40 protein-coding genes (1 of these 40 running past the window's edge) are annotated in these 57,671 nt (G+C 60.6%); 18 read left to right on the top strand and 22 right to left on the bottom strand.

Annotation, left to right across the window (positions count from 1 at the left end):
• The 3 genes from H3028_RS11280 to H3028_RS11290 all read right to left on the bottom strand — a co-directional run.
• The coding region (locus H3028_RS11280) for an efflux RND transporter permease subunit (protein WP_181297122.1) at window positions 1-3,155 on the bottom strand (3,155 nt) is incomplete at its 3' end.
• Window positions 3,152-4,597, bottom strand: a complete 1,446-nt coding sequence (locus H3028_RS11285) for an efflux RND transporter periplasmic adaptor subunit (RefSeq protein ID WP_181297123.1) — start codon at window positions 4,595-4,597, stop codon at window positions 3,152-3,154. The genes H3028_RS11285 and H3028_RS11280, both read right to left, overlap by 4 nt.
• A complete protein-coding gene (locus H3028_RS11290; RefSeq protein ID WP_181297124.1) occupies window positions 4,594-5,847 on the bottom strand; it encodes a TolC family protein in 1,254 nt (417 codons plus the stop codon). The genes H3028_RS11285 and H3028_RS11290 overlap by 4 nt, the downstream gene beginning before the upstream one ends.
• A gap of 968 nt (window positions 5,848-6,815) precedes the next feature.
• On the opposite strand from H3028_RS11290, the gene H3028_RS11295 reads away from it, so the two are divergent.
• Window positions 6,816-7,295 (top strand): nuclear transport factor 2 family protein, encoded by a 480-nt coding sequence (locus H3028_RS11295; protein WP_181297125.1) that lies wholly within the window; start codon window positions 6,816-6,818, stop codon window positions 7,293-7,295.
• A 403-nt stretch (window positions 7,296-7,698) separates the two neighbouring features.
• Here H3028_RS11295 and H3028_RS11300 read toward each other — a convergent pair whose 3' ends face one another.
• The 3 genes from H3028_RS11300 to H3028_RS11310 form a co-directional block, all read right to left on the bottom strand.
• Window positions 7,699-8,670, bottom strand: coding sequence for a TAXI family TRAP transporter solute-binding subunit (locus H3028_RS11300; protein ID WP_168423683.1), 972 nt, complete (start codon window positions 8,668-8,670; stop codon window positions 7,699-7,701).
• 110 nt (window positions 8,671-8,780) lie between these two features.
• Window positions 8,781-9,134, bottom strand: a complete 354-nt coding sequence (locus tag H3028_RS11305; protein ID WP_181297126.1) for a RidA family protein — start codon at window positions 9,132-9,134, stop codon at window positions 8,781-8,783.
• Window positions 9,135-9,159: 25 nt separating this feature from the next.
• Window positions 9,160-10,404: a D-amino acid dehydrogenase gene (locus tag H3028_RS11310; RefSeq protein WP_181297127.1), complete on the bottom strand. Its 1,245-nt coding sequence runs from the start codon at window positions 10,402-10,404 to the stop codon at window positions 9,160-9,162.
• 126 nt (window positions 10,405-10,530) lie between these two features.
• On the opposite strand from H3028_RS11310, the gene H3028_RS11315 reads away from it, so the two are divergent.
• The gene (locus tag H3028_RS11315; RefSeq protein WP_181297128.1) at window positions 10,531-11,442 is read left to right on the top strand and encodes a LysR family transcriptional regulator; all 912 of its coding nucleotides are present in this window, start codon (window positions 10,531-10,533) and stop codon (window positions 11,440-11,442) included.
• A gap of 70 nt (window positions 11,443-11,512) precedes the next feature.
• Window positions 11,513-12,640 (top strand): cell division protein ZapE, encoded by a 1,128-nt coding sequence (zapE, locus tag H3028_RS11320; RefSeq protein ID WP_181297129.1) that lies wholly within the window; start codon window positions 11,513-11,515, stop codon window positions 12,638-12,640.
• A 7-nt stretch (window positions 12,641-12,647) separates the two neighbouring features.
• Here the strand turns inward: zapE and H3028_RS11325 are convergent, their stop codons facing one another.
• On the bottom strand, window positions 12,648-12,926 hold the full coding sequence (locus H3028_RS11325; protein ID WP_181297130.1) for a peptidylprolyl isomerase: 279 nt from the start codon (window positions 12,924-12,926) through the stop codon (window positions 12,648-12,650).
• Window positions 12,927-13,169: 243 nt separating this feature from the next.
• Here H3028_RS11325 and H3028_RS11330 point away from each other — a divergent pair, with 243 nt between their 5' ends.
• The 4 genes from H3028_RS11330 to H3028_RS11345 all read left to right on the top strand — a co-directional run bounded on the left by H3028_RS11330 (window position 13,170) and on the right by H3028_RS11345 (window position 17,778).
• The gene (locus tag H3028_RS11330) at window positions 13,170-14,258 is read left to right on the top strand and encodes a gluconokinase, GntK/IdnK-type (RefSeq protein WP_181297473.1); all 1,089 of its coding nucleotides are present in this window, start codon (window positions 13,170-13,172) and stop codon (window positions 14,256-14,258) included.
• A gap of 41 nt (window positions 14,259-14,299) precedes the next feature.
• On the top strand, window positions 14,300-15,577 hold the full coding sequence (locus H3028_RS11335; protein WP_181297131.1) for a TRAP transporter large permease: 1,278 nt from the start codon (window positions 14,300-14,302) through the stop codon (window positions 15,575-15,577).
• A gap of 97 nt (window positions 15,578-15,674) precedes the next feature.
• A complete protein-coding gene (locus H3028_RS11340; protein ID WP_181297132.1) occupies window positions 15,675-16,691 on the top strand; it encodes a TRAP transporter substrate-binding protein in 1,017 nt (338 codons plus the stop codon).
• Window positions 16,692-16,758: 67 nt separating this feature from the next.
• Window positions 16,759-17,778: a LacI family DNA-binding transcriptional regulator gene (locus H3028_RS11345; protein WP_168423676.1), complete on the top strand. Its 1,020-nt coding sequence runs from the start codon at window positions 16,759-16,761 to the stop codon at window positions 17,776-17,778.
• A 37-nt stretch (window positions 17,779-17,815) separates the two neighbouring features.
• On the opposite strand, the gene H3028_RS11350 is transcribed toward H3028_RS11345, so the two are convergent.
• A complete protein-coding gene (locus H3028_RS11350; RefSeq protein WP_168423675.1) occupies window positions 17,816-18,730 on the bottom strand; it encodes a LysR family transcriptional regulator in 915 nt (304 codons plus the stop codon).
• 141 nt (window positions 18,731-18,871) lie between these two features.
• Here H3028_RS11350 and H3028_RS11355 point away from each other — a divergent pair, with 141 nt between their 5' ends.
• Window positions 18,872-20,098: an acyl-CoA dehydrogenase gene (locus tag H3028_RS11355; protein ID WP_181297133.1), complete on the top strand. Its 1,227-nt coding sequence runs from the start codon at window positions 18,872-18,874 to the stop codon at window positions 20,096-20,098.
• 294 nt (window positions 20,099-20,392) lie between these two features.
• Here H3028_RS11355 and xylB read toward each other — a convergent pair whose 3' ends face one another.
• The 10 genes from xylB to xthA form a co-directional block, all read right to left on the bottom strand.
• Window positions 20,393-21,916: a xylulokinase gene (gene xylB, locus H3028_RS11360; protein ID WP_181297134.1), complete on the bottom strand. Its 1,524-nt coding sequence runs from the start codon at window positions 21,914-21,916 to the stop codon at window positions 20,393-20,395.
• 11 nt (window positions 21,917-21,927) lie between these two features.
• Window positions 21,928-23,406: a mannitol dehydrogenase family protein gene (locus H3028_RS11365; RefSeq protein ID WP_181297135.1), complete on the bottom strand. Its 1,479-nt coding sequence runs from the start codon at window positions 23,404-23,406 to the stop codon at window positions 21,928-21,930.
• Between the two features lie 88 nt (window positions 23,407-23,494).
• The gene (locus H3028_RS11370) at window positions 23,495-24,598 is read right to left on the bottom strand and encodes an ABC transporter ATP-binding protein (RefSeq protein ID WP_181297136.1); all 1,104 of its coding nucleotides are present in this window, start codon (window positions 24,596-24,598) and stop codon (window positions 23,495-23,497) included.
• A gap of 35 nt (window positions 24,599-24,633) precedes the next feature.
• Complete coding sequence (locus H3028_RS11375) at window positions 24,634-25,467, bottom strand: carbohydrate ABC transporter permease (protein ID WP_168423671.1); 834 nt, start codon at window positions 25,465-25,467, stop codon at window positions 24,634-24,636.
• A gap of 10 nt (window positions 25,468-25,477) precedes the next feature.
• Entirely contained in the window at window positions 25,478-26,287 is an 810-nt protein-coding gene (locus H3028_RS11380; RefSeq protein WP_375154411.1) for a carbohydrate ABC transporter permease, read from the bottom strand.
• Between the two features lie 219 nt (window positions 26,288-26,506).
• Window positions 26,507-27,814: a sugar ABC transporter substrate-binding protein gene (locus H3028_RS11385; RefSeq protein WP_181297138.1), complete on the bottom strand. Its 1,308-nt coding sequence runs from the start codon at window positions 27,812-27,814 to the stop codon at window positions 26,507-26,509.
• A 298-nt stretch (window positions 27,815-28,112) separates the two neighbouring features.
• Window positions 28,113-29,018 carry an AraC family transcriptional regulator gene (locus H3028_RS11390; protein WP_181297139.1) on the bottom strand — a complete coding sequence of 302 codons (906 nt, stop codon included), beginning with the start codon at window positions 29,016-29,018 and terminating at the stop codon, window positions 28,113-28,115.
• Window positions 29,019-29,082: 64 nt separating this feature from the next.
• Window positions 29,083-30,018 (bottom strand): carbohydrate kinase, encoded by a 936-nt coding sequence (locus tag H3028_RS11395; RefSeq protein ID WP_181297140.1) that lies wholly within the window; start codon window positions 30,016-30,018, stop codon window positions 29,083-29,085.
• A gap of 108 nt (window positions 30,019-30,126) precedes the next feature.
• Window positions 30,127-31,500: a substrate-binding domain-containing protein gene (locus tag H3028_RS11400; RefSeq protein WP_181297141.1), complete on the bottom strand. Its 1,374-nt coding sequence runs from the start codon at window positions 31,498-31,500 to the stop codon at window positions 30,127-30,129.
• A gap of 154 nt (window positions 31,501-31,654) precedes the next feature.
• Window positions 31,655-32,467, bottom strand: a complete 813-nt coding sequence (gene xthA, locus H3028_RS11405; protein WP_181297142.1) for an exodeoxyribonuclease III — start codon at window positions 32,465-32,467, stop codon at window positions 31,655-31,657.
• Between the two features lie 165 nt (window positions 32,468-32,632).
• On the opposite strand from xthA, the gene H3028_RS11410 reads away from it, so the two are divergent.
• The 6 genes from H3028_RS11410 (at window position 32,633) to H3028_RS11435 (ending at window position 42,626) form a co-directional block, all read left to right on the top strand.
• Entirely contained in the window at window positions 32,633-33,271 is a 639-nt protein-coding gene (locus tag H3028_RS11410) for an N-acetyltransferase (RefSeq protein WP_181297143.1), read from the top strand.
• 201 nt (window positions 33,272-33,472) lie between these two features.
• Window positions 33,473-35,143: an autotransporter assembly complex family protein gene (locus H3028_RS11415; protein WP_258237791.1), complete on the top strand. Its 1,671-nt coding sequence runs from the start codon at window positions 33,473-33,475 to the stop codon at window positions 35,141-35,143.
• Between the two features lie 32 nt (window positions 35,144-35,175).
• Window positions 35,176-38,832: a translocation/assembly module TamB domain-containing protein gene (locus tag H3028_RS11420; RefSeq protein ID WP_181297474.1), complete on the top strand. Its 3,657-nt coding sequence runs from the start codon at window positions 35,176-35,178 to the stop codon at window positions 38,830-38,832.
• Between the two features lie 403 nt (window positions 38,833-39,235).
• Complete coding sequence (locus H3028_RS11425) at window positions 39,236-40,594, top strand: sodium:alanine symporter family protein (RefSeq protein WP_181297145.1); 1,359 nt, start codon at window positions 39,236-39,238, stop codon at window positions 40,592-40,594.
• A gap of 52 nt (window positions 40,595-40,646) precedes the next feature.
• The gene (gene tpx, locus H3028_RS11430; protein ID WP_181297146.1) at window positions 40,647-41,147 is read left to right on the top strand and encodes a thiol peroxidase; all 501 of its coding nucleotides are present in this window, start codon (window positions 40,647-40,649) and stop codon (window positions 41,145-41,147) included.
• Window positions 41,148-41,450: 303 nt separating this feature from the next.
• Window positions 41,451-42,626, top strand: coding sequence for an NAD(P)-dependent oxidoreductase (locus H3028_RS11435; RefSeq protein ID WP_181297475.1), 1,176 nt, complete (start codon window positions 41,451-41,453; stop codon window positions 42,624-42,626).
• 131 nt (window positions 42,627-42,757) lie between these two features.
• On the opposite strand, the gene H3028_RS11440 is transcribed toward H3028_RS11435, so the two are convergent.
• Window positions 42,758-44,224: a lipid II flippase MurJ gene (locus H3028_RS11440; RefSeq protein WP_181297147.1), complete on the bottom strand. Its 1,467-nt coding sequence runs from the start codon at window positions 44,222-44,224 to the stop codon at window positions 42,758-42,760.
• A 285-nt stretch (window positions 44,225-44,509) separates the two neighbouring features.
• On the opposite strand from H3028_RS11440, the gene H3028_RS11445 reads away from it, so the two are divergent.
• The 4 genes from H3028_RS11445 (at window position 44,510) to H3028_RS11460 (ending at window position 53,586) form a co-directional block, all read left to right on the top strand.
• Window positions 44,510-45,754, top strand: coding sequence for an MdtA/MuxA family multidrug efflux RND transporter periplasmic adaptor subunit (locus H3028_RS11445; RefSeq protein WP_181297148.1), 1,245 nt, complete (start codon window positions 44,510-44,512; stop codon window positions 45,752-45,754).
• A complete protein-coding gene (locus H3028_RS11450; protein ID WP_181297149.1) occupies window positions 45,751-48,831 on the top strand; it encodes an MdtB/MuxB family multidrug efflux RND transporter permease subunit in 3,081 nt (1,026 codons plus the stop codon). Before H3028_RS11445 ends, H3028_RS11450 begins: the two co-directional genes overlap by 4 nt.
• A 187-nt stretch (window positions 48,832-49,018) precedes the next feature.
• On the top strand, window positions 49,019-52,123 hold the full coding sequence (locus H3028_RS11455; protein ID WP_181297150.1) for an efflux RND transporter permease subunit: 3,105 nt from the start codon (window positions 49,019-49,021) through the stop codon (window positions 52,121-52,123).
• A complete protein-coding gene (locus tag H3028_RS11460) occupies window positions 52,120-53,586 on the top strand; it encodes an efflux transporter outer membrane subunit (protein ID WP_309109541.1) in 1,467 nt (488 codons plus the stop codon). Before H3028_RS11455 ends, H3028_RS11460 begins: the two co-directional genes overlap by 4 nt.
• A gap of 59 nt (window positions 53,587-53,645) precedes the next feature.
• On the opposite strand, the gene H3028_RS11465 is transcribed toward H3028_RS11460, so the two are convergent.
• The 3 genes from H3028_RS11465 to H3028_RS11475 all read right to left on the bottom strand — a co-directional run.
• The gene (locus H3028_RS11465) at window positions 53,646-54,638 is read right to left on the bottom strand and encodes a TRAP transporter substrate-binding protein (protein ID WP_181297480.1); all 993 of its coding nucleotides are present in this window, start codon (window positions 54,636-54,638) and stop codon (window positions 53,646-53,648) included.
• 210 nt (window positions 54,639-54,848) lie between these two features.
• On the bottom strand, window positions 54,849-56,252 hold the full coding sequence (locus tag H3028_RS11470; protein WP_181297151.1) for an efflux transporter outer membrane subunit: 1,404 nt from the start codon (window positions 56,250-56,252) through the stop codon (window positions 54,849-54,851).
• A 155-nt stretch (window positions 56,253-56,407) separates the two neighbouring features.
• Window positions 56,408-57,671: the 3' portion of an efflux RND transporter permease subunit gene (locus H3028_RS11475; RefSeq protein ID WP_181297152.1), read on the bottom strand. 1,925 nt of this gene lie beyond the right edge of the window; only the last 1,264 of its 3,189 coding nucleotides appear in the window; its start codon lies off the right edge, out of view; it ends in the stop codon at window positions 56,408-56,410.

The following is a 57,671-nucleotide window of genomic DNA, read 5'->3' on the forward strand; positions in this document are numbered from 1 at the left end:
TCTCCAGTGGGGTTGGTTACTTGCTGGGGGGTGGCACGCAATTGCCGGCGGCGCATCAGCAGGTAGGCGGCCGGCAGAACGAACAGCGAGAGCAGCGGGGCGGTGATCATCCCGCCTACCATGGGCGCGGCGATGCGGCTCATGATTTCGCTGCCGGTCCCGCTACCCCAAAGGATGGGCAGCAGACCGGCGATGATCACGGCGACAGTCATGGCCTTGGGGCGAACCCGTTGTACGGCGCCTTCGCGGATCGCGTCGAGGAGGGCGCCCTCACTTTGAGCTCCGGCATCAATGCGCTCGATCCAGGCATTCTTTAGGTAAAGCAACATGATCACACCGAACTCTGCAGAAACCCCTGCGAGCGCAATGAAGCCGATACCTGTCGCGACGGAGAGGTTGTATCCCAGTAGATACAGGAACCAGACGCCACCGGTCAGGGCGAATGGCAGCGTAGCCATGATGAGCAGCGCCTCGCCAAAGCGGGCAAACGTGAGGTAGAGCAAGACAAAAATGATCAGCAAGGTAGCCGGCACGACGAGCTTCAGCTTCGCGTTAGCTCGCTCCATGAATTCGAATTGGCCGGAATAGCTGATGCTCATGCCGGACTCGAGCTGCACGCCTTCGCTAATCCTTTCCCTCAGATCGCCAACCACAGCCGCCATGTCGCGGCCACGGACATCGACGTAAACCCAACCCGACAGCCTCGCGTTTTCGCTTTTGAGCATTGGCGGCCCGTCGGTCACCTGTACCTTGGCCACCGTCCCCAAGGTGATCTGACTGCCTTGCGGCGTGTAGATAGGCAGGTTGCGCAGATCGGTTATCGAGTCGCGCCACTCCCGACCATAGCGGAGGTTGATCGGATACCTGGCGAGCCCTTCCACGGTTTCACCAATGGTTTGACCACCGATGGCACCGGCCACGATCGATTGCACGTCCGCGATATTCAGGCCGTAGCGTGCGGCGGCGACACGATCGATATCCACATCGATGTACCTGCCGCCGGTCAGTCTCTCAGCAAGCGCCGAACTGACCCCAGGTACCGTTTTGGCGATCTGCTCGACCGCCAGGGTCGCTTTGTCGATTTGCGCCAGGTCCGTGCCATATACCTTCACACCTATCGGGCTCTTTATCCCCGTCGCCAGCATATCGATGCGGTTGCGAATCGGAGGGATCCACAGATTGGCCAATCCAGGTACTTGTACGGTGCGATCCAACTCCTCAACCAGCTTTTCAGGCGTCATCCCAGGGCGCCATTGATCCTTCGGCTTGAACTGAATGGTCGTCTCGAACATTTCCAGCGGGGCGGGATCAGTAGCGGTGTCGGCTCGACCAGCCTTACCGAACACGTGTGCGACTTCTGGAACCGTTTTGATGAGCCGGTCTGTCTGTTGCAATAGTTCAGAAGCTTTCTGAGCTGAAAGGCCTGGTAACGCAGTGGGCATATAAAGAAGGTCGCCTTCATCCAGCGGTGGCAAGAACTCCCCACCGAGGCGAGAGGCGGGCCACAAGCCAGTCAGAAAAACCAGAACCGCCACAAGCAGGGTCGCCTTGGGCCAGCGCAGTACCGCGTCCAGGGCCGGCTTGTAGATCCAGATGAGGCCACGGTTGAGCGGATTGCGGTGTTCATCCGGGATCTTGCCCCGTATCCAATACCCCATGAGCACCGGAACCAGCGTTACCGACAGACCCGCGGCCGCTGCCATTGCATAGGTTTTGGTGAACGCCAGTGGGCCAAACAGCCGGCCTTCTTGCGCCTCCAGGGTGAACACTGGAATGAACGACAGCGTGATGATCAGAAGGCTAAAGAACAGTGCCGGCCCCACCTCAACAGCTGCGTCAGTAATGACTTTCCAGTGCGCCTGGCCTTTCAATGTGGAATCAGGATGCCGCTTGTGCCAGGCCTCAATGTGCTTGTGGGCGTTTTCGATCATGACGATTGCTGCATCGACCATCGCTCCGATCGCGATCGCGATGCCACCCAAAGACATGATGTTTGCGTTGATGCCTTGCCGCTGCATGATCACAAAGGCGATCAATATGCCGATCGGCAACGAAACGATCGCGACCAGAGATGAGCGCAGATGCCACAGGAATAGTGCGCAAACCAGCGCAACGACGATGAATTCCTCGATGAGCTTGTGGGTGAGGTTTTCAACGGCACTGTCGATCAGCTTGCTACGGTCGTAAGTCGTGACGATTTCGACACCTTCGGGAAGGCTCGCTTTGAGCTCATCGAGCTTGGTTTGAACGGCAGCGATGGTTTCCCGAGCGTTCTTGCCGCTACGCAGGATCACAACTCCACCGACTACCTCACCTTCGCCGTCAAGCTCGGCAATACCTCGGCGCATTTCCGGGCCGAGCTGGATATGCGCAACGTCCCCTAGCGTCACGGGCACGCCACCGTCGAGACGCAAAGGAATGGCTCGAAAATCCCCGAGCGTCTTCAGATACCCTGTCGCACGAACCATGAACTCGGTTTCCGCGAGTTCCAGAACACTCCCGCCGGTTTCACGGTTGGCCTCGTCGATCGCCTTTGCAATCTGCTGCTGCGTCACGCCCCTGCTGGCCATGCGTATAGGATCCATTACGACCTGGTACTGCTTGACCATCCCGCCTATGGGCGCGACTTCCGCCACGTTGGGCAGTGTCTTCAGTTCATAGCGCAGGAACCAATCTTGCAAAGAGCGCAGCTGCGAGAGGTCATGTTTGCCTGTTCGGTCTACCAAAGCATATTGGTAGATCCAACCGACACCCGTGGCATCAGGCCCCAAGGCGGGTTTGGCGGCGGCGGGAAGCCGACTCTGCACCTGGCTCAGGTACTCCAGCACCCGCGAACGGGCCCAATAGAGGTCTGTGCCGTCCTCGAACAGGACGTACACGTAGCTATCCCCGAAGAAGGAGTAGCCGCGGACCGTCTTCGCGCCGGGGACAGACAGCATGGTCGTCGTCAGCGGGTAGGTGACCTGATTCTCGACAATCTGGGGCGCCTGCCCTGGGTATGGCGTGCGAATGATGACCTGAACGTCGGAAAGGTCTGGCAACGCATCAACAGCGGTGTTCTTGACCGACCAGACACCCCAGGCCACCGCGAACACAGTAGCCAGCAGGATCAGGAAGCGGTTGGCCACCGACCATCGGATTATGGCTGCGATCATTGCTGGCCCCCCAGCTTCTCGATGCGCTCGATGACCAGGCCTTCGTCGCTTTCACGCACGCCAACACGGACGCGGTCGTCGATGTGCAAGCCTGACAGCAGGGATTGATCGGCAGCCGGAAAGGACATGGTCATCCCAGGCATGTTCAGCGTCTTGAACGGCCCATGCGACAGGCCAACCATGCCATCTTCCAGGCTGACGATCGTACCTTCAGCCTCGTGCAGCGCAGGTTCTGTAGAAGTTGCAGGCTTCTCCAAGCCCTGAGCGGTCAGCCCGCGTAGGCTCGCCTCTGAATCGAGGAGAAACTGACCGGACGCCACGACCTTCTGACCGGCTTCCAGCCCTTCAAGCACCTCTGTCTGGTCATTGAACTCTCGGCCGATGCGGACCTCAACGGGGCGGTAACGGCCTTCATTCTCAGCCAACATCACCAATGCTCGCCGGCCGGTGCGAATGACCGCCTCGGATGGGATGACCAAGACATCCTCAACGTTGCGACTCAACGTCACCTCGGCCGTCATGCCGGGGCGAAGCCGCTGCTGCGGGTTAGGTAGTTCGACCCGGACACGCACAGTGCGGCTATCCAGGTTGGCTTGCGATAGTACGGCCTGGATCGTGCCTTCCAGAGATTCACCTGCAAAGGCGGGGAGGCGCGCGGTGACTGACTGCCCTGGCGTCAGATTGGTGATCTGCGCCTCAGGCACAGCTATCTCTAGCCATACCGTCTCCAATCCATTGACGCGTGCGAGAGATGCGCCGGCGGGTACGGTCATGCCCTCGCGAACGTCGAGGCTGTTCAGCACGCCGCCGATTGGGCTCGTTACGGTCCAAACGGGGCGCGCTTTACCGGTTCGCTCCAGCTGAGCAATGACATCTGCCGGCATGCCGGCGAGGCGTAACCGCTGTCGGGCCGCCGCGAGCAGTTGGGGTTGGCCGACCCCTTTGAGCGCCAGGTACTCCTCCTGTGCAGCTGCCCATTCGGGAACCAAAAGATCGGCTAGCGGCGCGCCTTTTTCGATGACATCCTCCGGTGCTCGGTCGTAAACGCGCTCGACAAAGCCACCGGCACGCGCCTGCACAACCGCCACGTCTCGCTCGTCAAACATCAACGCGCCTGTCGCTTCGAGCGACTGGCTAATCGATTCACGTGTTGCGGTCGCCAGACGCATACCAAGGTTCTGCGTCACGCTCGGATCGATGCTAATGGACGCCCCGTCACCGCCTTCATCGGCATAGCGAGGAACAAGGTCCATATCCATAAAGGGGGATTTGCCTGGCTCGTCGAATTTCTGTTGCGGATACATGGGGTCGTACCAATAAAGCACCTCCTTTTCTTCTTCCGCTTGCGCGAACACAGAGGTAGACAGACCGACAATGCCCACAGTACCGATAATCAGCGGAAGGCTTAGGACGAGGGCCAGCCGCTTGAGTTGAAATGTCATGGTCGGGTATCTCCAAAGGCAAAATGCAGGCGGGCGTTGCTCAGCGATCGGTCGCGGGCTACGTCAATACGACGCAGGCGAGTCTCGACGAGCTGGCGGCGCGCATCGATCACAGCGGTCAGTTCGCCGGTCCCGGCGCGGTAGTCCGCCATGGCAAGGCGGACCTTTTCCTCGGCGAGTGGCAGTAGGGTTTCTTCAACACGTACGAACGCGCGGTCAAGGCGCTGATATTCAGCCAGGTCGGCGGCCAGCTCCTGGTTATGCATACGCAACGCCGCTTGGCGCTGCGCCTCGATCTGTGTGAGGCGCGCTCGCTCAGCCGCGATCTTTGGATCCTGTCGAGAGCTGGTAAATAGCGGCAGGTCGAAACTGACGCTGAGGTTGACCATGTCGCCGTACTCTCTGCCACGATGCAGGTAGTCGACGCCCCAACTCCAGTCCGGTGTTTTTTCGGCTACGGCCTGGCGCACCCTGGCCTCCGCCTGTTCAGTCATCGGATCAAAAGCGAGCAGGTCTGGATGTCGCTGAAGGTTGTGCTGGTAATGATCGAAATTCTCAAGCCATTGCGGCCAAGTGCCGGTAAGTGGCTCGCTTGCCTCGTTACCGATCCAGCGGCGAAGCTCGGCCCGTGCAACAGCCTGATTGCGTAAGAGTTCGTCCTCTTGCTCAGCCAGCAATGCGGCCTCTTGCTTTGGAACCACGCTATCTGCGGCTTGGCCGCGGCCACCGGCAATGCGTGCTGTGACAGCCCGCGAGAAAAGCTGGTTCTCACCATAGAGCTGTTTGAAGAGATCGAGTTTCTGCTCGACCGCGAAGGCGGCAATCCACGCCTCGGCAGTGTTTTGCCGCACTTTCAGCCGCTCAATGGTCTGTTGGATACCGGCGAGCGCTACATCGGCTTCCGCCGACTCGACACGCGCACGCCTTTTCGCTCGATTAGGTACGTCTTGCATGACCCCGACCATCTGCATGGTCATGAAGTCTTCATCCAGCCGCCAACGTTGCTCGCCTTCAATGGGCACGTTTTGCAAGCCAAGTTTCAGCTTTGGGTCCGGTAGTTCACCTGCTGGAATGGCTGCGCTACGCGCTGCCTCTAGGTTGGCCCGCTGAGCATCGAGTGATGGTGCTTCTTGCTCGGCCAGGCTCAAGGCCTGCTCCAAGGTTAGAGCGAAAGCGGACCCAGGCAGGCCAAAAGCGCCCGCCAGCAGGGCGGCCGAAATGGCACAAGCCCGCAAATCTTGGGGTTTCATGGTCAATGATTCCTGATCTTCCATGCGAGCCAGAGGCGCGCGAATTCAGCCCAGATTTCTACGGCTGGGAGGTGTTTAGGAGGGGATCGGAATCAGACCCGAGGTGGATGCCAGATGGGCTCAAGCGCTAAGGACGGAGCGAGGCCAATAGAAGGGGAGGGGCGATGTGAGTGAGGAAAATAGACCGCTGGCTTTTCCGTTAAGCTCTGAAGCATGCTGCTTGTTTGGCATTCCTGGCCGTTTTTGCAGACGCCTTGGTACTTGTGAAGGTGTTCCTGTGCGCAGCAGTCATGCTCAGCATCCATCGCCTGGTTCGCAACAGGATTCACGGATTCGGCAGGTATCGTGGGGTTTCCGGTCGTCATCAGCATTTGCGCCATCCCGGTAACTGGGATAGCGACACTGAGGATCAATGAAAAGCACAACCGGATGAACAACTTCATGAGATCAGTTTATTGAGTCCGAGCTTTTGGCACAACGGGCCTGCCGATAGATAAGCGTGTTTGTAATCAAGCCTCCACGAGGCTGAGTGGTTGGCTTAACAGGGGCACCCTACAGAGCGCTTGCTGTCAGCAGCCTGTTGTTTACATTACCGTTTTGTCAGAAACCGGAAGCCTGACAGCGTTTGGTCGAAGCTGGTCACGCCGATGGCTTCCAGTGGCCCGCCTAGGTCTGCCTGCGCCTGCCATGAAGGCAGGCGGCCCCAGCCGAGCCCTGCTCCAAAGTGTGAACTTCCCATGCTGCGTGTTTGCCCGGCAGGACACCGAGCGTTCGGTCTTCCGAGAGCCTGGCTGTCGAACACGAGGAAGTGGTGCGGCAACTTCTTGTCCTGGTAGATGGCGCCACGGCAGTTGCGATGCTAAACCGATCAGGCAGATGCCGCGATTGTGCAGGCAAGGCTGCCGATCTGCCTCTGCGAGTCAATTCGCCTAGAGAAAGGCAATAGCCATCAACCACGAGGTGATGCCATGTCATCGGAAAGTGATACACGTCCTCCGCTGCCGCCGTTCACGCGGGAAACCGCCATCCAGAAAGTGCGCCTTGCCGAAGATGGCTGGAACAGCCGCGACCCTGCCAAAGTGGCTCTTGCCTACAGCCTGGATACCCGCTGGCGTAATCGCGCCGAGTTCGCCAATGGCCGCGATGAGGCTCGTATGTTTCTTGAACGCAAGTGGGCCAAGGAGCTTGAGTATCGGCTGATAAAGGAGCTTTGGGCATTCACCGACAACCGCATTGCGGTGCGGTATGCATACGAATGGCGCGACGATTCCGGCAATTGGTACCGCTCCTACGGGAACGAGAATTGGGAGTTCAGTGAGGATGGGCTAATGCTGAACCGCTTCGCGTCCATCAATGATCTGCCGATTAACGAATCCGAGCGCAAGTTTCGCTGGCCGCTTGGCCGTCGGCCCGATGGTCACCCCGGGCTATCCGAACTGGGACTCTGATTACAGGCCGCCAACAGCCTTTGCCAGCGAATCCGTTGCGTTTGAACGTCGTGGCGAGCGTGTAGGTTTGCAGCGAGGGGTCTCCCAGGATGCGATGCTGCTAGCTGCTAGCTGCTAGCTGCTAGCTGCTAGCTGCGAGATCGAGGGATACATGCCTGGGGCTTAATCCACAGAAACTGTGGATAACGAGGTGGATATCTATCACTGAATCGCTTCAGTCCTAGGAAGGACGAGGCCTCGCTACGGATTGGGTGTTTTTCAGCCAGCCAGCCAGATGCTTTTGTCTTTCCATTCAATAAGTTATGTGTACTGGTGGCTCGGCCTAACCGTGGCGAGATCTCCACCAAGGCACCTGTTTCACTAGACGGAAATGCACCGCCCAGTCGGGGGCGGTGCGGTCCGGTTACAGCCAGCCCTGCTCTTTATAGAACCGTTCGGCACCCTCATGCAGCGGGGCGGTGAGGCCAACACGAATCATGTCCTTGGCTTCCAGATCGGCAAACGCCGGATGCAGACGCTTGAAGCGGTCGAGGTTGTCGAACACGGCCTTGACCAGCTGATACACGATTTCGGGATCGGTATTCGCAGTTGTAGCCAGCACTGCTTTGCCGCCGATCGAAGGCACCGCTTCATCGACACCAGGGTAGAGCCCTGCCGGAATCTCCGCGGTGGTGTAGTAGTCGGCACCCTGCAGAAACTTCTCGATTTCCGGGCCGTTGATCGGTATCAGCTCGGCCTCGACATTGGTAAGCGCCTCCTGAATGGCACCGCTGGGATGGCCGACCACATAGGTGATCACGTCGAGGTTGTTGTCACCGAGCGCAGAGGCCATCTCCGCAGGCTTAAGCTCGCCAGCCAGGGCGAAGTCGGCGTTGGTCCAGCCCTTGGCCTTCATTACCTCGTCGAAGGTGTCGCGGCTACCTGAGCCCGGTACTCCAATATTCACCCGCTTGCCCTTCAGGTCATCGAACGATTCGATGCCGCTGTCGCTTCGGGCCACCACAGTGAGAATTTCTGTCTGCAATGAAAATACCGCACGAAGTTCTTCGATCGGGCCGCCCTTGTCGAACGGAGCGAGGCCATTCAGGGCCTTGTGCTGGTGATCGGACTGGATGAAGCCGAACTCATACTCGCCGTTTTCCAATGACACGATATTGGTCACGCTGCCTGCTGTGGAGGGTGCATTGCACTTGATCGCCGGTTGCACTTCGGCGCGGTTTAGGAAGCGGCAGACCGACTGGCCCGCCGTGTAATAGACGCCGGTCTGACCGCCGGTACCGATGGTGACGAAACGTTCTTGGGCCGCAGCTGTAGCGGCACCCAGAGCGCTCGCCAAGGCGCAGCTCAGCAAGCCGATGCGAATGTTCTGCTTCATCGTGTATCCCTCTTTTGTTTTTGTTGGTTGGGTTAGCTGCCATGGTCGTCCATGACGATCATGGCGGTATTTCAGTGGCCGCCGCCGGAGGAGAACCGGTGCCTAGCCGCTCAAGTGGCGGCGGCGATCACCATGATTTCCACGAGGACATTCGGCGAGGCGAGGCGTGCTTCCACTGTCGCCCGCGCCGGGGCGCTGCCGCTTGGTAGCCAGTCGCACCAGACCGTGTTCATCGCTGCGAAATCGGCATCGATGTCCTTCAGCCAGATCTGGGCGCTGAGTATCTGCGAACGATCGGAACCGGCTTCGGCCAGCAGGCGGTCTATTTTGGCCAGCACTTGGCGGGTCTGCCCGGCGGCGTCTTCGCCACGGTCATCCGGCACCTGCCCGGCGAGGAAGACCAGATTGGCGAAGGTTACGGCGGCGGACATGCGTTCATTGCAGTTGAAACGTTGGATCGTCATGTGTACTCCTTCTTGAGTTGTGCAATCAGGACGCTAGGGTCAGGCCGTCCAGCGCAACGGCGGGGCGCTGGTCGCCAATCAAATCGCAAAGAATATCGGCACTGCCACAGGCCAAGGTGAAACCGAGGCTGCCGTGGCCCACGTTGAGCCAGAGGTTGCCGAGCGCGGTAGCGCCAAGAAGCGGTGTGCCCTCCGGGGTTGCCGGGCGCAAGCCCGCCCATTGGGTAGCGCTGCGATAGTCACCTGCGGCCGGAAAAGTGTCGCTCGCCAGACGTTGCAGCATGGAGATCCGCCCCCGATCCACGTTGGCGTCCCACCCACCAATATCGACCATCGCCGCAACCCGCAGCTGATCGCCAAGGCGCGCGTACACCACCTTGTTGTCATAGTCGGTCACGTTGGTTTCCGGAATTCCGGCATGACTGCTCAACGGCAGCGTTAGGCTGTAGCCCTTGAGCGGATAGACCGGTAGTTCAATACCGAGTGGTTGTAACAGTGCTCCGCTGGCGGCACCGGCGGCAATGACCAGATGATCCACTTCCAGCTGCTCCTTGCCGAGCATGAGTGAGCGAACGCGGCCGTGATCGCTATGCAGCCCGCTGACCGCCTGGCCGCAGCGCAACCGGAAATTCGGCGATTGCTCCAAGCGTTGGAGGAGCCTTCGACAAAACAGATGGCAATCGGCAACCTCGTCGCCAGGCGAATAGATGCCGCCCCGCAGCTTGCCAGCCAAGGGCTGCAGGGCGGGCTCGATGTCTGTGCATTGCTGGGCATCCAGTACCAATTGACCCGCACTCGCGTCGAGTCCGGCCGCTGCCTTGTCAAAACTGGTTTGATCACGATAGATCACCAGCTTGCCGTTGGCGCGCCAGGCGAAGTCACCCAATGCGTCCTCTTCGCGCCAACGGCGCAAGATCTCTTGGCTATGCAGGGCGAGACGCAGTAGGTGTCGTGCGTTGCGTTGATTGGTCGAGCGTCGGCAGGCGAGCAGGAAACGCAGGCACCAGCGCCATTGCCGGGTGCTGATTTTCGGTCGGAACCGCAAGGGCGCGCCGTTACCGCGCAGCATCCATCCAAGCGCCTGCAAGGGCACACCTGCATCGGCGAGCGGCGATACGTAACGGTAGCTGAGCTGACCGCCGTTGGCGAAGCTGGTCTCCAGCGCAATTTGATCACGCTTTTCGATCAGCTCGACTTGATGGCCCCGGCACACCAATGCATAGGCCGTCGTCAGCCCGATGACGCCACCACCAATTACCGCAATCCGCATCGTGTCGCTCCGTGAGGGTAGGAGACAGCAGCCTAGAGCCACCATGAGCGGAACGACTAATGAAAGAATGGAGCCACCCCATAACCTGAGGCTATGCTCCGTCCGACCCGACCAGAGGATTTGGGCATGCGCCTTCGTCATATCGAGCTGTTTCAGGCCATCTTGCAGACCGGCAGCCTGACCGCCGCCGCGCAGCTGTTGCATATCTCACAACCGGCGGCGAGTAAGATTCTCAAGCATGCCGAACAGCAACTGGGGTTCACGCTGTTCAGCCGTGTGCGTGGCAAACTCCAGCCGACCGCCGAGGCGCGCATCCTGCAGCAGGAAACCGATCGACTGGCGTCCGATCTCCAGAATATTCGGCGCCTGGCCGGCAACCTCGGGCGGGGCGAAGCGCGTGCGCTGCGGCTGATCTGCACGCCGGCATTGGCACAAGCGCTGGTGCCCGAGGCGCTGCGCCGCTGGCGTACTCGCTTTGCCAGGACGCAATGTCATCTGGCAACCCAGCACACTGCGGAGATCGTCGAGGCGTTGCTGCTGCGCGAAGCGGATCTCGGGCTGACTCTGCAGACTGTCGAGCATCCCGGTCTCACCAGCCAGCTCCTCGCGCAAGGGCAGATGAAGATAATCGCTCCGGCTGGCTGGTGGCCCGAGGAAGTGCTTTCCCAACCCTTTCGCCTGGAACAACTGGCCGATGCACCCTTGATCGGTCTGGATACGCATGATGCGCTTGGCGGTTTGCTGCGCGGTCATTTGGAGGCGCTCGATCCGCCGCCGCGCATCGATACGTGGGTACAGACCTACCAGCTGGCACGCACGCTGGTTGCCGCCGGACAGGGGCTCGCGCTGGTCGATCCGCTCACAGCACTGCCTGGTGACGGGCAACCCATTCAGGCACGTCCGCTGGAACCGGTGATTCCGGTGCCGCTGTATGCTCTGGTGAGAGCGCAGGAAGTAGCGCCCGCAGCGCAATTGGAATTACTCGATCAGGTGCGCGAGCAGGCGCGGATATTGATGAGCGAGCAGCGCAGACCGTAATCGACGGCGACCTGCTCTCCAGTCCCGCCTGCGCTACCATCGCGGCCAACCTCAACATGGGCCGAGTTCAATGGATCACAGCTCACCGCTTGCCCTGTATCAGCAAGCCATCGCCCGCGAGGGCTTCGTCAGTGACATGGCCCAGCTGCGTGCTGTCGAGTGCCTGCAGCACTGCCATGATGTGCTGCATGACAAGGCGATCACCGAGCCACCACGCAGCGTGTATCTCTGGGGTCCGGTGGGGCGCGGCAAAACCTGGCTGATGGACATGTTTCATAGCAGCTTGCAGGTCCCGTCACGCCGGCAGCACTTTCATCGCTTCATGCGCTGGGTGCATATCCGCCTGTTCCAGCTCAATGGCACCGCTGACCCGCTGCAGGCGCTCGCCAGAGAACTGAGTGAAGAGGTCCGTGTGCTGTGCTTCGACGAGCTGTTCGTAGGCGACATCGGTGATGCGATCATCCTGGGCCGCTTGTTTCAGGTCATGTTCGAACATGGCGTGGTCATCGTTGCCACCTCCAACCAACGGCCAGACCAGCTGTACGCAGATGGCTTCAATCGTGAGCGCTTCATGCCAGCCATCGAGGCCATTGGACTGCACATGCAAGTCATCAACGTGGACGGCGGCGAGGACCACCGACTGCGTCCCGGTACTGCGGTGCAACGTTATTGGATCGCCGCGTCAGGCACGCCGAGCGCGTTGCCAATGGTATTTGACGAGCTGGCGGGCGATGAGGATGTAAGCGCTGATCCGGTGGCGATCGGCCGGCGTTCGCTGCAAACAGTGCGCAGCAGCCAGTCGATACTCTGGTGCCGCTTCGCCGATCTTTGCGAGCGGCCATTTTCTGCGCTGGATTTCATCGAGCTTTGCGATCGGTTCTCCGCGATCTTGATCGGCGCCGTGCCGAAGCTTGGCGGCGAGCAGAGGGGAGGCCCCATCGCACGTGGTACCGAAGATGCCGCTACACGAGTAGAAGCGGGGGATCGTGAGCTGCCGAAGTTGGCCGCTCGCGACGATTCGGTCAGGCGCTTCATTGCACTGGTTGACGAATGCTACGACCGTGGCGTGCCTTTGTACCTTGAGGCCGAGGTGGCACTGGAGGCGCTTTATACACAGGGTTATCTATCGTTTGCGTTTCGCCGCACACTGAGCCGGTTGCGGGAAATGCAGTTGCAGCGATTTGGTGCGTCGAACTGAGCGCGGGTCAATCACGATAAAATACCTGCACCAAGTGGTAGCCGAACTGGCTTTTCACCGGGCCGTGCACCTCGCGCAACGGCTTCTTGAAAATCACCTGATCGATACTGCGGACCATTTGCCCAGGCCGAACCTCACCCAGATCGCCCCCTTTCTTGCCGGACGGGCAGGTCGAGTATTTCTTCGCCAGCACGTCGAACGCCTCGCCGTTAGCGATGCGTTTTTTCAGTTGCGAGGCTTCGGTTTCGGTTTTTACCAGAATATGGCGGGCCATGGCTTTGGGCATTCGGTTCTCCTCAGATGCGGCGGCGATTGTAGTCAGGGCACCGGCAAAACCGAAACGAGATCTTCCAGGTAAACGACCGTTCAGCGGCGCGCTGACCCGACGAACGGTAGTTATGATGAGCTTATGTTAGCGCTACCATCGAGCCCAACAATCATAACGCAGCACCTCGATGCTGCCGGAGAACCAATGGTGGATTCCCACTCCCACAGTGATGTTTCTGCGACCGGCCGCGCGCTGGTGGTGATGGGCGTCAGCGGGTCGGGCAAGACCGACACCAGCCATGCCGTCGCCGATGCACTGGGTTTTCGTCATATCGAAGCCGACCATTTCCACCCTGAAGAAAACGTCGCCCGTATGCGTGCCGGTACGCCATTGTCGGACGCGGACCGCGTCGAGTGGCTGCAGAAGCTGGTCATCGAGATGCAACGTGCCATCGACGACGATGTCGGCTTCGTACTCGCCTGCTCGGCGCTCAAGCGGCGCTATCGCGACCTGTTGCGCGATGCGGTTCCTGAACTACGGTTCAGCCATCTGTCTATCGATTACGACACCGCGGTCCAGCGGGTCGGCGGACGTGCCGGGCATTTTATGCCGATCTCCCTGGTGGACAGCCAGTTCGCCACGCTCGAATCCCCAGAAGGGGAACCCGGCGTGCTGGTGGTGGATGCCAGCCAACCGCGTGAGCAGGTCGTCGAGGAAATCGTCGACTGGATGCAGCGCGAACCGGGCCTGGAGATCGTTGATCGTGAGGACCTTTCTGCGCGCCCGCTTGATAGCGCTAACAGAGCCGTAGAGCACGGTGCGGAATTGACCAGTCCTCCCATATATACCGGAAGGGTTGCGCAGGGCTTCGATCGCATCACCGACTGGCTGATGGCGGCCTTGCTCGCGTTCATGGTGATCGTCGTGTTCAGCAGTGTGGTGCTGCGCTACGCATTCGGTACCGGCTGGACCGGTGCCGAGGAGCTCTCGCGGCTGGCCTTCGTATGGCTGGTCTTCGTCGGTGTCGCCTCCAGCATGCGCCGTGGCGAGCTGATGGCATTCAGCATGATCCGGGATCGCTTTCCTGAACTGTTCCGCCGCGTTGTCGATTCGATCAGCTGGCTGATGGTGGCAGCTGCCAGCGGCATGGCGGCCATGGGCGGATGGAACCAGATGCAGTTCGGCTGGACGATCAACAGCCCGGTAGTGGGCTATCCGTTGGCGATGGCGATGCTGCCGGTCATGGTCAGCATGGTGGCATTGGCGGTGCTGGCGTTGCTGCAGTTGGTCAATGTTTGGCGTGGACAGCCGCAGCCGCCGGCTGCCGATGCCAACGTAACGGCCGATTGACTCCCCGATAACAATAGGGCAATGCCCGCCGAGGTTCTTGCATGACTGTCGTGGTCTTTCTTTCTTCACTGTTCGGTTTCATGGCGTTCGGCATGCCGATCGCGTTCGCGCTGATCCTCACCGGCGCGGTGCTGATGTGGTATTTGGATTTCTGGGACGTACAGCTGCTGGCGCAGAACCTCCAGGCCGGTGCCGACAGCTTCCCGCTGCTGGCGGTACCTTTCTTCATTCTCGCCGGAGAGCTGATGAACGCTGGCGGAATTTCGCGGCGTATCATCAACATGGCGCAAGCCTATTTCGGGCACAAGCGGGGTGGGCTCGGCTACGTCGCCATTGCCGCCTCGGTACTCCTGGCGAGCATGTCCGGTTCGGCCCTGGCTGACACTGCCGCATTGGCGACCCTGCTTTTGCCGATGATGCGCGAGCGTGGCTATCCGCTGAGTTCGTCATCGGGCCTGGTCGCGGCGGGCGGCATCATCGCGCCGATCATTCCGCCATCCATGCCTTTCGTTATTTACGGAGTAGTGACCAATACGTCCATCAGCCAGCTGTTTCTCGCGGGCATGGTGCCGGGTCTCATCATGGGGGTCGGCCTGGTTGTCGCCTGGACTTTGATCGCGCGGAAAATCGACGAACCACCACAGGAAAAGGCCACCGGCGCCGAGCGTCGTAAGGCCCTGGTCGATGGCGCGGCTGCGCTGATGCTGCCGGTAATCATCGTTGGTGGCTTGCGTTTCGGCCTGTTCACCCCGACAGAAGCAGCTGTAGTGGCAGCGGTCTATGCCCTGGGCGTTTCGACCCTGCTGTACCGCGAGCTCAGCTGGAGCGGTGTGATCGAAGTACTGACCCGCGCGAGCCGGACCACGGCCTCGGTGATGTTCCTCTGCGCCGCTGCCATCGTCTCGGCCTACATGATCACCCTGGCGCAGCTACCGGACGAGATTGCCTCAATGCTCGGCCCATTGGCGCAGGACCCGAAGCTGCTGATGGTCGCGATCATGGTGCTGATGATCGCAATCGGTATGGTGCTCGACCTGACGCCGACCATCCTCATACTCGGGCCTGTGCTGGCGCCGATCGCCGTGAAGGCCGGTATCGATCCGGTGTACTTCGGCGTGATGTTCGTACTGATCGGCTCCATCGGACTGATCACGCCGCCGGTTGGCACGGTGCTCAACGTTGTCGGCGGGATAGGTCGGTTGCGCATGGAAACGTTGGTACGCGGGGTCATCCCGTTCTTCATGATCTATCTGGTGATTGTCGCACTGCTGATTGCCGTGCCCTCGATCATCACAGTGCCGCTGCAATGGCTGCGTTAACGGAACGAGCGCCCGCGCCGGCTGGTTAGCGCGAGCCCCCGGTCTTTTTTCCTGGCAGAGAAGCTTCATCCACCACAACAACAAAAGGTACGACAGCATGAAACGATTGCTCATAGCCGCCCTGGCGGCCACCACACTTGGCAGCGCCATCACCGCGGTCAGCGCTCAAGCAGCTGATGATATTCGTCCTCGGATGATCCGCTTCGGCTATGGCCTCAACGAGGACAGCAACCAGGGCAGGGCGGCGAAGGTACTTGCCGAAGAAATTGCCAAGGCCTCCGATGGCAAACTCAAGGTGCGTACCTTCGCCTCGGCCAGCCTTGGCTCGGACGACCAGATGCAAAATGCGCTGATGGGTGGCGCGCAGGAGATGATGGTCGGCTCGACGGCGACGCTGGTCGGGATCGCCGAAGAGATGGCGGTCTGGGATACCCCGTTCCTGTTCGAGAGCGAGAAACAGGCGGATTACGTGCTGGATGGCCCGGTCGGGCAGAAGGTCATGGATGCGCTGGAAGAGAAAGGCCTGGTCGGCCTGGTCTACTGGGAAAACGGCTTCCGCAACCTGACCAACAATGTGCGGCCGGTGGAGAAGATGGAGGACTTCAACGGCATCAAGCTGCGCGTGATGCCCAACCCTGTATTCATCGACACCTTCAAGCTGATGGGCGCCAACGCTGTCCCGCTGCCGTTCTCCGAGCTGTTCACAGCGCTGGAAACCAAGGCGGTCGACGGCCAGGAAAACCCCTACAACACCATCCTCTCCTCGAAGTTCTATGAGGTGCAGAAGTACCTGAGCGTGACCAATCACGTCTATAGCCCATGGATCGTCACGGCGTCCAAGCGTTGGTGGGATGGGCTATCCGAGACCGAACAGAACATCATCATGGAGGCGGCGAAGACGTCGCGTGATTCGGAGCGCCAGGATACCCGCGCCGAAGCTCAGCAGGCCCTGGCAAAAATCAAAGAGCTGGGCATGGAAATCAACAAGGTCAGCCCGGAAGAGATCCAGCGCATGCGCGAGCAGGCCAAGCCGGCGATTCAGACCGTGATCGATACGGTCGGCGAGCCGCTGTTCAACGAAGTCCAGGCGGAAATTGCTAAAGCTCCGAAGTGAACTGGCGCGCCCCTGCGGGGGCGCCATCCCGTTATAGAATTCCCGCCCCTGGTCGCTGGATGCCACTATGAGTTCTCGCCGTCGTCGTTCTCTGGAGCGGGCTACGCTCTCCGACGTTGCCCGCAGCGCCGGCTGTTCCCTGATGTCCGCTTCGCGCGCGCTGTCGCAACCGGAACGGGTGTCGGACGCGTTGCGCGAACGTGTGATGGCGGCCGTCAAGTCCCTGGGCTACGTCCCGCATACCGCCGCGCGCAACCTCGCCAGCGCAAGGTCGAATCTGGTCGCGGTAATCATCCCATCGCTGTCAAACGCGGTGTTCGTCGATACCGTTGAGGCCGCCCAGCGTGTACTGATGCCGGCCGGCTACGAGCTGATGATTGGTGTCAGTCATTACCATCCCGAAGAAGACGAACGCTTGCTGCGCGCCTATCTGGCGCATCAGCCGGCGGGCCTTCTGGTTACCGGTTTCGAACGCAGTGATGCTGCGCGCGAAGTGCTTGGCAGCTACACCAGCCCCATCGTGACGCTGATGGAACTGAGTGATGCGGAGGAGGACTACTGCGTCGGTTTTTCCCAATACGAGGCGGGCGCAGCGATGACGCGCAAGCTGCTCGAACGCGGTTATCACCACATCGCGTTTGCCGCCGCCCAGCTTGACCCACGTACGCTCCAGCGCGCCGAGGGTTATCGCCAGGCGATGCGTGAAGCGTCGCGCTACGATGCCGCGTTGGAACTGCTGACGCCGCAGGTTTCGTCCATCGGGCTGGGCGCCGAGTTGTTGGATCGGTTACTGGCGCAGCATCCGGAAATCGATGCGATTTTCTTCAACAATGACGATCTGGCGCTAGGCGCGTTGTTTCGGGCTCGTCAGCTGCAGTTGCCGGTGCCGGAGCGGCTAGCGATCGCCGGATTCAACGATCTGCCGGCTGCCGCCTGGATGCATCCGGCCCTGACTACGGTACGGACCATTCGCGGCGAGATCGGTACCCTCGCGGGGCAGATGCTGCTCAGCCTGATGCGCGGAGAACCGCCGTCGCAACGGCGGATCGATGTGGGATTCGAAGTGGTGATGCGCGACAGCGCATGAATTGACGCCGGCAAGCATGGTGCCTGCCGGCGTACGGCTATTCGGCTTGCTGCGCCGCGGTGACTTGCTGAGCGATCTCGATCATCTGCTCGCGCATCCAGCGGTTGGCTGGATCCTGATCGGTACTCTCATGCCAGTAAATGTGGGTTTCCAGCGGCGGAATTTCCACTGGCAGCGGCGCTTGATGCAAGTCATGACGACGGGCGAAACGCTCTGGAACCGTGACGGCCATGTCCGTGTGCTGAATGACCTGAGTGGCCATCATGTAGTGCTGCGAGCGCAGGGCGATCTTGCGCTGCTGCCCCATCTTACCGAGCGCCAGATCGACCATGCCCAGACCGCTGCGACGGCTGGAGATGTGGATGTGTGACAGTGACAGATATTCCTCGACGCTGAGCTTGTCCTTCGCCAGCGGATGACCGCGGCGCATGGCACAGACGTAGCGATCTTCCAGCAGTTTGACGTGGCGAACCTGAGGATCGGTATTGAGCGGGGCGTCCATGGCGAAATCCAGGCGGCCGGCGGCCAATTCCTTGGTGGTTTCGCGTCGCTTGGCGAGCATGCTCTCGATCTTCACGTTCGGCGCCAGGCGACGCAGGCGCTGGAACAGGGGCGGCAGCACGACCGCCTCGGTGAGGTCAGTCATGCTGATACGAAAGGTCTTGTTTGCCTGTAGCGGATTGAAGGTGCGGCTTTCCTGCACTGAGACGCGCAGCAGCTGCAACGCATTGCGCACCGGGCCGATGATGTTCTGCGCCATCGGCGTAGGCACCATGCCTTGTGCGGTACGCACGAACAGCGGATCGTTGAATGTCTCGCGCAGACGGGCCAGTGCGTTTGAAACGGCAGGCTGGGTGATGCCGACGATTTGCCCGGCACGGGTCAGATTGGCCTCGGTGTAGATGGCGTCGAAGACGATAAACAGATTGAGATCGACCTTGTTCAGGTTCATTTCCGCAAGCTCTCCGGCTGGGTTATTTGCGTCGATCATATATCGGTTATGAATGTTTATACACGAGGAAAATAGCTTAGATAAATCCAAACCGCTGCACTAGCATCCTTCTCACATCACCAAATTCGAAGAAGGTTGCCCATGGATTTCGCCTACTCCCCCAAGGTTCAAGAGCTGCGTGAGCGCGTTCAGGCGTTCATGGACGCGCATGTCTACCCCGCCGAGACAATCTTCTATCAGCAGGTCGGCGAAGGCGACCGCTGGCAGCCGACCGCCATCGTCGAGGAACTCAAGGCCAAGGCCAAGGCCGAGGGGCTGTGGAATCTGTTCCTGCCAGACTCCGAACTCGGCGCCGGGCTGACCAACACCGAATACGCTCCGCTGGCCGAGATCATGGGAAGCTCGGGCCTCGGCCCGGAGGCGTTCAACTGCTCGGCACCGGACACCGGCAACATGGAAGTCCTGGTGCGCTACGGCAGCGAAGCGCATAAGAAGCAGTGGCTAGAGCCGCTGCTGCGCGGCGAGATTCGCTCGGCCTTCGGCATGACCGAGCCGGGCGTGGCCTCGTCCGATGCCACCAACATGCAGGCCCGGGCCGTTCGCGAAGGCGATGAGTGGGTCATCAATGGGCGTAAGTGGTGGACTTCGGGCGCCTGCGATCCGCGCTGCAAGGTGATGATCTTCATGGGGCTGACCAACCCGGACGCACCGCGCCACCAGCAGCACTCGATGATTATGGTGCCGATGGATGCTCCGGGCCTGAAGGTGCTGCGTCCGCTTCCGGTCTTCGGCTACGACGATGCCCCGCATGGCCATGCCGAAGTGCTGCTGGAGAACGTTCGCGTGCCCTATGAGAACGTGCTTCTCGGTGAAGGCCGTGGCTTCGAGATCGCTCAGGGCCGCCTTGGCCCAGGCCGTATTCATCATTGCATGCGCTCCGTCGGCGTCGCCGAACGGGCCCTGAAGCTAATGTGCCAGCGGTCCGTCGACCGCACCGCCTTTGGCAAGCCGCTGGCACGCCTGGGCGCCAATCTGGACCACATCGCCGAGTGCCGCATCGAGATCAACATGGCGCGTCTACTGACACTCAACGCTGCCTACATGATGGACACGGTGGGCAACAAGATCGCCGCGAGCGAGATCGCTCAGATCAAGGTCGTCGCGCCGAACGTGGCGTTGAAGGTGATCGATCGCGCCATTCAGATTCACGGTGGTGCGGGCGTCTCCGAGGATTTCCCGTTGGCACATTGGTACGCCATGCAGCGCACCCTGCGCCTGGCGGACGGCCCAGACGAAGTGCATCGCGCATCCATCGCCAAGCATGAGCTGGGCAAATACGTGTCGCGGGAAATGCTGCGTAGCCGTTGAGGCATCGCTAGCACCAAAGGCTAGAACCAGAGGCAAAGCCACGAACAGTGGCTTTGCCTTTTTTATGCATTCGTCTGAATGGCCTGCTGAACACCCATCGCGGAGCAAGCGCTCCTACAACACAGAGTTCGGATCGCCAGCAAGCTGGCTCCTACAAGTGCTGTGCTGCTTAGCTTTTGTAGGAGCGAGCCTGCTCGCGATTAGGGGTAAGACAATCACGCATTTCGCGAGGAATGACTTGAGTCCTTTTGCGGGTAACAGCCCTGCAGTAAGCCTAAGGACATGCCCGGTTCGTCACGGCGCAACTGTCGTTAGATCCGGTGGCGTTTGCTGGCCGTACGTGGCCGTGACCAGCTGCCGGTAGCGCCGGTAGGCCTGTTCATAGCCCTGAACTGCCTCGGGTCCAGGCTCGACGGCGGTTGCTTCATCCAGGCCGACGCAACGTTCGCAAATCTCGATAAGGCTGGCTTGAGAATCGCTTTGTCTCGCATGGCACCAGGCAGCCTGGATCGCACCACCCAGCGCCGCGGCTTCGCTCTGCGTGGTGCAGACCACCGGCGTCGCCATCATGTCGGCGACAATCTGCCGCCACAGTGGGTTTCTCGCGCCGCCGCCGATCAGTTGAATCCGCTCGCTGCGAATTCCGCTCTCACGGAGCAAATCCAGCCCGTAACGCAAGCCGAAGGTCACGCCCTCGACCACGGCGCGGCAGAGATTGGCACGGGTCAGGTTGTCTGCTGTCAGGCCGTGCAGGCTGGCTGTGGCCTGAGGCAGGGCGGGCACGCGCTCGCCATTTAGGAAAGGCAGCAGGGTTACGCCTTCTGCCCCAATGGGGGCCTGCGCCACCAGCGCATTGAACTGATCGAGGTCAAGCTGCAGCAAATCACGGATGGCGCCGTTCGCGTTGGTCAGGTTCATCGTGCAGATTAGCGGCAGCCAGCCCCCGCTGGATGAGCAGAAGGTCGCCACCGATGGCTGCGGGCTGATCCGTGGTTCTTCGGCAAAGGCATACAAGGTGCCGGATGTGCCGAGGCTCATGGTAATGGCGCCAGGGTGGATATTGCCCGTACCGATGGCGCCCATCATGTTGTCGCCGCCGCCGCTCGAAACGATCGCATTCGGATTCAGGCGCAGGCGCTGCGCCAATTCGGGACGGAGTGTGCCGACAGCTTTATCAGGTCCGATCAGCTCAGGCAGCGCGGCTTCGAGTCGTCCATTGGCATCTATATGACGCAGTATCTCCAAGTCCCAATGCCGCGTGTGCACGTCGAAATAGCCAGTGCCGGATGCATCGCCGTACTCGGTGCTGTAGCGACCGGTCAGCCAGTAATTCAAGTAATCGTGGGGCAGGAGGATATGGGCGATACGCTCGAACAGCTGAGGATGTTGCTCTTTCATCCACAACAGCTTCGACACCGTGTAACCCGGTGCGATGACCACGCCCAGTCGTTCCAGAGAACCACGTTCTCCACCCAGCCAGTGCAAGAGCCGCTGATTCTCTGCGGCGGATTCGGTATCACACCAGAGCTTGGCGGGCCGTAGAACCTGACCTTCGCTATCCAGTGTGACCAATCCGTGTTGCTGTCCGGACACTCCGACCCCGAGCACCTGATCGCCCGCCACCCCGGCTTCGGCGAGCGCCGCCGCGGCTGCCGATTCGAATGCAGCAGTCCACTGCTCGACGTGCTGTTCGCGGCGGCCGTTCGGGCCGCTGATGAGTTCATGGCTGGCCGAACCCTGGCCCAGCACCTGTCCGCTCGCTGCATCGAGCAGCAGTGCCTTGGTGCCTTGGGTGCCGCAGTCGATACCGAGAAACATGGCGTGCTCCGTCAGCGGGTCAGCAACAGGTCGAGGGTGCCGCTTACCCCCAGTGTGCCCAGGCGCAGCAGGTTGCGCTCGAAGGCATCGCGAAACGCCAGGGAACGGGGGATCTGTGTGCCGAAGATCTCTTCGCGGCCGAGTAGCCGCTCAGCCAGGCCCTCGTCCTCATCGACCAGCGATTGGCAGAATTCCGCACGCGGATCGAGAATTCGGTACCGATCGCCGTTCTCATCGATACCTCTGAGATAAAGCGCCCAGGCAGCGACCACCAGCGCGGCGCGATCCAGCTCGGCGTTTTCGGCGATGAGGCGGTTGATGGTCGGAACCGTGAATTTGGAGAACTTAGAGGAGCCGTCCGAGCACACCCGCTCCAGCTGATCGGCGATGGCACAGTTCGAAAAGCGTTCGATCAGCGTCTGCTTGTACTGCGCCAGGTCGATGCCCGGTACCGGTTCAAGCTGTGGTGTCACGTCCTCGTCCATGTAGCGGCGGATGTACTCGACGAATAGCGGATCGGCCATGGTTTCGTGCACGTATCGGTAGCCGCGCAGGACGCCCAGGTAGGTCAGCGCAAGGTGGCTGCCGTTAAGCAGCTTGATCTTCATTTCTTCGTAGGGCGCGACGTCGTCGGTGAATTGCACACCGACCTTTTCCCAGGCAGGCCGACCGGCGACGAACTTATCCTCCAGCACCCATTGCACGAAGGGCTCGCACACGACCGGCCAGGCGTCGTCGACCCCGTGCTGTTGCCTCAATGCCTGGCAATGGGCGACGCTCGTCATTGGCGTAATGCGATCGACCATTGCGTTGGGAAAACTGACGTTGCGTTCGATCCAACTGGCCAGCTCGGTGTCGATCAAACTGGCAAAAGCCAGCGTTGCCTTGCGGGTAACGTCTCCGTTATGCGGCAGGTTATCGCAGGACATGACGGTGAAGGGCCCATTGCCTGCATCGCGGCGTTTGGCAAAGGCTGCACAGAGCAGCCCGAACACGCTGATCGGGGTGCTTGGATGGGTCAGGTCGTGTTGGATGTGGGGCAGCGCGGCATTGAACTGGCCGGTGCTCTCATCCATGCAGTAGCCGCCTTCGGTTATGGTCAGCGAGACGATGCGGATCGCCGGATCGGCCAGCCGGGCAACTACCGCCTCGGAGCCGTCCTGAGTGACCAACAGCATGTCGCGGATGCTCCCCATTACCCGCACTTCGGTATCCGGCCGGTCGTCCAGTTCGATCAGGGTGTAGAGATAGCCCTGCGCTGTCAGCGCGTCGCGCATGGTGATCTCATCGGCCCGCGTGCCGATGCCGCAGATACCCCAATCGAGGCCTTCACCTGAGTTCATCAGGGCGTCGGTGTAGGCCGCTTCATGAGCACGGTGAAAACCGCCAACCCCGATGTGGGCGATGCCGGTGCTTATCGATTGAATGTCATAAGACGGCCGGCCGATATGCGCCGGAAGCTGCGGCAGGTTCTGCTGGTTCAACTTCATTTCAGATCTCGCTGACTGAGCGTTCAGTGGAGCAGCGCTTGGCAACGCTGCCAGGTAGCGATGGTTGCTTCTGCAAAGGAGGACGGCTTCAGGCGACCTGCTGCATTGGCTGGCCGACCGCCAGACCGGCGCTGTCGAACAGGTGGCAGTGGGCGGCGTCCAGGGTTAGCTTCAACGATTCGCCGTAGCGTGGCGTGAAGTCGCCGCGGATGCGCATGGTCAGCGGCTCACCGGCCTGACTGATGACGTGGCAGTAGGTATCGCTGCCGAGTCGCTCGCTGACGTCGGCCTTGACCTCCAGCTGACAGCTGCCGTCAGTGCTGCGATTGAGATGCTCGGGACGGATGCCCAGCGTGACCGGATCGCCGGCCGAGAGTGCGGCACCACCGAGTGGCAGATACAACCGGCATCCAGCCTCGAGCTCGACTTCACAACCGGCGGGTTCGGCCCGGCTGACGCGGCCCTTGAGAAAGCCCATCTTTGGTGTACCGAGAAACCCCGCAACGAACAGGTTGGCCGGGTGATGGTAGAGCTCCATCGGCGAGCCGACCTGCTCGATGCGCCCGCCGTTGAGCACCACCACCTTGTCGGCCAGGGTCATGGCTTCGACCTGATCATGGGTCACGTAGATCATGGTGGCCTGCAGCTCTTGATGCAGGCGTGACAGCTCGAGACGCATCTGCACGCGCAGCGCAGCGTCGAGGTTCGATAGGGGTTCGTCGAAGAGGAATACCTTGGGGTTGCGCACGATGGCGCGGCCGATGGCAACACGCTGACGCTGGCCTCCGGAGAGCTGGCGGGGTTTGCGCTCGAGCAGCGGCTCCAGTTCCAGCGTCCGGGCGGCAGCCTCAATCTTTCGCGCCACCTCCTGCTTGTCGGCCCCGGCCAGGTCGAGGGCGAAGGACATGTTCTTGCGCACCGTCATGTGCGGATACAGCGCATAGGTCTGGAACACCATGGCCAGGTCGCGCTTGGCCGGGCTGAGGTCGGTGATGTCGCGACCATCGAGTTCGATCTTGCCGCTGCTGACTTCTTCCAACCCTGCGATCAGGCGCAGCAAGGTGGATTTGCCACAGCCGGACGGTCCGACAAAAACCACGAACTCGCGGTCGCGGATGTCCAGGTCGATGCCTTTGATGATCTCGTTGCCGTCGAAGCCTTTCTTCAGGTTATGAACTTTCAGGTCTGCCATGTTCGAATCCTCTGTTGTTCTTTAGGGCGGCGGCGTTACTTCACGGCGCCGAACGACAGGCCGCGGACCAGCTGTTTCTGGCTGATCCAGCCGAATATCAGGATGGGGGCGCAGGCGAGGGTGGAAACGGCCGAAAGCTTGGCCCAGAACAGCCCTTCGGGACTGGAGTAGGACGCGATCAGCGCGGTCAGTGGGGCGGCGTTTGATGAGGTGAGGTTCAGTGACCAGAACGCCTCGTTCCAGCACAAAATCAGTGACAGCAACATGGTCGAGGCGAGGCCGCCTTTGCTGATCGGCAGTAGCACCCGAACCATTTCCTGCATCAGGGTGGCGCCATCCATTCGCGCCGCTTCGAGGATGTCGCGGGGAATGTCCTTGAAGTACGTGTAGATCATCCAGACCAGGATCGGCAGGTTGATCAGTGTGTAGATAACGATCAGCACCGTGCGGCTGTCGAGCAGGCCGAACTGTTTGGCCAGCAGGTAGATCGGCACCAGCACGCCCACCGGCGGCAACATCTTGGTGGAGAGCATCCACAGCAGCGTGCCCTTGGTCCGCTTGGTCTCGTAGAACGCCATGGAGTAGGCGGCGGGGATCGCAATCAGCATGCCCAGCGCGGTGGCACCGAAGGAAATCGTTACCGAGTTCCAGGCGTATTTGAAGTAACCGCTGCGATCCTGAATCTGCAGGTAGTTCTCCAGCGTTGGCGTAAAGATGAACTGCGGTGGGGTGGCGAAGGCGTCGATTTCGGTCTTCAGGCTGGTCAGAATCATCCAGAAGATCGGGAAGAACAGCAGCAGCGCCACTGCCCACGCGAACAGCCCGACCACCAGGGTATTGAGGCGGCGACTTTGTTTGAGCGTCAGCATCGGGCTGTCCTCAGTATTTTTCGGTGAGATTCTTGCCGAGCATCCGCACCAGGATGATCGCCGCGATATTGGCGATGACTACCGCGATCAACCCGCCGGCCGATGCCATGCCGACGTCGAACTGCAGCAGCGCCTGGGTGTAGATCAGGTAGGCCAGGTTGGTCGATGCGTAGCCGGGGCCTCCGCTAGTAGTGGTGAAGATCTCGGCGAATACGGAAAGCAGGAAGATGGTCTCGATCATCACCACCACGGCGATGGGGCGCGCCAGGTGGGGCAATGTCAGATGCCAGAAAATCGCGATCGGGCCGGCACCGTCGAGGCGGGCGGCTTCTTTCTGTTCCTGGTCAAGCGACTGCATGGCGGTCATCAGGATCAGGATCGCGAAGGGCAGCCATTGCCACGCCACGATGATGATGATCGAGAACAGCGGGTGCTGTGCCAGCCAGTCCACCGGCTGCGCACCGAAGAATTTCCAGACGGCCGCAAGAATTCCCGAGACGGGGTGGTAAATCAGGTTCTTCCAGACCAGTGCGCTGACGGTTGGCATGATGAAGAACGGCGAGATCAGCATGACGCGAACGATGCCGCGACCGGCGAAGTCTGCGGCCTCCAACAACGCGGAAATCAGCACACCGAGCACGACGCTGATCAACAGTACGCTGCCGACCAGCAGCAGCGTATTGGTCATGCCGGGCATGAAGCCGGCGTCGGTCAGGAAGTAGTGAAAGTTCTCCAGTCCGACGAAATCGTTTTCGCCGGGATAGAGTAGGTTGTAGCGAATCACCGAAAAGTAGACGGTCATTGACAGCGGCACCAGCATCCACAGCAGCAACAGCGCAACGGACGGACTGACGAGGAACCAGCTGGGGCCGAACCGGCGCGACTTCCGCTCGCTCGGCTCGCGTGCAGTATCGGTAACGGAAGCCTTGGGCAACGCTGTGGATGTGGTGGCCATGGGTGTGCTCCGGCTGAAAGAAGGCCATGAGGGCCCGAGCGAGCCCTGTCTGATGTTCACCTCCTGCTAGGAAGGGGGCGATGCCTACTTGGGATAGCCGGCGCGCTTCATTTCACGCGTGGTCGACTGCTGCACGGCGGTGAGCATCTGCTCGACCGGCATCTGGCCGGTGAGGGCAGCTGAGAACATCTTGCCGACCTGAGTGCCGATGGCCTGGAACTCCGGAATAGTCACCAGCTGAATGCCGACATAGGGCACAGGCTTGGCCGACGGTGAGGATGGATCAGCCTGCTTCAGCGATTCAAGGGTGATCTTGGCGAACGGAGCAGCTGCCATATATTCGTCGCTGTAGGTCGATTCGCGAGTACCCGGGGGTACGTTGGTGACGCCGTCGGTCTTGGCAACCAGTTCGGCATAGTCCTGCGAAGTGGCCCATGCCGCGAAGGTCTTGGCTGCCTCCTTCTGCTGCGAGCTCGTCGGGATCGCCAACGCCCAGGAATACAGCCAGGCCGAGCCTTTATCGGTAGCTTGCTGCGGTGCAAAGGTGAAGCCGACTTTGTCCGTAACCTTGCTTTGCGATGTATCGGTGACGAAAGAGCCAGCCACGGTGGCATCGACCCACATGGCACATTTGCCGCTGTTGAACAATGCGAGGTTCTCATTGAAGCCGTTGCTGGACGCGCCCGGCGGGCCGAATTTGCTCAGCAGGTCCACGTAGAAATTGGCTGCCTTGGCCCACTCTGGTCCGTTGAATTCCGGCTGCCATTTCTCATCGAACCAGCGCGCGCCGAACGAGTTTGCGACGGTAGTGACCAGGGCCATGTTTTCGCCCCAGCCTGCTTTGCCGCGCAGGCATATGCCGTATTGCTCTTCGCCTGGCTTGTGCAGCTTTTCGGCAAACTCCGCCATTTGCGTCCAAGTTGGATGTTCCGGCATGTCCAGCCCGGCCTGCTGGAACAGATCGGTGCGGTAGTACGTCATCGAACTCTCTGCATAGAACGGCAGCGCATAGAGGGTCCCATCGACCGACAGGCCTTCACGCACCGAGGGGAAGACGTCGTCGAGGTTGTAGTCATCGGGCAGATCGGTCATGGGTGCGAGCCAGCCCTTGTCGCCCCACAACGAGGCTTCATACATGCCGATCGTCAGCACGTCGAATTGGCCGCCTTGTGTGGCGATGTCCGTGGTCAGGCGCTGACGCAAAACATTTTCTTCCAGGACGACCCAGTTGAGGTCGATGTTGGGATGTTGTTCTTCGAAGGTTTTCGAAAGACGTTGCATACGGATCATGTCGGCATTGTTGACCGTGGCGATGGTCAGGCTTTCGGCGGCATGGGTCGCGCCGATCAAAGCGATGCAGGTGGTGCCGAGCAGCAGTTTGGCGATTTTCATCTGAAACTCCTCTTCCACCGCCAGGGCGACAGAAGCGCATATTGTTTTTGTTGTTGCTCGCATACTGCCGTACGAGCGTCTCGCGGACATTACAACGCCTTGAGCTTCGGCATTACAAAGCCCTGACTGCACTTCGACTGATATTTTTTTGCACTTCCTTGGTGGCGCCCATGAAGCTGCCTCAGCGCCCCGCGACAGCGCACGCAGGTCCTGATTATCGGGGCTGGCATCGTAGAGGCATGAAGCGTTGAGCTGTCCCGACACGCCGGGAACAGAGACGGTGGGGCGACGATCCGTATCAGCCGGCGAGATTCTGTTCAGTCAGCCTTTGCTCGACCAGGCGGCGATAACATGACGGTGTCATGCCCTTCAGCTGCTGAAAGCGACGGTTGAAATTGGAGAGGTTGTTGAAGCCGGATTCGAAGCAGATGTCCGTGACCGGTTTGTCGTTGTCCAACAGCAGCTCGCAGGATTTGCTGATGCGCAGGCTGTTGACGAACTCGACATAGCAACGCCCGGTTGCTCGCTTGAAGAAACGCGAGAAGTAGGTGGGCTTCATGCCCAGGTGGCCAGCGACTTCCTCCAGCGGCAGCTCGCGCATGTAGTTGTCGAAGATATAGTTCACTGCCGTGTTGGTGCGATCGGCGTGATGCTCATCGCCCAACTGGGCAGAAGTGGCTCCGGAGAGCAGCTGATAATCGTCGCACCCAGCCAGCAGCTCGAGCATGATCAGAAAATAACCCAGTCGCGTGGCGCCGCGGCTATCAGCAATCTGCTGCATCAGTCGTGTTGCTTGCGCGATGGTATGGGGACCGCGAAATTCGATGCCATAGCGGGAGCGTTCAAGCATCGGGGTAATGCTGCGCAGCTCCGCGAAAACGCTATGGCCCGCCTCGAAAAGCTCATCGGTGAAGTTCACCAGCATGTCGCGTTTAGCGACTACCTCGCCCTCATCGACCTGACTGATCCAGTTGTGCGGCAGGTGCGGTCCGGTCAAAAACAGGCTGTCCGGGCCGAAGTTGCCGACATAGTCGCCGACGAATACCTTGCCCGAGCTGGCAATGATCAGGTGTAACTCATATTCCTTGTGGTTGTGCCAGCGCACCAGCGGGCAGGGGAATCCGTGTTCCCGGTAGATCAGTGAGTTGCCGTGGTGATCGTCCATCAGTTCGTAGGATGGATCGGAGATCTTCAACGCTTTCATGCAGGTTCCGTCGTCCTTAAGCACCTCTAGGGTTATAGACGCTCGCATGGCTGCGGCCAACCGATCAGTCAATTTCGCATCGGTATGGCAGTTCAGGGCCTCGTCTGGAGCAGGTAATGGCCGCAGCCTGCACCGCGAAGCCCAACAATGCTTCCAGCTGACCCGGCTCTATCTTCGCCAGAGACGATGGAGAGTCCATTCCGTTCTCGTGCAGATAGCTGAGCAGCGCGGCCTGGAAGGTGTCGCCAGCACCGACGGTGTCGCACACTGTGACGGCTCTGGCTGCGGCGTACAGCCCGCCATGACGACGACTGAACAGGTGCGCGCCTGCGCCCCCGCGAGTCAGCAGCACCAGTTCGCGACCTTCTTGCAGCCACCGCTGGGCAATGGATTCAGGCGCTTCGTCGGGATAAAGCAGCGCCAGGTCTTCATCGCTGACCTTGATCAGGTGAGCGCGTTCGGCAAAGGCCTCGACCCGCTTGCGCCAGCGCAGCACATCCGGCTCGACATTGAGGCGAATATTCGGGTCCAGAGAAATCAGGCGATTAGCGCTTTCGCGGCATACCAGTGCCAGCAGGGTGTCGGCGATCGGCGTGGTGACCAAGGAATAGGAGCCGACATGAATGCCACGAACCTCCTCGCCAAGCGGGGCGAGATGCTCAATGCACGGCAGGCGATCTGCACAGCCTTCACCACGAAAACTGTATATCGGCACGCCACCGGCTCCGAGTGCAACCATGGCGAGCGTCGTCGGTGCGTCGAAAGTCACCAGATAATGGCCGTCGACCCCTTCGTCATCAAGCACTTGCCGCAGCTGCTGGCCCAGGTGATCGTTGGAAATGCCGGCGAACAGCGCGCAGGGTGTGCCGAGTCTGGCCAGGCCGACGGCAACATTGAAGGGTGAACCGCCCGCAACCGCCTCGAGATTCAAACGGTTGCTACGGCTGCCCGCTGGGGTCGAAAATACGTCGAACAGGGCTTCGCCACAGACCAGGTACATAGGAGATTCCCGCCGCTGGAAATCCCGAGAGCTTAATCGTCGGCTGCATGTCGGGACAGTACGAGGCAGGCAAGCGACCGATACGATCTTGCACTCGGACTCGGCGATTCAGTACAGCCAGATCTCGACTCGTCTGTTCTTGATACGGCCACTCTCGCTGTTAGATGCCACTGGAATTGCGTCGCCTAAACCATTGATATCTTTGACCAGTATTCCGCCACGGGACAGCTCCCGACGGACCGCCATCGCTCGCAGCTTCGACAACAACGCGGTGCGCGCCGAGTCGCCTTTTGCGTCGCCGAAGCCCACTAGCACCACCGCGTTCATCGTTTTGCCGGCCTTCTGCAGATAGTCGACCAGGCGTCCGACATCGCGCTGAGCCTTGTTATCCAAGCGCGCGCTGCCTTCAGCGAAGCGGAAATTGACTGTCAGTCGCTGCGCCTCGTTCGAAAGTGCTTGGTAAAGGGGCGGCATGTTCGCCTGGACCGGTAACTTGATGGCCGTGATCGCCTGGGCGACATAGCCGGACTTTCCGACGATGGCCTGGCCGGCGGCGCTGTGGACGAACTCGAGGTAGGCGCGGGTCCAGTCTGATTGCTGGCTCGGGTTGGCGTAGAGGAACAGGCGACGTGACAGGGGGTAATCTTCGGTCGCAACCAGCGCCGTGGAAGGTAGCATCGGCTGAGAGTCGCCATCGGCGATTGCCAGTGCTTTGGAGCTGCCGACCGAGGCCAGTCCAACGAACCCGACCGCACCGGCACGGGTGCTGACCACTTTCGATAGCTGGTCGTTGGATTCGTAGCGCGCGGCGCCAACCTCGAGGGTCTTGTTCTGACTGCCGAGCACCAGCTCTTTAAAGGTATCGTAGGTACCTGACTGGTCATCACGCGCATGGAGCTCGACCACAAGATCATCGCCGCCCAGCTCCCGCCAGTTCTGAATCTCACCGGCAAAAAGGCTGGCGACCTGCTCGACGGTCAATGATGAGACTCGGTTGTCAGGGTGAACGATAATCGCCAGGCCATCGATGGCGATGATCTGTTCGGCCTGGGCGCTACGCAGATCACCCAGCTCGGCAAGGCTGCTGAATTCGTTGTCCTTTATCGGGCGTGACGCAGCCGCGAGATCGGCGGACCCGTCTTTCAGCCCGGCAAAGCCAGTCCCTGTGCCATGAGCCGCGACCAGCGCATGGACTGTGCGACCGGAGCCATCGATGGCGCTGATGCGCTGCTCGTTTTCGCGTCCAGCCGGGGCGATCCGTACCGAACCCAATCCCTGCGCTTCGAACAGTCCGGCGATAAGCATCGGCGCCAGCTTAGCGCCAACCGTGTTCGATCCGTGTATGCGCAGCACTGGGCTGCCGTCCGCTGGGAGCGCTGGCGTGGCGCCATTGACGGAAATCGGACCGGTGCTGAACAGGACGAGAAGTGCCAGGCACAGCACCCGTTTCCCTATGGTGCGTGCGGACGCAGAAAATGCCATGCAGCGACTCTCCCTTTCAAAGAAGCGGGGAGATTAAGACGCTTTGTTTACCATTATGTGACGGTCGACCAAGGCCTTGTCGGTATGAGCCTCGTGTCACACTGCATCGCGAGGCTTGGAAGTGCGCGCGGTTATGAGGCCACGCTGGCCGCGGTCACCTCAGTGCGATCCACACAGGGCAATGGTCAGACGGTTTTTCCATGCTGCGGATGTCGTAATCGACACCGCAGCCGGTGACGCGGTCATGCAGGCCGCTGGTGGTAAGGATCAGATCAATGCGCAGGCCCCGGCGCGGGTCGTCCTCGAAACCACGGCTGCGGTAGTCGAACCAACTGAAGCGGTCAGCGACCTCCGGATTGAGCGTACGGAAGCTGTCCTGCAGACCCCAGTTCTTCAGACGCGCCAGCCACTCGCGCTCTTCCGGCAGGAAGCTGCATTTGCCGGTGCGCAGCCAGCGCTTGGCGTTCACCTCACCGATGCCAATGTCGCAGTCTTCCGGCGAGATGTTGAAGTCACCCATTACCGCAACCGACTGATCGGGCGTGAAGCGCTGTTCGAGTAGGGCCTGCAAATCGGCGTAAAACTTGGTTTTAGCGGGAAATTTGGTGGGGTGGATGCGGCTTTCGCCTTGGGGGAAGTAGCCGTTCATGACCGTCACCGGCTGGCCGTCGCCGTCGGCGAAGCGGCCCCAGATGAACCGCCTTTGCGATTCCTCGCCGTCGCCGGGAAAGCCCTTGTGGATTTCCAGCGGAGCCTGCCGCGACAGCAGCGCGACGCCGTAATGACCTTTCTGACCATGGAAGTGGACGTGATAGCCGAGGGCTTCGATCTCGGCCTGAGGAAATTGCTCGTCGGCCACCTTGGTTTCCTGCAGCCCGATGACGTCTGGCTGATGTTTGTCGATAATTGCAGTCAGTTGATGAGGTCTTGCGCGTAAGCCGTTGATATTGAAAGAAACAAGCTTCATGGATTCAGGCTCCGACAAAACCGGGATTCTAATCGCTTCGAGCACCCCGGCGCGAGCCGTATCAGCCGATCTGCCAATAACCCGGGTAGACACAGCATGACTGCGATGCGGGTGCTAACGTGAAATCAGCGCTCTATAACAACAAAGGTCAAAAAGAGAATCGCCATGCCGATGCCTGCTGAAGTACGAACGCTGGACAGTGGTTATGCCAGGGAAGCGCGCTCGCTTCTGTACAACGCCTATCGACACGAACCGACATTCGCTTACCTATTCGAATCCGACAGGCCCGGTTACGACCAGCGCGTGCGCGCAACGGTGCGTGAGCTGGTCAACCAACACCTGCTACAGGACCAGCCCGCCGTGGGGCTGCTGATTGATGATCGGCTGATCGCTGTTGCCTTGATTGCACCACCGCAGCGACGTCTCGACATTACCGAGAGTTGGGCATGGCGCATGCGCATGTTGCTGACGGCCGGCTTTCGCTGCACGCGCCGCTATCTCGACTACCACGCAGCAGTACTGGGCTGTTTGCCGCCGGGCTCCTTCCATGTGTTACCGCTGATGGGCGTCCACCCGCAGTTTCAAGGGCAGCATTATGGCGAGCAGCTCCTCGAGGCGCTGCACAACTGGTGTGCCGTGGACACCGCCTCCCAAGGGCTGGTCATCGACACCGGCAATTCCCGCTACTTGCACTTCTACGAGCGGCAGGGCTATCAGGAGATCGGCCAGGTGGCCATCGGCCCGGTGCTTGAACATGTGTTCTTCCATCCTGCTCCGCGCGAGGTCGAAGCCAATAGCGGCTAACGGCGAATTTTGGCCGTCACACACAGTCCTACGGATGGATGTCTGACGAAGTGTTCCAATGCCCTGCCTGATGCCAAATGCGCTGCGCCACACGCATCGATGCCAACCCGAGCATCGGTGCGGGTCGTGCTAGCATCGCTCGCCATGCTCATATCTCACTTGGGTCGAATCGTTCCGGCCGGCCTTGCCGTGTTCGTATCGATGGGCGTCTATTCAGCGGAACTCGACGTCAACGTCGAGCCATCCAACCGCGCGCTACGTGAAAACGTCGAGAACTACATCGGCGACCTGGGTGACCGTAATGAGCAAGAACTGCTGCGTTATAGCCGCATCGCTCAGGAACAGGCGGAGAAGGCGCTGCAGGCCCTGGGCTATTACAACGGCGAAGTCGAATCCGAAGTCAGCGGCGGCGAGAACCCGCGGCTAACCTTGCGTATCGAGCCCGGTGAGCCGGTCCGGTTACGCGACATTACCTTGCGCGTGGAAGGCCCGGCCGCTGATTTGAGCGCCTTTCGCGTGCCTCGTAATAGGCTCAAGACCGGCGAAGTGCTCAATCACGGCCAGTATGAGCAGGTCAAGCAGCAGATCCTCAATCAGGCCTCGCGCTACGGATTCTTCGATGGTCGCCTCAAGCGGCAGCGACTGGCCATCGATCCCGCCGCCAATGCAGCCGATGTCGAACTGATATTCCAAAGCGGCCCGCGGTATGTGCTGGGAGACGTGAGTTTCGAGGGCGACTCGCCCTTCGATCCGGATTTGCTGGCGCGTATGGTGCCGTTCGAAGCGGGTACGCCTTATGACTCGGAGCTGGTGGCCGATCTCAACCAGGCGATGCAGTCCAGCGGCTACTTCGAAGGGGTGCGGGTCGACGCCAACCCGGCCAATGCCGAACAGCAACGCATTCCGGTCGCGGTGCAGCTGACCACACGTGAACCCAGAACTCTCGGGCTCGGACTCGGTTATTCCACCGATGTCGGTCCGCGCTTGCGGTTGGATTTTCGCCGTCACTGGGTCAACCCGCAGGGACACAGCTACGGCATCGAAACCGAGCTGTCCGCGCCGCGCCAGAACGTCGGGCTCTGGTACGACGTGCCGCTGGATCCGCCATTGACCGACAAGCTGCGCTATGCCGCCGGTTATCAATACGAAGAACTGGGCGATAACGATAGCCTGAGCCGGTTGCTAACGGTCGGCCCCGAATGGCACCGAAAGTTGCCGAGTGGTTGGCAGAGGGTCTGGGCGCTGAAATGGCGTCACGAACAGTACGAGCTCGGTGATGATTCCGGTGTCAGCACGCTGCTGATGCCCGGTGTTGCCTACAGCTATCTGCGCAGCGACAGCCGCATCGATCCCAGCCGTGGCTACCGCCTTGAATTCGAGCTGGGAGCGGCCAAAGAGGGTCTTTTGTCCGATGCCGATCTGATCCATGCCAACACGACGATAAAGGGTTTGATCACCCTTGCCGGACGCCATCGCTTTCTGGGCCGCGTCGAGGTCGGCGGAAACTGGACCAACGAATACACCAACGTGCCACCGTCCCTGCGCTACTTCGCCGGTGGCGATCAGAGCGTGCGTGGTTACGACTATCAGAGCTTGTCACCGACCAATTCGGATGGCGACAAGATTGGCGGCCGTTATCAGCTGGCGGTCAGTGCTGAATACCAGTACTCGCTGACGGATAAATGGCGAGTGGCGACTTTCGTCGATCAGGGCAATGCTTTCAACTCGCTGGAACTACCGTCCCTGAAGAGCAGCGTCGGCCTGGGTGTTCGCTGGGTTTCGCCGGTTGGGCCGATTCGCGTTGACCTGGCACATCCTCTGGATGGCGAGGGCGGCGTGCGGCTGCATTTCTCCATGGGGCCGGAGCTTTGAAGCGTACGGCGAAGATCATCGGCTGGTTGCTGTTGGGCCTGCTGAGCCTGGTGCTGCTGCTCGTCCTGGCCGTCGGGGCTGTACTGGGCACGACCTCGGGTAGCCGCTGGGTCCTGAGCAAGATTCCAGGCGTGCAGGTCGAACAGTTCCGCGGTCGTCTCGGCGGTAACTGGCAGGCGCAACGGCTGACGTGGGAGCAGGACGGCAGCCGCGTCGAGGTGGAAACCCCGCGGATGGCGTGGTCGCCGCTGTGCCTGTTGCGCATGACGCTTTGCGTTGAGGCGCTGGTCGCCGGTGATATTGACCTGCACTTTCCGCCGGCCCCTGACGATGGCGCACCGAGCGAGCCGTTCAGCCTGCCCGAGCTCAAGTTGCCGCTGGAGTTACGCGTCGAGCGGGTTGAGATTGGCAGCCTCCGACTGAACGATGCCGAGCAACTCCAACGCCTGCAATTGCGCGCAGACTGGCGCAAGGGCGGGCTGAATATCAAGGCGCTGCAACTGCGCCGCGAAGACCTTTCGCTGGAAATGACCGGACGCCTGCAGCCAAGCGGAGACTGGCCGCTGATGCTGGCCGGCACTGCAGCGCTGCGATCGCCGGATGGACAACCCTGGGCGCTGAATATTGCCGTGGACGGCGAGCTGCGGGAGCACCTGATGCTGGATATCGAGAGCCAGGGTTATCTCGTCGCCACGCTCGGCGGTCGGATACGTCCGCTGGAGCCGGAGCTTCCCGCGAATCTCGCGCTGGTGGTGGAGCGCTTCAAGGCAGCCCCAGCACTGCCCGATGCGTTGCGGCTGGACACCCTGAAACTGTCCGCCGACGGCGATCTAAAGCACGGCTACCGGTTGGTCGGTGAGGGGAGCCTGCAGGGGGAGGGCGGCGCGGTCGGTATCGCCTTGGATGCGGTGCTCGACCCCAAGCAGGCCTTGGTCGAAACGCTGCAGCTGGACGCGGGGGAGAACCAGCGGATCAACCTCAGCGGGCAGGCCAGCTGGCAGGACGGATTGAAGGGCGAAGCGGAACTGGCGTGGCGCGACTTCCCCTGGCGCCGGTTGTACCCGGACGTGGACGAGCCGCCCGTGGCACTGCGCACGCTGAATGCCCAAGTGCAGTATGACGATGGCAGCTATCTGGGCAACTTCGACGCGGCGCTGACCGGGCCATCCGGTGACTTTACTTTGCAGAGCCCCGTCAGCGGCGACCTTGAGGTGGTGCATCTGCCGCAGCTGGAGCTGCGCGCCGGACAGGGCAGGGCCGTAGGAAATCTCAGTGTTGGCTTCGCCGATGGCATCGACTGGAATACCACCCTGAATCTGAGCGAATTCGATCCGTCCTACTGGGTCGCGGAACTGCCCGGTCAACTCGGGGGTAGCCTTAGCAGCCGTGGCGCCATGCGCGACGAGCAGTTGCAGGCCGAGGCGCGCCTGGACCTCAATGGCACATTACGCAAGCAACCGCTGAGCCTTGAGCTGAATGCAAGCGGGCAGGATGCGACCTGGAATGTCCCGCACGTTGATCTGCGTCTCGGTGATAACCGAATCCAGGGCAGCGGACGTTGGGCTGAAACGCTGCGGGCCAGCCTTAAGCTGGAGCTGGCACGTCTCGGGCAGCTCTGGCCTGATCTAGAAGGCCAGTTGGTTGGCAACCTCAGCCTGGCCGGTACACCGCAAGCTCCACAGGGCGAACTAGTGCTTGAGGGCAGCGAGGTCGCATTTCAGGACAACCGAGTGGAGCGTCTGCAACTTGCGGCAAAGCTCGAAGCGGGTGAGCGCGGCCAGCTGCGGCTCACCGCTGATGAGTTGCAGACAGGTGATACCGATCTGGGCCGATTGCGCATAGAGGCCGACGGGACGCGGCAGGCACATGAGGCCAATCTGAGCCTGCAAGGTCCGCTGCTGGATCTGTCCCTAGCGCTGGACGGTGGGCTGCGCGGTGAAAATTGGCGAGGCCGTCTGCTGCAGGCCGAGCTGGACGCCAAGGGACAGCAATGGGCGCTACAGCAGCCGGCTGCGTTGGAGCGGCTGGCCAGTGGTCGAGTCACCTTGGCCGCGCATTGTTGGGCCTCCGGTCCCGCCACGCTGTGCGCCGAAGATCAGCGGCTCCTGCCGGACCCGCGCTTGCGTTATCGACTGCGAGATTTCCCGTTGGAATCTCTCGCCAGTTATTTACCCGACAATCTGATCTGGCAAGGCGAGGTCAACGCCGACCTTTCGCTCGATTTGCCGAAAGCCGGCCCCAGCGGGACCATTCGGGTCGACGCGGGACCAGGTACGCTGCGCATGCGTGACGGTGAGCAATGGCTGAATTTTCCGTACTCGACCTTGGCGCTGAACAGTGAGCTAACACCGCAGCGGGTCGACAGCCATTTGCGTTTCGAGGGCGGCGAGTTGGGCGAGCTCGACGTGCGCCTGGAGGTCAACCCGAGTACCGAGGCCAAGGCCATCTCCGGTGCGTTCCGTCTGAGCGACTTCGATCTCTCCGTGGCCAGGCCTTTCGTCGCCCAGGTTGAGCGGCTGGACGGGCAACTGAACGGTCATGGCGAGTTGTCCGGCAGCCTGCAGCAGCCGAAAATCAACGGCGAGCTGGTACTGAGCGATGCCGAAATTGCCGGCAGCGAGCTGCCGGTGAGCTTTGAACAGCTTCAGGTTCGCGCCGTCATCGAGGGCGAACGCATGCGCGTCGACGGCGACTGGCGCAGCGGTGAGCAGGGGCAAGGGGAGATTGCCGGTACGCTGGATTGGGGTGATGCGTTGGACCTGGACTTGCGTGTGAGCGGCAGCCGCCTTCCGGTCATTGTCGAGCCCTATGCCGAGCTGGAGGTCGAGCCGGATCTGCGGCTGGAGCTGGCGGGTGATCAGTTGGCCGTGAGCGGCAAGGTGCGCGTGCCGCGTGGCGACATAACCGTCCGCGAATTGCCGCCCTCTACCGTTAGGGTCTCCGAAGATGCGGTGATTATTGGCGAGGAGTTCAAAGAAGCACAGACACCGCTGGCCATTCGCATGGATATAGATGTCGAGGTGGGGCAGGATCGTCTGCGATTCTCGGGCTTCGGCCTCACCGCCGACCTGGAGGGCTATCTGCACATCGGCGATGACTTCGACGCCCGAGGAGAGCTCAATCTCAACAATGGTCGGTATCGGGCTTATGGTCAGCGGCTGACCATTCGCCGTGCCCAGCTGCTGTTCACCGGTGTGCTGACCCAGCCGTTCCTCAACATCGAAGCCATACGACGGATCGAGTCGGACAATGTCATTGCCGGTCTGCGTATCACTGGCAGTGCCGAGCAACCGAGAGTCGACGTCTTCGCCGAACCGGCCATGAGCCAAGAGCAGGCCTTGTCATACCTGGTACTTGGGCGGCCACTAGGGGCTGACTCCGGTGACAACAACCTGCTGGCCCAGGCTGCCTTGGGACTTGGCCTTGCTGGCAGCTCGTCGATTACCGGCAATGTTGCGCAGCGTCTGGGCATTCAGGATTTTCAGCTCGACACCGAAGGTCGTGGCGATGAAACCAGCGTTGTCGCCAGCGGGCGCCTCACCGATCGTCTGACGCTTCGCTACGGCGTCGGTGTGTTCGAATCGGCCAACACCGTGGCCCTGCGTTATCAGCTGACCAAGCGGATTTTTCTCGAGGCCGCGAGCGGGCTGGCTAGCTCGCTCGATATTTTCTATCGGCGCGATTTCTAAGTTCGCCAGGCACTCCGAAACAATCAAAAAAACCTTCGAAACCACTGGCAGCGTTGCAGCGCTAGGCTACGCTGATGGGGCTTACGTAACCGGCAACCTGGAGTCGGTTCATTCAGTGACCATCAGGTCGCTAAACGGCCGTAAGCGTGCAGGCAAACGGTGTGGCGCCAAGCGCTCACGGTGGTGGTAGGATCGCTCGGTCGCTCCTTGCGTAGCGGCTAACGCAAGACCCTTGCATGGGTTTTGCAAGTTGCCGGTAACGCCCAGCACATTGAAGTCGGGGTTGTTACCGAGTCGTTTCGGCGGTGGAAGAAGAGGTAGCAGCTAGCGCTGCGTTTTGATTCCGCCTCGGCGCGGGCCGCTCGGGCAAGGATGTCTAACATAATTAATAAGGGTGCCTTGAATGGAATTCCTGCAAAACCTAGTCAATAGCGTTAACGGTCTCGTGTGGGGACCACCCATGCTGGTGCTGATCCTGGGCACCGGTCTCTTCCTGATGGTAATGCTCAAGTTCATGCCGCTGCTGCGCATTGGTACCGGCTTCGCACTAATCTGGCGCGGACGCGTTAAAGGCGATGAGGAAACAGGGGAAATCACCCCATTCCAGGCCCTGATGACCAGCCTTGCGGCAACGGTGGGTACGGGGAACATTGCCGGCGTCGCCACGGCTATCTTCCTGGGTGGCCCCGGCGCGCTGTTCTGGATGTGGTGCACGGCGCTGGTGGGCATGGCCACCAAATACTGCGAGGTGGTTCTGGCGGTGCATTACCGCGAGAAGGATGATCGCGGGGAGCATGTTGGCGGACCGATGTATGCAATCAAAAACGGCCTGCATAAGCGTTGGCTGTGGCTCGGCGGCGCCTTTGCGATTTTCGGCGGCCTCGCCGGTTTCGGCATCGGCAACATGGTGCAGGTAAACAGCATGGCGCTCGCGCTGGAAGCTACTTTTGCCGTGCCGCTGTGGCTGACCGGCTTAGTGGCGATGGTCCTCGTCGGCCTGGTGATACTGGGCGGCATTAAACGTATCGGCAAGGTCGCAGCGGCACTGGTGCCGTTCATGTGCGTGGCCTACATCATCGCCGGCATCACGGTACTGGTGGTACATGCCGAGCAGATCCCGGCCGCGTTCGACCTGATCTTCACTCATGCCTTCTCGCCCATCGCGGCTACGGGCGGCTTTGCCGGTGCGGCGGTGATGGCCGCGATCCGCTTCGGTGTTGCGCGCGGCATCTTTTCCAACGAGGCGGGGTTGGGGACCGCCGGTATCGCTCAGGCAGCCGGCACCACCAAGAGCTCGGTGCGTTCGGGCATGATCGGGATGATGGGGACCTTCATCGACACCCTCATCATCTGCACCATCACCGGGCTGGCAATCATCTGCTCTGGCGTCTGGACCGGAGGCGAAAGCGGGGCGGCGCTGTCTGCCGCTGCATTCGAGTCGGCCATGCCAGGTTTCGGTGGCGCAGTGCTGACCATCGCCCTGGTGGTCTTCGCCTTCACCACCATTCTCGGCTGGAGCTATTTCGGCGAAAAATGCTGGGAATTCATGGTCGGGACCCGAGCGATCTGGCCGTTCCGCGTCATCTGGGTGCTGGCTGTGCCATTCGGCGCGATTGCCCAGCTCGACTTCGCCTGGCTGCTGGCGGACACCCTCAATGGCCTGATGGCGATTCCCAACCTGATTTCACTGATTCTGCTGAGTCCGGTAGTGGTCAAATTGACCAAGGAATACTTCGCGCGAGCCCAGACCCAGGCTGCGTAAACAAGCCGGGCCGCGAGTACGCTCGCGGCCCACGAATCGATAAGGAGTCGAAATGACCGAAGTAACCCTCAAAGGCAACCCGATCCAGGTCGCCGGTGCTTTCCCCCAAGCCGGGCAGAAAGCCAAGCCGTTCAGCCTGGTGGGCGGTGATCTGGCTGATGTCGCGCTGAGCAGCTTCGCTGGCAAGCGTAAGGTTTTGAATATCTTTCCGAGCATCGATACGCCGACTTGCGCTACCTCCGTGCGCAAGTTCAATGCTCAGGCCAACGATCTGACGAACACCGTCGTGCTGTGCATCTCTGCGGATCTGCCGTTCGCCCAGAAGCGCTTCTGTGGTGCTGAAGGGCTGGACAACGTAATCAACCTGTCCACGATGCGAGGCCGCGAGTTCCTTGAAGAATATGGCGTACTGATCTCTACCGGTCCGCTCGCCGGCGTATCCGCGCGCGCCGTCGTGGTCCTGGACGAACAGGATCAGGTGCTGCACAGCGAGCTAGTCGCCGAGATCGGAACCGAGCCGAACTACGAAACGGCAATCGCAGCCCTCAAATAATCCAATATAGGAAGCGGTGCAATGCCGCTTCTTTCTCTCCGTATATCTGGCGACAGAAACACAGCCTGCTGATCCCTTCCTTCGGCCATTAATCAATTGGCCGAATTTCTCCGCAAACGCTTAGCTTTGAATATCGCACGCCCCATAACCACAACCGCATCAGGCGATGGCGTTAGGCCAGATTTTTTATTTGCTACAAAATCTTTTCCGGTCGCTGCGGTCAGAGCATTCGTTGCCCATTGAATGGATTCGCTTATGTCTACCTCGCATGCCAAGAAGAAGATCGGTGTATCCGGCACAGGAATGATCGCCCATTGTTTCATTCGGCTGATCAAGGAGCACTACAAGGATCTGGAAGTTTCCCGCGTACTGACCCGCCGTCCGCTGAACTCCTTCAGCGACTTCCCGCTGGCTGACCGACTCACCAACTCCATAGACCAACTGGTCGACGATGCAGACCTGATCGTCGAATGCAGTGGCGACGTCTTCCATGGTACTGAAGTCATCGAGCGCGCCTTCGAGGCCGGACTGCCGGTGGTGACTGTCAATGCCGAACTGCAAGTCACCACGGGTTCTTATCTGGCGGGCAAAGGCTTTATCACAGAGGCCGAGGGCGACCAGCCGGGTTCGTTGGCGGCGCTGCATGAAGAAGCCATCATGATGGGCTTCAAACCGCTGGTATACGGCAACATGAAAGGTTATCTGAACCACGACCCATCGCTCGAAGACATGACCTACTGGGCAAAGCGTCAAGGTATCAGCATCGAGCAGACGACCTCGTTCACTGACGGCACCAAGGTGCAGATCGAGCAGGTGATCGTTGGGAACGGTCTGGGCGCAAGCATTACCAAACAGGGCCTGGAAGGTCTGGCCTCGACCAACCTGACCGAAACCGGAAATCTGTTGGGCATGATGGCCGAGCGTCTCGGCCAACCCTTTGTTGATTACGTCATTCCATCCGGCTATCCAGCCGGGGGCGTGTTTCTGGTCTGTCGACATGACGACAGTCAGCGGGCAGCCATTGAGTATTTCAAACTTGGCCAAGGTCCCTACTACACGCTGGTGCGCCCGTTCCACCTTTGCTCACTCGAGGTCGGCAAGACCGTGCGCCGAGTACTCAATGGCGGTGGCGTGCTGTTGAACAACTCAACTGCACCGACCCTTGGCGTGGCTGCGATCGCCAAGCGGGCCATGCGGCCAGGTGAGTTGATTGAGCGCGGCATCGGGGGATTCCAGTTCCGTGGCGAGGCGGTAAAACTTGACGAAAATCCCAATCACGTTCCGATCGGGTTGTTGCGGAAAACCGCACTCAAGCGAGCGGTCGAGCCAGGGCAGTTGATCACATTTGATGACGTCGACATTCTGCCGAGCCGTGCGCTGGATATTGTCATGCAGCAGCGCTCTGAGCGGGCTGTAGCTACAGCGCAGACGCCCACAGCGAATCTGGCACCCATCGGGATGGTAGCAGTAGGCGGCTGAGCGCTATGCGCAGACGACAAGGCCGTTGATGTGGCCTTGCAATCGATTAATAAAACCCCGCTTTCGGCGGGGTTCATTTTTGGGCAGCGTTAGTCCTGATGCTGCAAGGTCAGCGGCCACCAACTATGTCGTCAGGCCTTTTTCATCGACCAGTAGGCCGGTTTGAACAGGTCTCGTTCGCCCAGCAGCACTACGCCCGCCGCGAAGGCACACAGCACCAGCGCGATATACAGACACAACTGCAGCAACCCGTGCGGTGCAGGCAACCAGTGCAGTGCGATGGCTACGGCAGCGGCGGTGGTGATCCAGCGCAGGAGAACGCCAGGAGCCAGACCCGTCGGCGACGCGCGATAGACATACAGCCCCATGAACAGTGCCTGCAGAGTCGCACCGCTGGCGAACGCAAATGCCAGGCCTTCGGCGCCATAGGTGCCATAGAGCAAAGCATCCAGACTGACCGTAAGCGCGGAGCTGATCAGCGTAATCGCCAGAAACAGCCGCGACTGATGCTGGGCGAGGAGGGCGCGCCCCCAAAGCAGCGCCAAGCCCATCGCAGGAAGACCGAGCGCGTACAGGACCACCAAGGAGGCCGTCGCATCCGTTTGTGGTGCACCGAATTGACCTCGCTCCAGCAACACCGACACCACGGTTTGCGGAAATGAACAAAGCACCACAGTGGCAGGGACTAGGAACAGCAGCGTTGCCAGCAGGCCCTTGCGTATCACGGCGGCATGACCATCGAAATCTTCATCGCTCCAGCTGGAGACGAAGCGGGGGAAGAGCACCGACAGCACTGACAATGCGTAGAGCGTGAGCGGGATAGTGACGATACGAAACGCAAAGGACAGCATGGTGATGCTGCCTTCATCTAGGAAGGACGCGAACATCCGCTCGGCAAGAATACAGCCTTGTTGCGCTCCGGCAGCCAGCAAGACCGGCGCGAATGCAAGGCCGAAGCCGCCAGCGTGATCCGTCGTTTCGATTTTTTTGGCTCCACGCAGATAGGCGATCCGCCGGTGTTGCACCAGGATCAGCGCCAGCTGGGGCAGCAGCATGCCAATGAAGATCACCATGCCGGTTGGTTGGAACAATAGGATCCCGACGATAGCGCCCGCGTTGAGCAGTACCGTTCGCGTCATTGGCAGGATGAACACTTCGTCCATGTTGAGCAGCGCGCCCTGGCAATACAGAACGGCCTGAACGGCGACCAGCACGGCGCCCACGCAGAATACGATCTGCCCGGAGGTAACTTGGGCGTCCGTCCAGCCGGGCGCGAGCAGATTGAGAATCCAGTAACTTGCGATGATGGCGATGACGCTTACGGCAGTCCCCATCGCCATCACGCGCCAGTAAAGCCAGCGGCTGATGCTTTCGAACAGGGCTTCGGATTGGCTGCGCAGCTTCTGCAGGTAGGGAATCATCGCATCGCGCAGCGCGAGGCCAAGAAAATTTTCGAAGAACATCGGCAGGATCAGCGCGACGAAGATCAGGTCCGCTTCCCAGCTGAGGCCGAAGGCCTTGGCAATGAACAGGTCGCGTAGAAAACCGAGAAGAAAGCTGGCGACAGTCAGCGCCAGGATGACCAGTGATGCGTTCATTCCTTGATCCTGTGCAGACCATTATCGGGTGGCCTGATGAGTAGCGGTATGTCTCGTCGAGTGTGACGATAGTCCCGGAGTCGTTCCCCTGCGTAACGTTCGCCAGCGGCTCGGCGAACGTTACATAGACTGAATGGCTCAAGCATGGTTCCTGGGCCTCGGTTGTGTGATCCGCGACCGGTTTTGGCCTCGACAAGGGGCGATACGTAAAAATGCCGTAAATCTCCTTTGCGAGCGCAGCGCGACTGCTTATGGTTCACCCTCATTTTCAGGCGAACCCAGTTCATGTCCGAGGCAAACACTTCTTCCGCCGGCTCCGTTCGGCGCTGGTTGATCATCGGCGGCGTGGTCGTTGTGATTGCGCTGTTGCTTTGGTGGCTATGGCCAACCGCAGCCGAGGCGCCGCAACAACAGCGGGGCGGGCGGCCGGCTTTCGGCGCGTTTGGCGGCCCGACGCCGGTGCGGGTCGCAGCGGTCGAGCAGGGGAAATTTGAGGTCTATGCCAAGGCGCTCGGCACCGTCACGCCACTGAACACCGTGAATGTGCGCAGCCGCGTGGCCGGCGAGCTGGTCGAGGTACGCTTCGAAGAAGGCCAGCGGGTCAAGGCCGGCGATTTGCTGGCGGTCATCGATCCGCGCCCCTACGAGGTAGCGTTGCAGCAGGCGGAAGGTACCCTGCAGCAGAACCGCGCGCTGCTGCAGAATGCCCAGCTGGACCTGAAGCGCTATCGAGGTCTGTTTGCCGACGACAGCATTGCCAAGCAGACCCTCGACACCCAGCAGGCGCTGGTCAACCAGTATCAAGGCACACTGGCGGCCAACCAGGCGGCGGTCAATGAGGCCAAGCTGAACCTACAATTTACTCAGATCCGCGCGCCAATCGACGGGCGCGTCGGCCTGCGCCAGCTTGACCAAGGCAATCTGGTCGCGGCCAACGACGCCACACCGCTGGTCGTCATCACTCAGACGCAGCCCATGGCGATCAGCTTTACCTTGCCTGAGGGCGAGTTGCCGCCGGTCATTGCCCGCTTTCGTCGCGGTGACGAATTGGCGGTACAAGCCTGGGATCGCAGTGAGCGGGTTTTATTCGGCGAAGGGGTGCTGGAAAGTCTCGACAACCTGATCGACACGACCACTGGCACGTTGAAAATGAAGGCTCGCTTCGATAACGAGGCGGAGCTGCTGATACCCAATCAATTCGTTAACGTTCGCCTGCGCGTGGAAACCCTTGATGATGCGGTGTTGATTCCTTCTGCAGCGCTGCAGTTCGGCTCGCGTGGCAACTACGCCTATGTGGTTGGCGAAAACTCGAAGGTCGAGCTGCGGGTGCTTGAGGTGGGCCCGAGCAACGGCGACAAGACCGTCATCACCAACGGCTTAAGCGTCGGCGAGCGAATTGTCATGGAAGGCACTGATCGCCTGCGTGACGGCAGCGAAGTCGAAGTGGTGGATCGCCAGAAGCTCGCCGAAGAAGCAGCCGAAAATCCGAAGATCGACACACAGAGCGCCAAGGAGCGTCCTGCGCGATGAACATGTCGCGGCTGTTCATCCTTCGGCCGGTGGCAACCACCCTGACGATGATCGCGATTCTACTGGCCGGTCTCATCGCTTACCGCATGCTGCCGGTTTCCGCGCTGCCTCAGGTCGATTACCCGACCATTCGGGTGATGACGCTGTATCCCGGTGCCAGTCCCGAAGTCATGACCAGCGCCGTGACTGCTCCGCTGGAACGGCAGTTCGGTCAGATGCCGGGGCTGACCCAGATGTCCTCGACCAGCTCTGGCGGCGCTTCGGTGATCACTTTGCGCTTCTCGCTCAAGGTCGAGCTGGATGTGGCCGAGCAGGAGGTCCAGGCGGCCATCAATGCTGGAAGCAATCTGCTGCCAAATGACCTGCCGGCGCCGCCGGTATACAACAAGGTCAACCCGGCGGACACACCGGTGATGACGCTGGCTATTACCTCGGAAAGTCTTGCTCTACCGGAGCTTCATGATCTGGTCGATACGCGCATGGCGCAAAAGCTCGCGCAGATCAACGGCGTAGGCATGGTCAGCATCGCCGGCGGTCAACGCCCGGCCGTGCGCATCCGCGTCAATCCGGAGGCGTTGGCATCCTACGGATTGTCACTGGCCGATGTCCGAACATTGGTAACCAGCTCCAACGTTAACCAGCCCAAGGGCAATTTCGACGGCCCGACGCGCGTATCGATGCTCGATGCCAACGATCAGTTGAAGACTCCGGAGGAATACGCCGAACTCATATTGGCGTACGAGGACGGGGCCACGTTGCGTTTGAAGGATGTTGCCGACATCGTCGATGGCGCTGAGAACGAACGCCTTGCCGCCTGGGCCAATGAAAGCCAGGCCGTGCTGCTGAATATCCAGCGTCAGCCAGGCGCCAACGTGATTGAGGTGGTCGAACGCATTCAGGCGCTGCTTCCGGAGGTCACCGCCAGCATGCCGGCCGGTCTCGACGTGGTGGTGCTCACCGACCGTACCCAGACCATCCGCGCCGCCATTACCGATGTGCAGCATGAGCTGCTGATGGCCACCTTTCTCGTTGTGATGGTCACTTTCGTTTTTCTTAAACGATTCTCGGCGACGATCATCCCCTCTATTGCGGTGCCGCTGTCACTGATCGGCACCTTTGCCGTGATGCATCTCGCCGGGTTCTCGCTGAACAACCTGACCTTGATGGCGTTGACCATCGCAACCGGCTTCGTGGTCGACGATGCCATCGTCATGCTCGAAAACATTGCGCGCCACGTGGAGGAGGGTGAGACGCCCATGCAGGCTGCTCTCAAAGGGGCTAAGCAAATCGGTTTCACGTTGATCTCGTTGACGCTGTCGCTGATCGCCGTCCTTATCCCTCTGCTGTTCATGCAAGACGTGGTGGGGCGTCTGTTCCGCGAGTTTGCCATTACGCTTGCCGTTGCCATCCTGATCTCGCTGGTAGTGTCCCTGACGCTGACGCCCATGATGTGCGCCAAGCTCCTCAAGCCTGCGGCCGCGGAAAAATCGAAGCCGGACTGGGTCGAGCGGCTGATCGGCGGCTACGCGCGTTGGCTGACCTGGGTGCTGGGGCACCAGACGCTGACTCTGCTGGTTGCCGTGATCACACTGGGGTTGACGGTCGTGCTGTACCTCGCTGTGCCGAAAGGCTTCTTTCCGGTACAGGACACCGGGGTGATTCAGGGCATCAGCGAAGCGCCTCAATCGATTTCCTTCCGCGCGATGAGCGAGCGTCAGCAGTCCTTGTCCCGCGTCATCCTGGCCGACCCGGCAGTGGCCAGCCTGTCGTCCTATATAGGTGTCGATGGCGACAATGTGACCCTTAACAGTGGTCGCCTGCTGATCAATCTCAAGCCTCACGCTGAGCGTGATGTCACCGCAAGCCAGGTCATCGACCGGCTGCGTCCGGAATTGGCGAAACTGCCAGGCATCGACCTGTACATGCAGCCGGTGCAGGATCTCTCCATCGAGGATCGGGTCAGTCGTACGCAGTTCCAGTTCAGCCTCGAGTCCCCGGATGGCGAACTGCTGCGGGAATGGACGCCGCGTCTGGTGGCGGCGCTGCGCGAGCGCCTAGAGTTGACGGACGTCGCCAGCGATCTGCAAAGCGACGGCCTGCAGATTTTCCTGGATATCGATCGTGATGCTGCGGCGCGGTTGGGTATCGAGGTATCGGCTATCACCGATGCGCTGTATGACGCGTTCGGTCAACGCCAGATTTCGACCATCTTCACCCAGGCCAGCCAATACCGCGTGGTGATCGAGGCCGAGGCCGGTGGGCGTCTTGGCGCGCAGGCGCTGGAACAGCTGTTCGTACAGAGCGAGGGCGGCACGCCGGTAAGGCTGTCGAGTCTGGCAACGCTTGAGCAGCGCAGCGCGCCGCTATTGATCAACCACATCGGCCAGTTCCCGGCCGTGACGCTGTCTTTCAATTTGGCTGACGGTGTGTCGCTCGGCGAAGCGGTGGAAGTGATCGAAGGGGTCGAGGCCGAGATTGGGCTGCCGGCCGGTATCCAGAGTCGTTTCCAAGGCGCCGCCGAGGCGTTCCGCGCGTCGCTGTCGAGCACCTTGCTGCTCATCCTGGCGGCGGTGGTGACCATGTACATCGTGCTCGGTGTGCTCTATGAAAGCTATATCCATCCAATCACCATTCTCTCGACGCTGCCATCGGCTGCCGTCGGCGCCTTGCTCGCGCTGCTGCTGACCGGCAACGATCTTGGACTGATTGCCATTATTGGCATCATCCTGCTGATCGGCATCGTCAAGAAGAACGCGATCATGATGATCGACTTCGCCCTCGAGGCCGAACGCCACCAGGGCATGAGCCCGCAGGATGCGATCTATCGCGCGGCGCTGTTGCGCTTCCGCCCGATCCTGATGACCACCCTGGCTGCGCTGTTCGGTGCCGTACCCCTGATGCTGGCATCCGGCTCTGGCGCTGAACTGCGCCAGCCGCTGGGCCTGGTGTTGGTCGGTGGCCTGCTGCTCAGCCAGTTGCTGACGCTGTTTACTACGCCAGTGATTTATCTGTTTTTTGACCGGCTCGGCCAGCGTTTTTCCCGCAAGGATGGGATGGGGCAGGAGGTTCAGGCATGAGTGTTGAGCAGGAAGCAAGAAGCAGGGCGCTGGGAGCAAAGCAATCGGTGCGGGCTGGAAGGCACCCGATATCGGCCGAACTGAGTAAACGTCCTGTCCTGCCGACGGCGACAGGCATTTCAGCGGTCAGCGTCGTCAGCTTCCAGCTTTCTACTTCCAGCCTCCAGTTAGCCACTGGCTTGCACCCATGAACCTGTCCGCACCCTTCATTGCTCGCCCAGTCGCGACCATGTTGCTGAGCCTGGCGATCTTACTCTTGGGCGGGGTCAGCTTCGGATTGCTGCCGGTGTCGCCGCTACCGAACATGGATTTTCCGGTCATCACGGTGCAGGCCAGCCTGCCAGGGGCGAGCCCGGAGATCATGGCGTCCAGCGTGGCGACGCCGCTGGAACGCTCGTTGGGCAGCATTGCTGGCGTCAGCCAGATGAGCAGTCGCAGCAGCCAGGGCTCGACGCGGATCATCATCCAGTTCGATCTCGACCGCGACATCAACGGTGCCGCCAGAGATGTGCAGGCAGCCATCAACGCATCGCGCAACCTGTTGCCCAGCGGCATGCGGAGCATGCCGACCTACCGCAAGATAAACCCGGCGCAGGCGCCGATCATGGTGCTCTCGCTGACCTCCGACGTGTTGGATAAGGGGCAGCTCTACGACATCGGTTCGACTGTTCTGGCGCAGAAGCTTTCCCAGGTGCCCGGTGTCGGGGAGGTACAGGTCGGCGGCAGCTCGTTGCCGGCCGTGCGCGTCGAACTGCAGCCGCAACAGCTCGAGCAATACGGTGTTTCCCTCGATGAGGTGCGCCAGACCATCGCCTCGGCCAACGTACGCCGCCCCAAGGGCATGGTCGAAGACGATCATCGCCACTGGCAGGTGCAGGCCAACGATCAACTGCACGAAGCCGCAGATTACCTACCGCTGATTATTCGATATCAGGATGGCGCGGCGCTGCGCCTGAGCGACGTTGCCAAGGTGCGGGACGGCGTTGAGGATCGCTACAACGATGGTTTTTTCAATAACGAACGTGCCGTCCTGCTGGTGATCAATCGCCAGGCTGGGGCGAATATCATCGAAACCATCGAGGGCATTCGCAACGAGCTGCCCGCGCTCCAGGCGATCGTGCCCGGCAGCGTCGATATGGCAGTAGCGATGGACCGCTCGCCGGTTATCCGTGCGACGCTGCACGAGGCTGAGCGGACCTTGTTGATTGCGGTGGGGCTGGTCATTCTGCTGGTATTTCTGTTCCTCGGCCGGCTGCGAACAGCGCTGATACCGGCGCTTGCGGTACCGGTTTCGTTGGTCGGTACCTTTGCGGTGATGTATGTGTTCGGCTTCTCGCTCAATGTGCTGTCACTGATGGCTTTGATTCTTGCCGCCGGGCTGGTGGTGGATGACGCGATCGTGGTGCTGGAGAACATTGCACGGCACATCGATGATGGCGTCCCACCGATGCGTGCCGCCTACATCGGGACCCGTGAGGTCGGTTTTACCTTGTTGTCGATGAACCTGTCACTGGTCGTGGTGTTCGTCTCGATCCTGTTCATGGGCGGTATCGTTGAGCGGCTGTTCCGCGAGTTCTCCATCACCCTGGCGGCTGCCATCCTCGTCTCGCTGTTGGTGTCGCTGACCTTGACGCCAATGCTTTGCGCCCGTTGGCTCAAGCCTCACCAGCCCGAGCACGATGGCCGCCTGCATCGCTGGAGCCACGACGCCCACCAATGGCTGTTGCGCCATTACGACCGGTCCTTGGGGTGGGCGCTGCGTCATCATCGCATCACGTTGTTCACGCTGCTGGCGACGATCGGGCTCAACGTTTTTCTCTATATAGAAGTACCGAAAACCTTCCTCCCGCAACAGGACACCGGCCAACTGACCGGCTTCATCCGCGGCGACGATGGACTGTCGTTTCAGGTCATGCAGCCGAAAATGGAAACCTACCGTAAGGCGGTGCTGGCCGATCCGGCGGTGGAAAGTGTGGCTGGCTTCATCGGTGGCCAGGGTGGCATCAACAATGCCTTCATGATCGTCCGGCTCAAGCCGCTGGCCGAGCGCAAAATTTCTGCGCAGAAGGTGATAGAGCGCATTCGCAAGAATCAGCCGAAGGTCCCCGGCGGGCGCATGTTTCTCATGGCCGATCAGGACCTGCAGTTCGGTGGCGGCCGGCAGAGCAGCTCGGCCTATTCCTACAACCTATTGGCCAGCGATCTGGCAGACCTGCGCACCTGGGTACCGCAGGTGACCCGAGCGCTGATGGCCTTGCCGGAGCTCACCAGCATCGATGCCAACGAAGGCGAGGGCGCGCAACAGATCAGTCTGAAGATCGATCGCGACGCGGCCAAGCGACTCGGCATCGACATGAGCACGGTGACCACGTTGCTCAACAACGCTTTCAGCCAGCGGCAGATCTCCACCATCTACGAATCGCTCAATCAGTATCAGGTAGTGATGGAGATCGACCCGAGCTACGCCCAACATCCCGAAGTGCTGGAGCAGATCCAGGTGATCACCAGCGATGGCCGGCGCGTGCCGCTGGCTGCCTTTGCCCGCTACGAGCGAAGTCTGGAAGAGGACCGGGTCAGCCATGATGGGCAGTTTGCCGCCGAAAACATCGATTTCGACCTGGCGCCCGGCGTCAGTCTGGATCAGGCGACGCGGGCCATCGAACGGGCGGTTGCCGCCATCGGCATGCCCAGCGAGGTTCAGGGGCGCCTGGGCGGCACCGGCGATGTCTTCAAGGCCACTCAGGAAGGCCAGCCGCTGATGATCCTCGGTGCCTTGCTACTGGTGTACATCGTGCTCGGCATTCTCTACGAGAGTTACATCCATCCACTGACCATCCTGTCGACGCTGCCTTCGGCCGGTGTCGGGGCATTGCTGGCGATCATCCTGACACGCGAAGAGTTCAGCCTGATCTCTCTGCTGGGTCTGTTCCTGCTGATCGGCGTGGTGAAGAAGAACGCGATTCTGATGATTGATCTCGCGCTGCAGTTTGAACGGAACGACGGGCTGTCGCCGGCGGAGTCGATCCGCCGGGCCTGCCTGCTGCGTTTCCGCCCGATCCTGATGACCACCATGGCCGCCATCCTCGGCGCGCTGCCTCTGTTGATGGGCGGCGCCGAAGGCGCCGAAATGCGCCAGCCGCTGGGGCTGGCCATCATCGGCGGTCTGATGCTCAGCCAGATCCTCACGCTCTACACCACGCCGGTGGTCTACCTGTACCTGGACCGCGCGCGTCATCGTTTCAACCGCTGGCGCGGTGTACGCACCGACGCCGCACTGGAAAATCCGCTATGAATTCGTTGCGCTTGAAATACACCTTGCGGCCGCTGGCTATCGTCGTCATGGCAATCTCGTTGGGCGCCTGCACCCTGGGCCCCGATTATCAACGCCCCGAACTGCCAATCGCCACGGAATTCAAGCAGGCGGAAGGCTGGAAGGCGGCTACACCGGCTGATGCGTTGCAGCGAGGCGATTGGTGGGCACTCTACGGCGATACCGAGCTGAACGCACTGGTCGCGCGGTTGAACGTATCCAACCAGAACCTGGCGGCAGCTGAGGCGCAATATCGGCAAGCTCGGGCGTTGGTGCGTGGCGCGCGGTCGCAACTGTTTCCGGCTGTGGGAGCTAGCGGCGGCGTATCGCGTGGAGGGCAGGGCAGCTCCGCCAGCGGCTCGTATTTCCAGGGCGGCAGCACCGGCAGCGGGGTAAGCGAGAGCTATGAAGTGGGGCTGGATGCTTCCTGGGAGCTGGATATATGGGGGCGTCTGCGGCGCAACCTGGAAGCCAATCGCGCCAACATGCAGGCGAGCGCGGCGGATCTGGCGGCGGTCCGCTTGAGCCTGCAATCAGAATTGGTACAGACCTATTTGCAGTTGCGCGTGATGGACGAACAGCAGCGGCTACTAGACCAGACCGTCGAGGCATTCGCCCGCTCGCTGCGCCTGACGGAGAACCAGTACCAGGCCGGCATTGTCCCCAAATCGGACGTCAGCCAGGCGTTGACCCAACTGAAAAGCACTCAGGCCCAGGCGATCGACCTGCGCTGGCAGCGTGCCCAGATGGAACATGCCATTGCCGTGTTGATCGGTGTGCCACCATCGGAATTGGATATCGCCAAGCGCGGGGATATTCCACGGCTGCCCGAGGTGCCATTGGCATTGCCGTCGCAGTTACTGGAGCGTCGACCAGACGTCGCGTCGGCCGAGCGTCAAGTGATGGCTGCGAACGCGCAGATCGGTGTGGCCGAAGCGGCTTGGTACCCGGACCTGACGCTGAGCGCCAGCGGCGGCTATCGCAACAGCAGCTTCAGTGACCTGATCAGCCTGCCCAACCGCTTCTGGTCGCTGGGTCCGCAGCTGGCGGTCACGCTGCTGGATTTCGGTAGTCGCCGCGCCGAGCTCGAAGCGGCAGAAGCCAGCTATGACCAGACCGTGGCCACCTACAGGCAGACGGTTCTCGACAGCTTTCGCGAAGTCGAGGACAACCTCGTGCAGCTGCGCGTCCTAGCCGAGGAAGCGGTCGTACAGCGCGAAGCCCTGGAAGCGGCGCAGGAATCGCTCCGTCTGATCGAAAACCAATATCGCGCCGGTACCGTGGACTTCCTCAGCGTGGCGACGGTGCAAACCACTGCACTGAACAACGAGCGCACTAATCTGGCATTGCTAGGCGATCGTTTAACGGCGAGTGTGCAACTGATCGCAGCGCTGGGTGGTGGTTGGGATATCGAGAGGCTCGAATATGAGCCGGGCCTGCAATAGACGAGGTTTTCAGAGCACAAAAAAACCAGGCCTAGGCCTGGTTTTTTGGTAGCGATCAATCATTGACGCTGTTTGCGGTTGACCGTTTGCGCTGCCTTGATGATATCGGCGCCGATTACCGGCTCGAATTCTTGCCATACCGGTCGCATGGCTTCACGCCAGGCTTCGCGTTCTTCGGCGGTGAGCTCGATGATTTCCGAGGTGCCGGCCTTACGGATGCGCTCGCGATGAGCCTGGTTGGCTTCCTCCGCGGCCCGGTTCACCTCGTAGGTCACCTCATCGATGATGCCTTCGAGCTCGGTGCGAATGCGGTGCGGAATGCCGAACCAGAAACGCGTGTTGCTCACCAGCATGTAATCGAGCACGCCGTGATTGCTCTCGGTAATGTACGGCTGCACCGTATGCATCTTCTTGCTGTAGATATTCGACCAGGGGTTTTCTGCGCCCTGAACGGTACCGTTCTGCAGCGAAGCGAAGACATCGGCGAAGGCGATCTTTTTGGTAGGTGCGCCCACCTGGGCGAACTGGGACTCCAGCACCGCGGAAGGCTGGATGCGGAACGCGAGCCCCTTTGCGTCACTCGGCAGGCGTAGCGCCTTGGTTGCCGACAGCTGCTTCATGCCGTTGTGCCAGTAGGCCAGGCCGGTGATGTTTTCCTTTTCCATCGAGCGCAGGAGCTGACGCCCCTTGGCGCGCTTCTGGAAGCGGTTGACGGCCTCCAGATCATCGAACAGGAAAGGCAAGTCGAATACCTGCACCTGCTTGGTGTACTTCTCGAACTTGGCCAGCGACGGTGCCAGTAGCTGGACGTCGTTGTTGCTCAGCGCCTCGAGTTCGTTGGCGTCGCCGTACAGCGTGGAGTTTGGGTAAACTTCGACCGTTACCTGGCCTGGCAAGCGTTCTTCGACCAGTCGCTTGAACAGCAGGGCGCCTTTGCCCTTGGGTGTGTCTTCAGCGACGACATGGGCGAATTTGATGACGATCGGCTCGGCCTCGACGGCGGTCGCGGCCAGCGCTAGCATGAGACCGGCAAGGGTGATGATCGGCTTGATCATGAAAGGCTCTTTATTTTTGGTTGGTTGGCATGACATCCGGAACCGGATGCGATTGAGCTTCGACGGGACGTTATGCCAAAGAAGCAGCCTTAGCTAAAGCGCTTTCTCACAAAATTCATGATCCGATGAACGGGAGTGGGCGTAGATCACAGTTTGTGCATCTACCACAGCGCTACGCCGCCAGCGACGGCGCAGTGCATTTTCGCATTAACCGTTGGCTAACTGCCAGCCGCCGCCCAGCGCCTTGTACAGCGCAACGATACCGCGGTAAAGCTCCACTTCAGCCCGGGCTTGAGCGTCCTCGGCCGCGAGACGTTCACGCTCGGCATCGAGCAGTACCAGGAAATCCACGGTGCCTTCCCTATAGCGGATCTCGGCTTGTTGTGCAGCGGCCCGGCTGGCAGTGGACTGACGCAACAATGACAGCAACCGCTCCTGGGCGCGGGCATAGTCGCTGAAGGCATTTTCGGACTCCTCCAGCGCAAGCAACACATGCTGCTCGTAATTCGCCAGCGCGCCCTCGGCATCGGCTTCGGCGCCACGCAGCCTGGCCCGTACGCTGCCCATATCAAATGCCGCCCAGCTGATGCTCGGCGCGACGCCCCAGGCTTGGGCGGCACTCGAGCCAATCTGGGACCCGCGCCCGGCAATGAAGCCGAGGAAGCCGGACAGACTGACCCGCGGAAACAGATCCGCTGTTGCCACGCCGACATTGGCGGTCGCGGCGGCCAGCTGCCGTTCGGCGGCGAGAATGTCAGGGCGACGACGCAGCAACTCGCCGGGATCACCGATCGGCAATGCCTTGGCTATCGCGGGCAGCTCACGAGGCGACAAGTCTACGCTGAGCTGATCCGGGCGCTGGCCGAGGAGGGTGGCGATACGGTTGCCGGCACGGGTCTGTGCCGCTTGCAGCTGTGGCAGGCTGGCCTCGGTAGCCGCCAGTCGAGCATCTGCGCGCAGTACGTCTAGCTCGCTGCCCATACCGGCGTCACGCAGTTGTTCGGTCAGCTGGTGCGAATCGCGTTGGTTCTCAAGGTTCTCCCGGGCAATTCGCTCGCGCAGCTGCGCACCGCGGAGCTGGCCATAGGCATCCACCAGTTCGGCGATCAGGCTCACCTGCAGTTGGTAGAGCTCGGCTTCTGCCGCTTCGCTCTGGGCCTCGCTGGACTCGATTCGACGCTGGATGCGGCCGAACAGATCCAGCTCCCAAGCCATGTCCAACCCCAGGTCATAACGCTCGATATTGCTGCGCTCATCGCTGAACCCCGGTTGCTGGGCTTCTCCATATTCGGCGGTGGCACCGGCGGTCACGGTAGGGAAGCGATCGTTGGCCGCATCGTCGCGGATCGACCGTGCCGCACGCAGTCTGGCGAAGGCAATACGCAGCTCACGGTTTTCTGACAGAGCCTCACCGACCAGCGCGTCCAGTGTCGGGTCTTCGAACTGGCGCCACCAGGCAGATTCGAAACGTGTGCGGTCAAAGGTTGTCGCGGTGGCCCGCTCAATATTCGCCGGCGGCGTTACCGGCGTGCGGTAATCCGGGCCGACAGCGCAGGCAGTCAAGGCCATGATCGCGGCAAGCAACAGTGGGGTGGTTATTAAAGCCTTCATACATGTATCTCCTTTGACAGACTGTGTGGAAACTACTGCGCTCGGTTATGTCGCGTTAAAAACAGGCTCGGATGCGAGCTCAGTCGGAATGCTCATTTACAATCCGTAAACTCGCGTGCGAATCCAGTCCGCTTCCTCGCCTGTTTTTGCCTTGCTTAACCTTCGCTCGCTACGTTTCCACGCAGTCTGTTGAATACAGCCTTTTTCTCCTCGCGCCTCTCAACGAAGGCGCGAATCACCAGATAGAACACCGGCGTCAGCAGCAGGCCGAAGAAGGTCACGCCGAGCATGCCGCTGAACACCGCAACACCCATGGCGTGGCGCATTTCCGCGCCAGCCCCGCTCGACAGCACCAGCGGCACCACACCCATGATGAACGCGAAGCTGGTCATCAGAATGGGGCGCAGCCGCAACCGGCAGGCTTCGAGTATCGCCGCCAGTCGATCCATGCCTTCTTCCTGCTTATCCTTGGCGAACTCGACGATGAGGATCGCGTTCTTGCACGCCAGCCCCACCAGTACGATCAGGCCGATCTGGGTGAACACGTTGTTGTCGCCGCCGGACAGAATCACCCCGGTAATGGCCGACAGCAGCGTCATCGGTACGATCAGAATCACCGCCAGCGGCAAGCTCCAGCTCTCGTATTGCGCGGCCAGTACCAGGAAGGCCAGTAGCACGCAGAGCGGGAAGACGAACATTGCGGTGTTGCCGGCGAGGATTTGCTGATAGGTCAGCTCGGTCCATTCATAGCTCATACCGTTCGGCAGCTCGGCCTGGAGCAGACGCTCCATGGCATCTTCCGCCTGGCCGGAGCTGTAGCCCGGCGCGGCCGCACCGTTAATCTCCGCAGTGAGGAAGCCGTTGTAATGCATGACGCGATCAGGGCCTGCGCTGTCGCTGACCTTGACGAAGGTCGATAGCGGGACCATTTCGCCACGGTCATTGCGTACTTTCAGTTGGCCGATCTGCTCGGGTGTCAGGCGAAACTTCTGCTCGGCCTGGACATTGACTTGATAGGTGCGGCCGAAACGGTTGAAGTCGTTGGCGTACAGCGAGCCGAGGTAGACCTGCATGGTGTCGAAGATCTGATCGATCGCCACGCCGTGGGTCTTGGCCTTCTCCCGATCGATGTCGGCATCCACTTGCGGCACGTTGACCTGATAGCTCGTGAACAGACCTGCCAGCTCCGGATAGTCGGCACTCTTGGCGATGACGTTCTGCACCTGCTTATACAGCTCCTCATAGCCGAGGTTGCCGCGATCCTGCACCTGCACGCGGAATCCACCGATGGTGCCCAGCCCCTGGACCGGCGGCGGCGGGAAGATTGCGAGATAGGCTTCCTGGATACCAGCGAACTGGCCGTTAAGCTCAGCGGCTATGGCCCCGGCGGACATGTTCTCGTCCTTGCGCTGGCCGAAG

The sequence above is a fragment of the Pseudomonas sp. Q2-TVG4-2 genome, assembly GCF_013620795.1.
GTDB lineage: Bacteria > Pseudomonadota > Gammaproteobacteria > Pseudomonadales > Pseudomonadaceae > Stutzerimonas.

Excerpts from the sequence above, each read along its gene's own strand:
- H3028_RS11380 (WP_375154411.1), bottom strand. The coding sequence starts at position 26,287 with ATGCTGGTGCCGCTGTCAATGACCGTCTACTTTTCGGTGATTCGCTAC.
- H3028_RS11335 (WP_181297131.1), top strand. The coding sequence starts at position 14,300 with ATGACTGTCGTGGTCTTTCTTTCTTCACTGTTCGGTTTCATGGCGTTC.
- H3028_RS11370 (WP_181297136.1), bottom strand. The coding sequence starts at position 24,598 with ATGGCAGACCTGAAAGTTCATAACCTGAAGAAAGGCTTCGACGGCAAC.
- H3028_RS11410 (WP_181297143.1), top strand. The coding sequence starts at position 32,633 with ATGCCGATGCCTGCTGAAGTACGAACGCTGGACAGTGGTTATGCCAGG.
- H3028_RS11285 (WP_181297123.1), bottom strand. The coding sequence starts at position 4,597 with ATGACATTTCAACTCAAGCGGCTGGCCCTCGTCCTAAGCCTTCCGCTG.
- H3028_RS11445 (WP_181297148.1), top strand. The coding sequence starts at position 44,510 with ATGTCCGAGGCAAACACTTCTTCCGCCGGCTCCGTTCGGCGCTGGTTG.
- H3028_RS11340 (WP_181297132.1), top strand. The coding sequence starts at position 15,675 with ATGAAACGATTGCTCATAGCCGCCCTGGCGGCCACCACACTTGGCAGC.
- H3028_RS11395 (WP_181297140.1), bottom strand. The coding sequence starts at position 30,018 with ATGTACCTGGTCTGTGGCGAAGCCCTGTTCGACGTATTTTCGACCCCA.
- H3028_RS11290 (WP_181297124.1), bottom strand. The coding sequence starts at position 5,847 with ATGAAACCCCAAGATTTGCGGGCTTGTGCCATTTCGGCCGCCCTGCTG.
- H3028_RS11435 (WP_181297475.1), top strand. The coding sequence starts at position 41,451 with ATGATCGCCCATTGTTTCATTCGGCTGATCAAGGAGCACTACAAGGAT.
- H3028_RS11375 (WP_168423671.1), bottom strand. The coding sequence starts at position 25,467 with ATGCTGACGCTCAAACAAAGTCGCCGCCTCAATACCCTGGTGGTCGGG.
- H3028_RS11330 (WP_181297473.1), top strand. The coding sequence starts at position 13,170 with ATGGGCGTCAGCGGGTCGGGCAAGACCGACACCAGCCATGCCGTCGCC.
- H3028_RS11315 (WP_181297128.1), top strand. The coding sequence starts at position 10,531 with ATGCGCCTTCGTCATATCGAGCTGTTTCAGGCCATCTTGCAGACCGGC.
- H3028_RS11345 (WP_168423676.1), top strand. The coding sequence starts at position 16,759 with ATGAGTTCTCGCCGTCGTCGTTCTCTGGAGCGGGCTACGCTCTCCGAC.
- H3028_RS11440 (WP_181297147.1), bottom strand. The coding sequence starts at position 44,224 with ATGAACGCATCACTGGTCATCCTGGCGCTGACTGTCGCCAGCTTTCTT.
- H3028_RS11455 (WP_181297150.1), top strand. The coding sequence starts at position 49,019 with ATGAACCTGTCCGCACCCTTCATTGCTCGCCCAGTCGCGACCATGTTG.
- xthA (WP_181297142.1), bottom strand. The coding sequence starts at position 32,467 with ATGAAGCTTGTTTCTTTCAATATCAACGGCTTACGCGCAAGACCTCAT.
- H3028_RS11305 (WP_181297126.1), bottom strand. The coding sequence starts at position 9,134 with ATGACGATCCAACGTTTCAACTGCAATGAACGCATGTCCGCCGCCGTA.
- H3028_RS11450 (WP_181297149.1), top strand. The coding sequence starts at position 45,751 with ATGAACATGTCGCGGCTGTTCATCCTTCGGCCGGTGGCAACCACCCTG.
- H3028_RS11385 (WP_181297138.1), bottom strand. The coding sequence starts at position 27,814 with ATGAAAATCGCCAAACTGCTGCTCGGCACCACCTGCATCGCTTTGATC.
- H3028_RS11390 (WP_181297139.1), bottom strand. The coding sequence starts at position 29,018 with ATGAAAGCGTTGAAGATCTCCGATCCATCCTACGAACTGATGGACGAT.
- H3028_RS11365 (WP_181297135.1), bottom strand. The coding sequence starts at position 23,406 with ATGAAGTTGAACCAGCAGAACCTGCCGCAGCTTCCGGCGCATATCGGC.
- zapE (WP_181297129.1), top strand. The coding sequence starts at position 11,513 with ATGGATCACAGCTCACCGCTTGCCCTGTATCAGCAAGCCATCGCCCGC.
- tpx (WP_181297146.1), top strand. The coding sequence starts at position 40,647 with ATGACCGAAGTAACCCTCAAAGGCAACCCGATCCAGGTCGCCGGTGCT.
- H3028_RS11295 (WP_181297125.1), top strand. The coding sequence starts at position 6,816 with ATGTCATCGGAAAGTGATACACGTCCTCCGCTGCCGCCGTTCACGCGG.
- H3028_RS11310 (WP_181297127.1), bottom strand. The coding sequence starts at position 10,404 with ATGCGGATTGCGGTAATTGGTGGTGGCGTCATCGGGCTGACGACGGCC.
- H3028_RS11325 (WP_181297130.1), bottom strand. The coding sequence starts at position 12,926 with ATGCCCAAAGCCATGGCCCGCCATATTCTGGTAAAAACCGAAACCGAA.
- xylB (WP_181297134.1), bottom strand. The coding sequence starts at position 21,916 with ATGTTTCTCGGTATCGACTGCGGCACCCAAGGCACCAAGGCACTGCTG.
- H3028_RS11425 (WP_181297145.1), top strand. The coding sequence starts at position 39,236 with ATGGAATTCCTGCAAAACCTAGTCAATAGCGTTAACGGTCTCGTGTGG.
- H3028_RS11355 (WP_181297133.1), top strand. The coding sequence starts at position 18,872 with ATGGATTTCGCCTACTCCCCCAAGGTTCAAGAGCTGCGTGAGCGCGTT.
- H3028_RS11400 (WP_181297141.1), bottom strand. The coding sequence starts at position 31,500 with ATGGCATTTTCTGCGTCCGCACGCACCATAGGGAAACGGGTGCTGTGC.
- H3028_RS11470 (WP_181297151.1), bottom strand. The coding sequence starts at position 56,252 with ATGAAGGCTTTAATAACCACCCCACTGTTGCTTGCCGCGATCATGGCC.
- H3028_RS11415 (WP_258237791.1), top strand. The coding sequence starts at position 33,473 with ATGGGCGTCTATTCAGCGGAACTCGACGTCAACGTCGAGCCATCCAAC.
- H3028_RS11300 (WP_168423683.1), bottom strand. The coding sequence starts at position 8,670 with ATGAAGCAGAACATTCGCATCGGCTTGCTGAGCTGCGCCTTGGCGAGC.
- H3028_RS11350 (WP_168423675.1), bottom strand. The coding sequence starts at position 18,730 with ATGAACCTGAACAAGGTCGATCTCAATCTGTTTATCGTCTTCGACGCC.
- H3028_RS11460 (WP_309109541.1), top strand. The coding sequence starts at position 52,120 with ATGAATTCGTTGCGCTTGAAATACACCTTGCGGCCGCTGGCTATCGTC.